50 protein-coding genes and 14 pseudogenes (1 of these 64 running past the window's edge) are annotated in these 57,671 nt (G+C 37.3%); 54 read left to right on the plus strand and 10 right to left on the minus strand.

The features are described 5' to 3' along the window. Positions 1-50: 50 nt before the first annotated feature. Both BIV60_RS10135 and BIV60_RS29585 read left to right on the plus strand, forming a co-directional pair. A complete protein-coding gene (locus BIV60_RS10135) occupies positions 51-1,646 on the plus strand; it encodes an amidohydrolase (protein ID WP_071355625.1) in 1,596 nt (531 codons plus the stop codon). A gap of 63 nt (positions 1,647-1,709) precedes the next feature. Next, positions 1,710-1,859, plus strand: coding sequence for a hypothetical protein (locus tag BIV60_RS29585; RefSeq protein WP_177177267.1), 150 nt, complete (start codon positions 1,710-1,712; stop codon positions 1,857-1,859). A gap of 226 nt (positions 1,860-2,085) precedes the next feature. On the opposite strand, the pseudogene BIV60_RS10140 reads toward BIV60_RS29585, so the two are convergent. Beyond that, positions 2,086-2,397, minus strand: a pseudogene (locus tag BIV60_RS10140) (Tn3 family transposase); the annotation flags it as partial. Between the two features lie 423 nt (positions 2,398-2,820). Between BIV60_RS10140 and BIV60_RS10145 the strand changes: the two are divergent. From BIV60_RS10145 to BIV60_RS30355, 9 genes and pseudogenes are all read left to right on the plus strand, one after another. After that, on the plus strand, positions 2,821-4,452 hold the full coding sequence (locus tag BIV60_RS10145) for a P-loop domain-containing protein (RefSeq protein ID WP_071355627.1): 1,632 nt from the start codon (positions 2,821-2,823) through the stop codon (positions 4,450-4,452). Between the two features lie 29 nt (positions 4,453-4,481). Then, positions 4,482-4,595: pseudogene (locus BIV60_RS30925) on the plus strand (chorismate mutase); the annotation flags it as partial. A 298-nt stretch (positions 4,596-4,893) separates the two neighbouring features. Next, entirely contained in the window at positions 4,894-5,274 is a 381-nt protein-coding gene (locus tag BIV60_RS10150; RefSeq protein WP_071355628.1) for a hypothetical protein, read from the plus strand. After that, the gene (locus tag BIV60_RS10155) at positions 5,264-5,758 is read left to right on the plus strand and encodes an aminodeoxychorismate lyase (RefSeq protein ID WP_071355629.1); all 495 of its coding nucleotides are present in this window, start codon (positions 5,264-5,266) and stop codon (positions 5,756-5,758) included. The genes BIV60_RS10150 and BIV60_RS10155 overlap by 11 nt, the downstream gene beginning before the upstream one ends. Positions 5,759-5,952: 194 nt before the next feature. Next, the gene (locus tag BIV60_RS10160; protein ID WP_071355630.1) at positions 5,953-6,276 is read left to right on the plus strand and encodes a hypothetical protein; all 324 of its coding nucleotides are present in this window, start codon (positions 5,953-5,955) and stop codon (positions 6,274-6,276) included. Positions 6,277-6,440: 164 nt separating this feature from the next. After that, on the plus strand, positions 6,441-6,704 hold the full coding sequence (locus BIV60_RS10165; RefSeq protein WP_071355631.1) for a CGCGG family putative rSAM-modified RiPP protein: 264 nt from the start codon (positions 6,441-6,443) through the stop codon (positions 6,702-6,704). A 456-nt stretch (positions 6,705-7,160) separates the two neighbouring features. Further along, positions 7,161-7,568 carry a GNAT family N-acetyltransferase gene (locus BIV60_RS10175; RefSeq protein WP_071355633.1) on the plus strand — a complete coding sequence of 136 codons (408 nt, stop codon included), beginning with the start codon at positions 7,161-7,163 and terminating at the stop codon, positions 7,566-7,568. 422 nt (positions 7,569-7,990) lie between these two features. Further along, a pseudogene (locus BIV60_RS30350) lies at positions 7,991-8,533 on the plus strand (reverse transcriptase domain-containing protein); the annotation flags it as partial. 45 nt (positions 8,534-8,578) lie between these two features. Further along, complete coding sequence (locus BIV60_RS30355; protein WP_256218376.1) at positions 8,579-8,920, plus strand: group II intron maturase-specific domain-containing protein; 342 nt, start codon at positions 8,579-8,581, stop codon at positions 8,918-8,920. Positions 8,921-9,146: 226 nt separating this feature from the next. On the opposite strand, the pseudogene BIV60_RS10185 reads toward BIV60_RS30355, so the two are convergent. After that, positions 9,147-9,824: pseudogene (locus BIV60_RS10185) on the minus strand (4-hydroxyphenylacetate 3-hydroxylase N-terminal domain-containing protein); the annotation flags it as partial. A 553-nt stretch (positions 9,825-10,377) separates the two neighbouring features. Between BIV60_RS10185 and BIV60_RS28330 the strand changes: the two are divergent. The 5 genes from BIV60_RS28330 to BIV60_RS10205 all read left to right on the plus strand — a co-directional run bounded on the left by BIV60_RS28330 (position 10,378) and on the right by BIV60_RS10205 (position 14,418). After that, positions 10,378-10,839, plus strand: a complete 462-nt coding sequence (locus tag BIV60_RS28330; RefSeq protein ID WP_083402198.1) for a hypothetical protein — start codon at positions 10,378-10,380, stop codon at positions 10,837-10,839. Between the two features lie 1,380 nt (positions 10,840-12,219). Next, entirely contained in the window at positions 12,220-12,819 is a 600-nt protein-coding gene (locus tag BIV60_RS10195; protein ID WP_071355635.1) for a pyridoxamine 5'-phosphate oxidase family protein, read from the plus strand. A gap of 144 nt (positions 12,820-12,963) precedes the next feature. Then, a complete protein-coding gene (locus BIV60_RS30360) occupies positions 12,964-13,233 on the plus strand; it encodes a hypothetical protein (protein ID WP_256218371.1) in 270 nt (89 codons plus the stop codon). A gap of 9 nt (positions 13,234-13,242) precedes the next feature. Beyond that, positions 13,243-13,425, plus strand: coding sequence for a GNAT family N-acetyltransferase (locus BIV60_RS30365; RefSeq protein WP_256218372.1), 183 nt, complete (start codon positions 13,243-13,245; stop codon positions 13,423-13,425). A gap of 804 nt (positions 13,426-14,229) precedes the next feature. Further along, complete coding sequence (locus BIV60_RS10205) at positions 14,230-14,418, plus strand: hypothetical protein (RefSeq protein ID WP_071355636.1); 189 nt, start codon at positions 14,230-14,232, stop codon at positions 14,416-14,418. 251 nt (positions 14,419-14,669) lie between these two features. Here BIV60_RS10205 and BIV60_RS10210 read toward each other — a convergent pair whose 3' ends face one another. Together BIV60_RS10210 and BIV60_RS30370 are read right to left on the minus strand one after the other, a co-directional pair. Next, positions 14,670-14,900 (minus strand): hypothetical protein, encoded by a 231-nt coding sequence (locus tag BIV60_RS10210; protein WP_071355637.1) that lies wholly within the window; start codon positions 14,898-14,900, stop codon positions 14,670-14,672. Positions 14,901-15,164: 264 nt separating this feature from the next. Then, positions 15,165-15,323 (minus strand): annotated as a pseudogene (locus tag BIV60_RS30370) (recombinase family protein); the annotation flags it as partial. 241 nt (positions 15,324-15,564) lie between these two features. On the opposite strand from BIV60_RS30370, the gene BIV60_RS10215 reads away from it, so the two are divergent. The 6 genes and pseudogenes from BIV60_RS10215 to BIV60_RS28335 all read left to right on the plus strand — a co-directional run. Next, on the plus strand, positions 15,565-16,137 hold the full coding sequence (locus BIV60_RS10215; protein ID WP_083402199.1) for a DoxX family protein: 573 nt from the start codon (positions 15,565-15,567) through the stop codon (positions 16,135-16,137). Positions 16,138-16,362: 225 nt separating this feature from the next. Continuing rightward, positions 16,363-16,509: pseudogene (locus BIV60_RS30375) on the plus strand (IS4 family transposase); the annotation flags it as partial. A 655-nt stretch (positions 16,510-17,164) separates the two neighbouring features. Then, complete coding sequence (locus BIV60_RS10225) at positions 17,165-17,425, plus strand: nucleoside deaminase (RefSeq protein ID WP_256218373.1); 261 nt, start codon at positions 17,165-17,167, stop codon at positions 17,423-17,425. A 340-nt stretch (positions 17,426-17,765) separates the two neighbouring features. Continuing rightward, positions 17,766-18,235 (plus strand): annotated as a pseudogene (locus tag BIV60_RS10230) (nucleoside deaminase). A gap of 418 nt (positions 18,236-18,653) precedes the next feature. Next, the gene (locus BIV60_RS10235) at positions 18,654-20,156 is read left to right on the plus strand and encodes a DHA2 family efflux MFS transporter permease subunit (protein ID WP_071355639.1); all 1,503 of its coding nucleotides are present in this window, start codon (positions 18,654-18,656) and stop codon (positions 20,154-20,156) included. 192 nt (positions 20,157-20,348) lie between these two features. Further along, positions 20,349-20,570: pseudogene (locus BIV60_RS28335) on the plus strand (acetamidase/formamidase family protein); the annotation flags it as partial. A gap of 1,696 nt (positions 20,571-22,266) precedes the next feature. Here BIV60_RS28335 and BIV60_RS30380 read toward each other — a convergent pair. The 3 genes and pseudogenes from BIV60_RS30380 to BIV60_RS10245 all read right to left on the minus strand — a co-directional run bounded on the left by BIV60_RS30380 (position 22,267) and on the right by BIV60_RS10245 (position 25,045). Beyond that, complete coding sequence (locus BIV60_RS30380) at positions 22,267-22,395, minus strand: hypothetical protein (RefSeq protein ID WP_256218374.1); 129 nt, start codon at positions 22,393-22,395, stop codon at positions 22,267-22,269. A 457-nt stretch (positions 22,396-22,852) separates the two neighbouring features. Beyond that, positions 22,853-23,116 (minus strand): annotated as a pseudogene (locus BIV60_RS29120) (FCD domain-containing protein); the annotation flags it as partial. Between the two features lie 507 nt (positions 23,117-23,623). Beyond that, positions 23,624-25,045 carry a sigma-54 interaction domain-containing protein gene (locus BIV60_RS10245; protein ID WP_071355641.1) on the minus strand — a complete coding sequence of 474 codons (1,422 nt, stop codon included), beginning with the start codon at positions 25,043-25,045 and terminating at the stop codon, positions 23,624-23,626. A 577-nt stretch (positions 25,046-25,622) separates the two neighbouring features. On the opposite strand from BIV60_RS10245, the gene BIV60_RS10250 reads away from it, so the two are divergent. The 13 genes and pseudogenes from BIV60_RS10250 (at position 25,623) to BIV60_RS10305 (ending at position 40,195) form a co-directional block, all read left to right on the plus strand. Continuing rightward, the gene (locus BIV60_RS10250; RefSeq protein ID WP_071355642.1) at positions 25,623-26,705 is read left to right on the plus strand and encodes a sugar phosphate isomerase/epimerase family protein; all 1,083 of its coding nucleotides are present in this window, start codon (positions 25,623-25,625) and stop codon (positions 26,703-26,705) included. Between the two features lie 399 nt (positions 26,706-27,104). Then, positions 27,105-28,718: an ABC transporter substrate-binding protein gene (locus tag BIV60_RS10255; RefSeq protein ID WP_141770445.1), complete on the plus strand. Its 1,614-nt coding sequence runs from the start codon at positions 27,105-27,107 to the stop codon at positions 28,716-28,718. A 112-nt stretch (positions 28,719-28,830) separates the two neighbouring features. Then, positions 28,831-29,769, plus strand: a complete 939-nt coding sequence (nikB, locus tag BIV60_RS10260; RefSeq protein ID WP_071355644.1) for a nickel ABC transporter permease — start codon at positions 28,831-28,833, stop codon at positions 29,767-29,769. 3 nt (positions 29,770-29,772) lie between these two features. Further along, positions 29,773-30,681 carry an ABC transporter permease gene (locus BIV60_RS10265; protein WP_071355645.1) on the plus strand — a complete coding sequence of 303 codons (909 nt, stop codon included), beginning with the start codon at positions 29,773-29,775 and terminating at the stop codon, positions 30,679-30,681. A gap of 9 nt (positions 30,682-30,690) precedes the next feature. Then, entirely contained in the window at positions 30,691-31,704 is a 1,014-nt protein-coding gene (locus BIV60_RS10270) for an ABC transporter ATP-binding protein (protein ID WP_071355646.1), read from the plus strand. Then, positions 31,694-32,665, plus strand: a complete 972-nt coding sequence (locus tag BIV60_RS10275; protein WP_071355647.1) for an ABC transporter ATP-binding protein — start codon at positions 31,694-31,696, stop codon at positions 32,663-32,665. Before BIV60_RS10270 ends, BIV60_RS10275 begins: the two co-directional genes overlap by 11 nt. A 638-nt stretch (positions 32,666-33,303) precedes the next feature. Beyond that, a complete protein-coding gene (locus tag BIV60_RS10280) occupies positions 33,304-34,386 on the plus strand; it encodes a sugar phosphate isomerase/epimerase family protein (protein ID WP_071355648.1) in 1,083 nt (360 codons plus the stop codon). Continuing rightward, complete coding sequence (locus tag BIV60_RS10285) at positions 34,379-35,377, plus strand: sugar phosphate isomerase/epimerase family protein (RefSeq protein ID WP_071355649.1); 999 nt, start codon at positions 34,379-34,381, stop codon at positions 35,375-35,377. Before BIV60_RS10280 ends, BIV60_RS10285 begins: the two co-directional genes overlap by 8 nt. A gap of 1,869 nt (positions 35,378-37,246) precedes the next feature. Then, positions 37,247-37,345: pseudogene (locus tag BIV60_RS28345) on the plus strand (damage-inducible protein DinB); the annotation flags it as partial. 194 nt (positions 37,346-37,539) lie between these two features. After that, positions 37,540-37,980, plus strand: a complete 441-nt coding sequence (locus BIV60_RS10290) for a hypothetical protein (RefSeq protein WP_071355650.1) — start codon at positions 37,540-37,542, stop codon at positions 37,978-37,980. 325 nt (positions 37,981-38,305) lie between these two features. Further along, positions 38,306-38,551 (plus strand): annotated as a pseudogene (locus BIV60_RS10295) (DinB family protein); the annotation flags it as partial. A 72-nt stretch (positions 38,552-38,623) separates the two neighbouring features. Then, positions 38,624-39,109 (plus strand): anthrone oxygenase family protein, encoded by a 486-nt coding sequence (locus tag BIV60_RS10300; RefSeq protein WP_071355651.1) that lies wholly within the window; start codon positions 38,624-38,626, stop codon positions 39,107-39,109. Positions 39,110-39,727: 618 nt separating this feature from the next. Beyond that, positions 39,728-40,195, plus strand: a complete 468-nt coding sequence (locus BIV60_RS10305; RefSeq protein ID WP_071355652.1) for a DinB family protein — start codon at positions 39,728-39,730, stop codon at positions 40,193-40,195. A 415-nt stretch (positions 40,196-40,610) separates the two neighbouring features. Here BIV60_RS10305 and BIV60_RS10310 read toward each other — a convergent pair. Next, positions 40,611-41,246, minus strand: a pseudogene (locus tag BIV60_RS10310) (DinB/UmuC family translesion DNA polymerase); the annotation flags it as partial. Between the two features lie 104 nt (positions 41,247-41,350). On the opposite strand from BIV60_RS10310, the gene BIV60_RS29590 reads away from it, so the two are divergent. Beyond that, positions 41,351-41,713: a hypothetical protein gene (locus BIV60_RS29590; RefSeq protein WP_071355653.1), complete on the plus strand. Its 363-nt coding sequence runs from the start codon at positions 41,351-41,353 to the stop codon at positions 41,711-41,713. A 367-nt stretch (positions 41,714-42,080) separates the two neighbouring features. Here the strand turns inward: BIV60_RS29590 and BIV60_RS30385 are convergent. Then, positions 42,081-42,302: pseudogene (locus BIV60_RS30385) on the minus strand (recombinase family protein); the annotation flags it as partial. Positions 42,303-42,305: 3 nt separating this feature from the next. Between BIV60_RS30385 and BIV60_RS29125 the strand changes: the two are divergent. Continuing rightward, the gene (locus BIV60_RS29125; RefSeq protein WP_141770446.1) at positions 42,306-42,470 is read left to right on the plus strand and encodes an energy coupling factor transporter S component ThiW; all 165 of its coding nucleotides are present in this window, start codon (positions 42,306-42,308) and stop codon (positions 42,468-42,470) included. Between the two features lie 42 nt (positions 42,471-42,512). Here BIV60_RS29125 and BIV60_RS10330 read toward each other — a convergent pair whose 3' ends face one another. Beyond that, entirely contained in the window at positions 42,513-43,439 is a 927-nt protein-coding gene (locus BIV60_RS10330; RefSeq protein ID WP_071355655.1) for a DMT family transporter, read from the minus strand. A 198-nt stretch (positions 43,440-43,637) separates the two neighbouring features. Between BIV60_RS10330 and BIV60_RS10335 the strand changes: the two genes are divergently transcribed. The 17 genes and pseudogenes from BIV60_RS10335 to BIV60_RS10415 all read left to right on the plus strand — a co-directional run. Further along, complete coding sequence (locus BIV60_RS10335) at positions 43,638-44,126, plus strand: Lrp/AsnC family transcriptional regulator (protein ID WP_141770447.1); 489 nt, start codon at positions 43,638-43,640, stop codon at positions 44,124-44,126. Positions 44,127-44,405: 279 nt separating this feature from the next. Continuing rightward, positions 44,406-44,894, plus strand: a complete 489-nt coding sequence (locus tag BIV60_RS10340) for a hypothetical protein (RefSeq protein ID WP_071355656.1) — start codon at positions 44,406-44,408, stop codon at positions 44,892-44,894. 181 nt (positions 44,895-45,075) lie between these two features. Continuing rightward, complete coding sequence (locus BIV60_RS10345; protein ID WP_071355657.1) at positions 45,076-45,285, plus strand: tape measure protein; 210 nt, start codon at positions 45,076-45,078, stop codon at positions 45,283-45,285. Positions 45,286-45,585: 300 nt separating this feature from the next. Continuing rightward, positions 45,586-46,861, plus strand: a pseudogene (locus BIV60_RS10350) (IS110 family RNA-guided transposase). A 493-nt stretch (positions 46,862-47,354) separates the two neighbouring features. Continuing rightward, positions 47,355-47,561, plus strand: a complete 207-nt coding sequence (locus BIV60_RS10355) for a hypothetical protein (protein WP_071355658.1) — start codon at positions 47,355-47,357, stop codon at positions 47,559-47,561. Between the two features lie 188 nt (positions 47,562-47,749). Continuing rightward, positions 47,750-48,115, plus strand: a complete 366-nt coding sequence (locus BIV60_RS10360) for a DUF4180 domain-containing protein (protein WP_071355659.1) — start codon at positions 47,750-47,752, stop codon at positions 48,113-48,115. A 297-nt stretch (positions 48,116-48,412) separates the two neighbouring features. Next, a complete protein-coding gene (locus tag BIV60_RS10365; protein ID WP_071355660.1) occupies positions 48,413-49,282 on the plus strand; it encodes a PHP domain-containing protein in 870 nt (289 codons plus the stop codon). Continuing rightward, a complete protein-coding gene (locus BIV60_RS10370; RefSeq protein ID WP_071355661.1) occupies positions 49,282-49,917 on the plus strand; it encodes a DapH/DapD/GlmU-related protein in 636 nt (211 codons plus the stop codon). Before BIV60_RS10365 ends, BIV60_RS10370 begins: the two co-directional genes overlap by 1 nt. 130 nt (positions 49,918-50,047) lie before the next feature. Beyond that, the gene (locus BIV60_RS10375; protein ID WP_371261524.1) at positions 50,048-50,755 is read left to right on the plus strand and encodes a GntR family transcriptional regulator; all 708 of its coding nucleotides are present in this window, start codon (positions 50,048-50,050) and stop codon (positions 50,753-50,755) included. A gap of 176 nt (positions 50,756-50,931) precedes the next feature. After that, the gene (gene phnG, locus BIV60_RS10380) at positions 50,932-51,357 is read left to right on the plus strand and encodes a phosphonate C-P lyase system protein PhnG (RefSeq protein WP_071355663.1); all 426 of its coding nucleotides are present in this window, start codon (positions 50,932-50,934) and stop codon (positions 51,355-51,357) included. A 13-nt stretch (positions 51,358-51,370) separates the two neighbouring features. Next, the gene (gene phnH, locus BIV60_RS10385; protein ID WP_071355664.1) at positions 51,371-51,985 is read left to right on the plus strand and encodes a phosphonate C-P lyase system protein PhnH; all 615 of its coding nucleotides are present in this window, start codon (positions 51,371-51,373) and stop codon (positions 51,983-51,985) included. Further along, positions 51,967-53,112 (plus strand): carbon-phosphorus lyase complex subunit PhnI, encoded by a 1,146-nt coding sequence (locus BIV60_RS10390; protein WP_071355665.1) that lies wholly within the window; start codon positions 51,967-51,969, stop codon positions 53,110-53,112. Before phnH ends, BIV60_RS10390 begins: the two co-directional genes overlap by 19 nt. Then, positions 53,096-53,956 carry an alpha-D-ribose 1-methylphosphonate 5-phosphate C-P-lyase PhnJ gene (locus BIV60_RS10395; RefSeq protein ID WP_071355666.1) on the plus strand — a complete coding sequence of 287 codons (861 nt, stop codon included), beginning with the start codon at positions 53,096-53,098 and terminating at the stop codon, positions 53,954-53,956. The genes BIV60_RS10390 and BIV60_RS10395 overlap by 17 nt, the downstream gene beginning before the upstream one ends. After that, positions 53,953-54,798 (plus strand): ATP-binding cassette domain-containing protein, encoded by an 846-nt coding sequence (locus BIV60_RS10400; RefSeq protein WP_071355667.1) that lies wholly within the window; start codon positions 53,953-53,955, stop codon positions 54,796-54,798. Before BIV60_RS10395 ends, BIV60_RS10400 begins: the two co-directional genes overlap by 4 nt. 25 nt (positions 54,799-54,823) lie before the next feature. Beyond that, positions 54,824-56,002, plus strand: coding sequence for a phosphonate metabolism protein PhnM (gene phnM, locus BIV60_RS10405; RefSeq protein ID WP_071355668.1), 1,179 nt, complete (start codon positions 54,824-54,826; stop codon positions 56,000-56,002). 70 nt (positions 56,003-56,072) lie between these two features. After that, on the plus strand, positions 56,073-56,783 hold the full coding sequence (phnL, locus tag BIV60_RS10410) for a phosphonate C-P lyase system protein PhnL (RefSeq protein WP_071355669.1): 711 nt from the start codon (positions 56,073-56,075) through the stop codon (positions 56,781-56,783). A 140-nt stretch (positions 56,784-56,923) separates the two neighbouring features. Beyond that, positions 56,924-57,671, plus strand: the 5' portion of a protein-coding gene (locus BIV60_RS10415) for a phosphate/phosphite/phosphonate ABC transporter substrate-binding protein (RefSeq protein ID WP_071355670.1). It continues 320 nt past the right edge of the window; only the first 748 of its 1,068 coding nucleotides appear in the window; it begins with the start codon at positions 56,924-56,926; the stop codon falls past the right edge of the window.

Consider the following 57,671-nt stretch of genomic DNA (forward strand, 5'->3'; position numbering starts at 1 on the left):
TTTTTGTTATATAATATATAATATAATGAATATTCAAGGAGAGAATTTGGATGGCAAAAACAATTTTCACGAATGGAGTTTTTTATACACTAGATTCCGAGAATCCAGTGGTGGAAACCGTAGTAGTTGATGATGGGAGAATTGTGGATTTAGGTTCACACCAGGAAATGGAATTGCAATGGGGTAGACAAGGTGTGAATACGATTGATTTACACGGGAAAATGGTTACTCCAGGATTAATCGACAGCCATTTACATCTATCAGGAGTTGCGTTTAACTTTTTAGACTTGGATTTGACAGGCGTGGAATCGAAAAAAGAAATGCTTGAAAAAATCAAAGCCAAAGCAAATACCGTTGCACCGGGATGCTGGTTAATTGGTATGGGGTGGGATGAAAACCTTTTCAATGACGGGACAACCCCAACCATTCAAGAACTTGATTATGTTGCTCCGCATTGCCCGATTTATTTAAAAAGAATATGTCATCATGCATTTTTAGTGAATAGCAAAGCGTTAGAAATTTGTAATTATCACCCTTCAATCGAAGTTCCGATGGGAGGCAGCATTATCTTGGACCCTGTGACGAAAAAACCAACCGGGCTCGTATTGGAATCCGCTTCAAAACTGTTTACAAAATACATTCCTGATAAAACATATGAAGAGTTAAAACATGGTTTAGCTAAAGCGATGAATTTTGCTGTTAAAAAAGGGATAACGGGTGCGCATACGAATGATCCTTTATACTTTGGAGGGCTTGAACAAACTTATAAATTATATGATGAGCTAATTAATCAGGAAGGTTGTGGGCTGCGCTGTAATTTGCTGATCGATTATCCTTTTCTTAATGATTTGAAAGAAAGGGACATGCATGCCGGATATGGTAATGAAAAATTACAAATCGGCTCCATAAAAATCTTTGCTGATGGCGCCTTCGGAAGAAGAACGGCTTTACTTTCAGAACCTTATCACGATGCTCCTGGACAATTCGGCGAGGCGATGCAGAATCAGGAAACCCTTTATCAAATGGTAAAGGATTCAAGGGAGTTTTCAATGCCTATTGCTGTTCACACGATTGGTGACAAAGCTTTGGAAAATGTTTTAGATGTCTTGGATCAGTTTCCTACGGTAAACTACCGTGATCGAATTATTCATGTATCACTTGTTCGCGACGATTTAATGAAGCGTTTAGCGAATCACAGCCGAATTGCGGATATTCAACCACGATTTGTTGTCGGGGATTACCCATGGATTAAAGAGCGGCTTGGAGAAGATCGTGAGCAATATTTATATGCTTGGAAATCATTACTGGCCAGCGGAGTATTGTGTGCTGGCGGGTCTGATGCGCCGGTAGAGCCTGTTGATCCATTGCTTGGAATTCACTCTGCCGTAACTCGCCGGGCACCATGGGATACCCATGAGGGCTGGAATGTGAGAGAGAAGCTTACCATGCTTGAAGCCGTAAAAGTGTTTACAATCGGCGGTGCTTATGCAACCAATGAGGAGAACATAAAGGGAACTCTTTCAAGAGGAAAGCTTGCTGATATGACGGTCTATTCGAAAAATCTTTTTGAAATGGAGCATCCGGATGAACTCTTGGATACAAAGGTTGAGATGACCATTATTGATGGGAAGGTACAAGAAGTTTAAATGATTAAACTCAAAAATTTTTAGCCACAATAATGATTGAACATGATTAGGGAGGATGATGGCATGTTCGATGATTTATTTGGTGACTTTCGAAACTTGTGGACCGGGAAACCAACCGATGAAATAGACCTGGAAGAATTTTATCGTTTGGTGTCCAAACACACAAGGATTCGCCATGATGAGGATTTAAGAGAAATCATCCGTGTGCACTAAATTCTTTATTGCGTGAAATTCCATTTGGGGTTTCACGCTTTTTTAATTTCTTTTAATTTATAAAAAAGTGTCACAACTAAAAGAGTGGAAAAAAAATCAGGAAATGGATTATCAGCAACCTACATTTTATGGAATGTAAATGAAGTCATCAAGGGGTATCGTCAGAAAAATGCGGATTTACAACGCTAAGCCCATTTTCCTGACGAATACCCCGTTTTTAACAACGTTAAGAAAGTTTTAGTGGTCTTAAAGAATCTAATGATATCACTTTCTCCGAATTAAAATGGTATTCTCCTGGCAAATTAATATATTCCCAGCCTAAAGGTGACATATGGTTTAATAAGTCTTCATTAAAACTACCTGTCCGTTTTTGATATTCAACTGCTTTTGTTAGATGTAGAGTATTCCAGATACTGATGGCATTGATAATTTTATTTAAAGCACTGGCTCTTTGAAGCTGATGCTGTATGGTTCGCTCCCTAAGCTCTCCTTGTTTTCCGAAGAAAATAGCTCTTGCCAGTCCATTCATGGCTTCTCCTAATCAAGGTTTGTCGGTCACAAAAAGTTATTAATTTTTTTGCAAAAAAAACAGGACACGATGCACCTCTTGTCAAATGGTTAAATTAGTGTTAGGATTGTGTTGCTGTAAAAATAAATCGTAACGAGGTGAGGATAATGAAAACAAAAAAATATACGTCTTATCCTCATATTGCTTTTTAGTTATTTTTTTACGAATACATTAACATTAGGTTCTGAGGGTAGGATCCACTCTCAGGGCTTTTATATTTGGGCAGAAGGAACGTTTAAGCTTTCTTGCCGGTCTATAACAGCTACTTACGGAGTGGCTGTTATTTTTTTGTTTTCCGTTATTCATCGCTTTCCAAATATGAAAGGATGATGCTTTATTAAAAGACTCGCTCAATATTTTCGCTCATTACAATCAGGACAGTCATCTTACAGTATGATTTATGAAGACCCAATCTATTGGAATAATGATGTTGCCTATTACATTGAAAGGACACATAAACTCACACTGGATAAACCATGTATCACTATAAAAATACCTTTTGACCGTCTCGGCTTAGATGAAAAAATGGATCAAGTTGTTCTCTCAGATTTTGCATTAAGAGAATGGGTTGATCATATTGAGGCATTAAATGAATTGATTTTTAACCGTTCACGTTCTGATAAAGAAAATGGTGCTTTTTATTGTTTTCGTCCAACCAATGTGTTGTTGCAACGTAATGCATCCTATGTCGAATTCATATCGGAAAAATGGTATTTATGTTTAATGATTACAGTTCAACTTCCATTCAAGAATAATAATAAAGCTATGCGAATGCTCTGCAAAATGCTTCCAAAAGAAGTGGAGGAGTTTATTGCCAAGTTTGATCTCATCAAATTAAATACTGCTTATGAATTGGTAAAAAAACAAAATATGATTCGCGAATGGCTAAAATCCAGTGGTTATTGTGCGTTTATTGGGAATGGCAGCATTTTGCCAAGAAATAAAGACAACAGCGGGCCACTAGAGGGTGCCTTGCCTTTTACATCCCCAGAAGATGTTGAAGTTGAAATTTGTGGTTTGCGAGGAATGGGAATAAAACATGGTGTGACGGTCATCACCGGCGGTGGTTATTCGGGTAAAAGCACATTACTGGATGCACTAAATTCGGGGATTTACAATCACATCATAGGCGACGGACGAGAATTTGTGATTACTGATCAAAGTGCAATGGAAATATCTGCAGAAGAAGGCCGTTCCATAAAAAATATCAATATTACGCCTTTCATAAAATGGATACCCAATAGTTCGGCTGAACAGTTTTCGACTGACTACGCCTCAGGTTCCACATCTCAAGCCGCAAATATTATGGAGGCAATCAACTTCGGATGTAAGCTTCTTCTTATTGATGAAGATAGAAGTGCGACCAACTTTATGATTCAAGACATCAAAATGCGTTCATTAATCAAGCATGAACCCATTACACCTTTTACGGAACGCGTCAGGGAGCTTTATGAGGCTGTTGGTGTATCTTCCGTTCTTGTTATTGGAGGTAGCGGTGAATTTTTATCCGTAGCCGATCAAATCATCTTGATGGACAATTTTGTGCCAAAAAACGTAACCCAGGAAGCAAAAAACTTATGTGAACACGACAAACCACGAGAACGTATCCCCCTTACAAAATGGGAGATAGAAAGAAAAATAACCACCGATCACTTTTCGAGCTATCCACAGGGAAGTGGTACAGAAAAGCTGATGGTTTCAACCATGGGATACATGATGATCGGTGATGAACAAATTGATATCAGAGGGCTTTACAATATCACATCACACGCCCAGCTTGCATCTATTGCCTTTTTAATTCGAAAAATAGCTATAAATAATCAGGGTCGCCTGATCTTTCCTCATGAAAAGATCAAAAAAGCTCTCGAAGATATGGAGAGAGAAGGAGTGGATATTGTATTTTCTTCCTTTTTTCCTGGTTTCGAAAGATGGCTTGAATTACCTAGAATTAATGAAGTATTATCTGTCATAAACCGAATGAAACATTTGAATTCTATTCAAATTGAGCCCTCTGAACACCTCTAATTACGACATAACTATTTGATTATCTTGATAATCAAATAGTTATGTTAATTAGTGAAAGAAGTAGATACGTTGAACAAGCTGCAAAATTCAAAAAGGATACTGAAGATGTTAAAGCACCAAAAAGAGTTGAAGCTGTAATTTAAAAATTTAGAACAATTGCTGATGAAAATAATGTAAATCCTAATATTATTGAACAAGTATATAGAACAATGATTTCTTGCTTTATAAATCACGAATTAATCCATCATTCAAAAATAGATAATAAACAAGGGTAAAATAGGGCAGGGAGTAATCAGTTTTTTCTGGTTACCCCCTTTTTTTTAATAGACGATGTCACTTATACGACTTTTTGCTTTTTTAGAGAGAAATTTGTCGAAAAAATCGTCGATTCCATGTATAATAACAACTTGTGACCACCTAAAAAAGGAGGAAATCATTAGAATGGAATGGACATTAGCAGGCTTGTTTGGGTTCTCGGTATTGCTTCTTATTATTTCGTTTATGAAAACAGCTAAAGCAACAAAGGCAGAGAAAAAAGGAATTGATTTAGTTCACATTGAGGTCATGAAAGAAATCAATGATTTGCAAGAGTCAATTCGCAATATTGAGCTTGATATCGAAGTTGTTATGAAGGAAGCGGGAGTTCAACTTTCTCCTAAAGAAAAAGTGTTTATGCGCGAAATACTAGACTTATATAAACGCAATTATTCGATTGAAAGCATTGCGGAGAAAAAACAGGTTTCTGCAGACGAAATTAAAGAACTGCTTGCTCCTTACATGACTTCCAAGGATGAAAGGAGAAGTATTTTAAATGCGCGTTAATTTATTATCCAGTTTTGCAGCAGGGATTCTAATTGCTACAACCATTAGCGGCGCTGTTTATTTAACCGATCAAACGGATGCTTCAACGAAACCTGTCAAAGTTAAAGAGCAACAAAAAGACGTTACGGTTCAGCCATCTGACGATGAAATGAAAAACAAACTCGCTGCGGCAGGTTATGTTGTTCAAACAAAGGCTGAATATGATAAGAATATAAATGATGCAAAAGCAGCTGCCCAAAAAGCTCCTGCTGCTGTTGACAACAAATCGAAAAAAACAGTTTACAGAGTAGTCTTAAATGTTGCGAATGGGATGACAAGTATTGATGTCGGTCGTGCCCTTGAAAAAGCAAAAATCATTGATAATGCTTTTAAATTCTCGAAGGAAATTGAGAAAAAAGGAATTGAACACAAATTACGTCCAGGTACATTTGTCGTAGATAGTGACATGCCACATGAAAAGATTATCTCATCTATTTTTAAATAGTTATTTATCAAAAAACAAAATCCCTACATTCCTTGGCTCCTGTTAAGTTATGTAGGGATTTTTTATGTGGGATATGGAATTTTAGCATTGATTGCTGTTGTTAAGATGTTCATTATGAAAAAGTGCATTGATTATAACTTTTTCAAGTTTTGAAATTTCGGCTGCCTTCATAAAATTTAACGGAGGTGTCGATATTGAAAAATAAGACTAATGAAATTGAGTGCCTTGTTTGTAACGGTATCCATTTTCGAAAAGGTTATTTTGCGGCGGAATATGAAAAATACGATGATCTTACAAAATATAATGAAAAAGCAGAAGGGAAAATAAAATTCTTTTTGCATTCTGAAGAGAAGAATCCATTATTAAATGTTCCTGAGCAAACGGTTTTATTTTCTTACATTTGTGAGGATTGCGGATTTATCATGAATTTCAATAAGGAAAAACAGGTGGAAAGTAAGAGGGAAGAGAGAGCTAGAAAACAAAGGCAAAGAATGTACGATTGGACTAAATTTAAATAATACTTTTTAAATAATATAGTGCTTCAAATTTTAAAAAATGGCTTGGAGGAAACCTCTGGGCCATTTTTTACTAATACCTGCATCTGTGATGGAAAACATAGAGACCAACATTTTTAAGATTTAAAATAGTTTATAAGTAATTAGAGTGAGGTGGCAGCTTAAAAATGAAAACTAAGAATTGGTCAGTAGCGTTAGAAGATGATGAATATGAAGAAAATAGGGAGCTTGTCATTCAAGATGCACTTGTAGCCATAAAGGAAACGGGAAAAGGCTATTATGTTAACGTAGTGACACCTGCTGCGTTTGGCAGTCCAGTAAACTATTTACTAACACACATTGAAAATACATTTGGAGATTCTGTTTCCATGAAATATATCGACCAATGCGGCTGCGGGGGGCATGTATTACGCGTATGGAAACACAAATAGACATTCTAAATCAACTGGCAAATTATAAAAAACGTCAGGTGGTAATCAATTGTTATGATGCAGAAGATTCTATGATTTGGCGAGACGGTTTTTATTTTGAATTCATACGAATAACGGAAGGAGTATTACGGTTTGAGAAAGAAGGCGAAACAATTTATCGTTTATCATTAATTGATCTCCCAAATAGGAAAGTCAAGGATGATTTTTCAGATTATTACTCTCTTTATAATCACTTGTTTAACATTTGTATTTATTTTCCGCATTAAGGAAATAGAACGATTATATAAGGACGTAAAAATGGTCGCTCAAATCTAGAATGAATAAATTATGCAGATTGTAATAAACTCTATTTATATATGAATTTATATTATTTGATACATCCACCATGAATTACTGGCACGATTATTGCTTAGTAAATATTGAAGATTATTTTTATGAATGGAGGATGGATTTATAATGACTGTTGAACAATTAAAGAATATCAAAATCAGAAAGGCCGCAAAACAAGACCTTTCTCAACTATTACCAATTATGTTGAATTACGTAATTGATTTTACTGACGAAAAAATGCTAATCCACTCTTTAAATGAAATTTACAACGACTCAACAAAAGGATTACAATTTGTGGCTGAAAAAGATAACGAGATTATTGGATTTGCAACTTTATATTTTACTTATAATAACCTTGAGGTTAAGAAAATCGCAGTGCTGCATGATTTATTTGTAATTCCTCAATACAGAAAAGAGAAAGTTGAACAAATTCTTTTTGAAACATGCCTTAAATTTATTAGAGAAAATGATTTTTTATATATGGTTTGGGAAACAGCCCAAAGTAATGGAAACGCTCAAAAAATATATAAATAAAATCCGGGGCCAATCATATGGCCTCGGATTTTATTTATATACCGACCAAAGCTATGGCTGACGAGTGACACAAAAGTACTTAATACCTTGTAAAAATGCTAATGTATGTGTTTTTTTATTCTGTTCAATAAAGTATGGCCATCATTGTGAAAGTTTTCACTTATACTAATAGAGAAATTTAGTGCAACAAGGGTGGAATTTATGACTTTGAAAATTGGATTCAAGAAATGATGAATTCCATCCACAGGAAGAGCTATAAACCACCAGAGGTTAGAAGAGTTTGGATACCAAAACCAGGGAAAGCAGAAAAGCGCCCTATAGGAGTTCCCTGTGTAGCAGATAGGGCTTTACAAAGAAGTACCTCAACGGTACTATCTGCTATTTATGAACAAGATTTCTAAAACTGTTCATTTGGAGGAAGGCCCAAAAGAAGTGCCCATAACGCTTTAGCTACTTTGAATGAGATTATTTCAGGGAAGAAGGTTAGTTGGGTTCTAGAGGCTGACTTAAAGAATTTCTTCGGTACTCTTAATCATGAATGGATCATCAAGTTTGTTGAACACAGGATAGGTGATCCAAGAATCATTGGTTTTATAAAGCGATGGCTTAAAGCAGGAGTGTTGGAAGACGGCAAAGTTTACACCAGTGAAATAGGAACACCGCAAGGTGGTTCGATTAGTGTGCTACTTAGTAATATATACTTACACTATGTACTTGACCTTTGGTTTGAAAAAGCCATAAAACCTAGACTTAAAGGTGAATCTTATCTGGTCAGGGATATAGACGACTTTGTAGTATGTTTCCAATTCTGGTCTGATGCAAGTCGGTTTTATGAAGTTTTAAAGAAACGTTTGCGAAAATTTTCACTAGAACTTGAGCCAAACAAAACAAGATTTGTAGAGTTTGGAAGATTTGCAACTAAACACGCAAAAAGAAAAGGGAAGAGACTAGAAACCATCTATTTCTTAGGGTTTACTCACTACTGTACGCGGAATCGAAAAGGTAATTTCATGGTAGGAAGAAAGACTGAAAAGACACGGTTTAAGAGAAGTCTAAGCAAACTTAAAGAAACACTACGTAAAATCAGGCATTGGTCAATAGAAGACCAGGTCCAGAAAGTAAACCAAATTCTTAGGGGTCATTACAACTACTATGGCATGGCTGGCAACCTGAAGCCGCTCTATAAAATATACTGTAGAACTGAGCTCTATTGGCGTAAGATGTTATGTAGTCGAAGTCAGAAAAGTCATATTACATGGAGTAAATTCCAAAAGATAAAAGCTATTTTCCCATTGTCGCGTCCAAAACTTTCAATACCTTTTAAGGAATTGAAAAAGTACGTGCTGCTGTGAATCAATTTCTGAAGAGCCCGGTGCGGGAAATCCGCACGCCGGGTTCTGTGGGGGTCTGAGCCGTTAATTGAACGGCCCTTCTACCCGGAGGAAAAGGGAGAGATAACTTCAAACCCTTACCTATCTGTATTAATAAAAAAGGACTATTAGCTATTTAAATTGAATAGTTTTATTATGGGACGTATGTAAATAAAATCCAATTCAACGGGGTATTAAGAGAATATTGTCCCTTTGTATTTGAAGGAATGGAAAAGGCGAATGCCTCGCTCGGATCAAAAAACACTCTCGGAGCAGGAAAAACTAAAACTTCATCCGTTAAGCCATCTTGAGTAGCAAGCAAGCGGGCACCTTTTATAACCAATCCTTTTTCATTTCGATCTACACCTTTAGCAGAAATTGGCTCATTCGAAAATCCCAAATAGACTTGGGAACGATTGACCTGGGGAGTAATAAAGGTATGTGTAAATGAGAGGTCGTGGTCCATAGCCCTTTCGTATAAGGATAGAATGTTTACAGGGAAACAATTATCCCTGTCTTTTAAAATGGCAGAGGAGGAGGCAAAGCTCATAACTACAGTATTCATATAGTCAGGACTTCTTCCCATTATTCCATGAGTGATTTTTGCCCAGTGTTCCATCATCCTTCTTCTCTTTAAATCCTCTTTCGTTTTTGGTTGTAAATAGGAAAGTCCGATGGGTTCTTCTTTATAGGGTAAAAAGAAAGTCATCTCCTCATTTAAAGCAGGATCATTTTGTAAATCATAAAGAGAAGCTTTTGCTTTAAGAACCCCCTTAAAGACAGGTTGTTCAGAAATTTCCTCCTTAATTTTTTCACCATCAAACCAAATTTCATTTTCTAACTTATTTAAACGGTCAATAAAATCTTTTCCGTTAATGATTCCCATTTTCACCCACTCCTTTTGTCGAAATTATCCCAGAAAAAATCGTACTAGTTTGGCTAGTACATTCTATTGGATAACTTAGTTGCTTGTTCCTATTGGAAAAGCCTTGTTTAAAATTGAGGAAAATGTACAATCAAATGAATTTTCAATTAACAAATAACGTACGTTTCTAACCATATTAAAATCACTAATCATGGTGACAGTCCCATGAAAAAAATAAATTTTACCATTTTTGATACCTCCGATGCTATAAGGATGTTGGCGGACCTATTTCCACCAAAAACAGACGTAGTTACTTTGTATACAATATGTAGGTAAAATCCTACATTGACTGTGTTGATGTCCCAAAAGATTATGAAAATTTTTTATTTAGTGTTGAGGACTGAATAAATGAAACAAGGTGAATGTTGATAAAAACGATGCTGCAAATCTGCAATAATTTTTATAAGAAATAACTATCTTTGTGGGTAAATACACATTTCTTAGAGAACAAGTTGATAGGTCAATGACTAAAGAATATGATGATGTGAGATTAATAAGTAAAGGAGTACGTTTTATGTATCCTAGACAAATACATCTACATTATTATGTTCCATCTAATCAGGAAGCTAATTTATCATCAACTCCATCCCAAGAATCGAAATATTACCATCCGAACCTTGATGAAAGACAATTTGGCTCATTAATACCACAAACGCCACCCCCGCCAGGGCCACCTGGGGCCCATCTTCCGTTTGCACCACCTGGTCAAGGCCCAGCGGCTGGCCCGCCAACTGCACCACCGCCATCTTTTGTTCCCCAACAGACGCAACATATAGGAACATTTGCAGTAGACCCAGGCGGTATTGCAAGATGTTTATTCAGATACACATATGTATGGCTGAGAGGTTTTGATCAATTTTGGTTTTATCCAACATTTGTTGGCCGAACCTCTGTATCAGGGTGGCGGTGGACTGGGTTTAGATGGGTATTTTTCGGAATAAGTTTACGACAAATTCAATCGTTTACTTGTTATTAATTGGAGGGTTTAAATAGAAGAAACTCGTCAAAATAATCTTTTTTAACAAAAGCAAAGGCCTTTTCAATTCAGGGACTATTTTTGTAACTTTCCATTTGTTTTGTCGTTTTTTTGTCAACGAAAATGACGCATAGAAGGGTATGCGGGGATTTTGTATACAAAGAATATTTTCAAACTAAAAAATCCGATTCCCTAAATATTTGAGGAATCGGATTTTTTGATTTGTCTTATTCAACAATCGGGCCAGATTATTGAGAATCGTATATAATTGAGCGCTATCTCTGGATTAGGTGGTTTGCTTGGAGGAATGATCCTTTTAGTGTTTCGTGATATTCATGGAGCGGCAATTCTAAGCGGAGTTTGTACAGCGTTTATTCTATTGACCCTGGGGCTTCGTAGTGTGCATTAAGCGGATGGATGTAGAGTAACCAAAGAGATGTTGATGTAAAAAAGTTGGGTTCAACGAAATTTGCAAAATAAAAATCCCACGGCTATAGAGGGAAAAAGCTTTATTTATTACGGTATAAAGTAAATCATCTCCTTTTATACATTTTCTCCGCCACCAATGATTGGTTTGAAGTCTTGGTCAAAAATCTGCCCTTTGATTGTTCCATTGATCGTATTTGGATTATTTGTAATTACATTATTAATACCATAACTCCCTCCAATGCTTAGATTATACTGTCTGTTGGCGTCCATTCCATTAATAACAGTTTCACCAACGCTGATTGCTGCATTGGGTTAGGGAGAGTTTACAAAAATAACTCCTATTTTTATAATTGAAGGCAAGCTTTTTATCCTCCCAACTTGCTCTGATTAAACAAATAGTAAGCAACTATTTATTCATGCTATTACTAATATGTATATAAATTCTGTACAAGTTCTGTCAGGGTCAAACTTCCTTAAAAAGGATAAAATCAGCGCTTTTCCTAAGAAATGCAATAACCCCTACTCACTCGATAGTGGCATTTTCATCCAACATCACCTTTTTCAAATACCCCCGAAGGGCAGTTGTGGAAAAACCTAGTGAAATTAAAAAGATTGCAATGGAATTTTTTGAGGATAATATGTTCAACTTCGTCAGTTAAATACGATTATCTCCTGAATACTCGCTAAAGGGTGCGTTAGTGAAAAAGAAATAGTTGTTTATAGGATTGAGATCATATTTTTAGTATTTCAATTAAAGGGCGCAATTCTGCAGCAAGAATTGTGCTCTTTCTTTATGTTAAGAGCCAGATTGTGGAACAACACCTTAAAGAAATTAGGATATCTATGCTAAGGCTAGAAGTGATTGTGAAAATTCATAATTAACCGATTGAAGCAAGGAAGAGGAAGATGTGTTAAGATATAATGCAAAATTAACGAGAGGGTTGAAAGACAATGTCAAGAGGAGAACATTTACTACAAGAACAATATGGAACAACAAAGAAGGCTTCCTCTTTTTATGAAAACCAAATGCTTAATTACCTAAATGATAAGATGACAGAGTTTATATCCAACCAAGGTATGATGTTTATAGCAACATCTGATTCTAGAGGTAACTGTGACTCTTCTTTTAGAGCTGGCTCAGTAGGTTTTGTACGGGTTATTGATGATAAAACATTAATATATCCTGAATATAGGGGAAATGGTGTTATGGCAAGTTTAGGGAACATCATTGAAAATCCCCATATCGGATTAATGTTTATAGATTTTTTTGAGCATTACATTGGGTTACATGTTAACGGAAAAGCTTCTATTATAGAAAACGAACAATTATCATCACTAAAAATGACAGAAAAGATAAAGAAGGATATTAAAGAAAAAGAAGGAAATAGGTCAGAACGTTGGGTTATGATGAAAGTGGATGAAGCCTATATTCACTGTTCAAAACATATCCCAAAACTAGAAAAGATGGACAAAAAAATAGATTGGAGAACTGATGATGGAAAACAAAAAGGTGGGGATTTCTTCAAAGCAAAACAAAATAAAGAAGATTAAAAATTATATTCATTTATCGGGCGCAATTCTGCAGCATGAATTGTGCTCTTTCTTTATTTTTAGGGCTATTTAGAATTAGAAGTATAGTTAATTCTTTATGAAGAATATACCTTTAGGAAGATTAAAATAAAGGGTGTGTTTCTAATGCTTAATATTATTAAGGTTTCCTTTGAACATATTGATAAAATTATAAGTTTACGGTTAGCCTTATTAAAGGAATTAGGTGAGTTGAATTCTCCCGAAGATGAGCTTCTTATGGAAACTTCAACAAGAGATTATTTGCAAAAAGCACTTTCAAACAATGAATTTATATCCTATATGGCAGAAATGAATGGAGAACCTGTAAGTATCAGCGGAATGGTTTTATTTAAAAGACCACCTTACTTAGAAAATCTCCAAGGGATTGAAGCCTAAATTCTTAATATGTACACTGTTCCTGAATATCGTGGAAAGGGCTTGGCGAAAAGATTGCTTGAAAATTGCATAGACGAAAGTAAAAAAAGTGGAGTTAAGCGAATTTGGCTGCATGCATCAGAAGACGGCGAACCTCTTTACAGAAAAATGGGTTTTAGTAATAAGGATAGTGAAATGGAACTATTTCTCTAACTCTTGTTCTTCAACAAACGGGCGCGATTGTTGAAGAAAACTTAGATTTTTAAACGACTTTATTGTTATATTTTTAAGTACAGTGAAGTATCTTACATCAAAGATTAAACAACTATATTTTAACCCCGTCCTAAATTTAGAACGGGGTTATGTTTGTTTGAGGTTTTAAAAATAAATAACTTTATTGTCACTTTACATTTGGGGTTTTACATTCAAATAACTTTATTGTCACTATCCAATGTACATCATTCCAACCGTTCGTAAAAATATACTTTTGCGAACGAATTATAGTAGAAGAGATATTGCAGGAGTTGAAGGGGGTTCCCATTTTTTGGTTGCTGGTTGTAGGTAAGGGTTAGCCGAGAAGATGAGAATGGAGTATGAGGAAAGTCTGTAGAGTTGGTTTGAAGGATGCTAATATTGACATAAACAGTTTAGAAAAATGGTAATCAAAGTTGTAAATATAAGCATAAAAAATAAATCAATACTATTTTGTTTTTATTTACGGTTATTTACCTTAGACATATCCTTAATATTAGTGACAAAGCAGGCATATACACTTCTCCGTGGACAAACGCATACCTCACCCCGTCAACGTACCTTATGATGTACTGAGGTATGCGTTACTCCGAAGTATATATGCCGAAATGATGACGTTAGAAGAGTGGTTTAATAAAAAGAAATAATATTTTTTCTTGTTCCGTTAAAGGGTGCCTTTCTTGAATAGAGGGGCATTCCTTTTATAATTCTAATAAATCTAATAGTTGAAGGAATCTTTAGAATGATAAGGTCGGGTGGAACTATATGAAGGTTAATCAAAAAACTGCTTTTTTTAATGAAAAAGAAGTTCAATACACTCATATTGAAAATGGAAGTAAAGCTGTTTGTTTTATGTTCTCTGGGTCAGGTTATACATATGATAAGCCATTAATGCATTTGGCCAGTCCTCCTCATTCATTACCCATTTATATGTTAAAAGTGAGTATTTATTAAAGAGAACCAACGGATGCAAGTATGTTTTGTAAATTAGGAAAATCCGGGGAATTCGGCTTTTAAGGTTGAAAATCTACTTAGCTTATAAAGTTTCCACATAATGTGGCCGGTACCTCTTCTATATGTCTTTTTCGCTGAAAAAAAAACGACAAAATAAAGGAAAAGTAATATTTTTATATCGATAACCAATTAAAGATAGTAGAGAAAAACAATAAAGCTGGCTTTCGCCAGCTGTTCTACCAACCTTCGCTTTAATCATTTTCAAAAAAGAAAAATCCCAGCAAACATAAAATTAAAAGTACTCCTAACGTACTTAGAACTAAAAAACCGATGCCTCCAACCAAAAATAATGCTTTTGGGAAAATAAAGGTCACAATTAATCCAATAAGTAAGAGCCATATAATTAACTTGAAAGTTACTTTGAGAAGTTTCCAGATGATATAACCAAAAATAATTCCAATAAGGATATGGATTATCAGCATAAAACCTACCCCCTTAAAAACAATTTGTAAACAATATCATATCAAGTGAACAAAAAAATTCCTACTAGTATGATCGGGGTATGCCCCATGTTCATTCAGTTCATTTTTCTCGTTTTGTAGATTTCAAGGTAATTTCCAATGTTCCCTCAACACTTCTGGAAAACACTTCTTGAAATACCAATTCCCATATTCTCCATCTGGCAGCTGTTGCATTTCCGTTTTTGGGAACCACTTTGCGCAGCAGGAACACATTTTTGTCATGCCTTAATCTGCCACTTCCTTCGCTTTAGCGTATATGGTTGATCGTGGCACGCATGTTTGTTTAGAAATGTCATTTACACTTAATCGATTTGTCTCCCGTTCTGCAAACCGCTTTAATGCCCTTTTGATTTTCTTTGTGTCCTGTCCTTTCCTGCCTAAGTGGCCCAGCTAACAGCCAGAACAGCACACCATCAATTTATAAAATATTCAATTCGCTGTTATCAAATTGTTCTTTGCCATTAATAAAACTGTAAACAATCAATGATATAGTGAACACATCCTGTTCTACCTAGCAAACAAAAAGCCGGCTCCTTTATAAACCGGTACCCAAAATCTTTTCATTTAATTATCTTTTCATTTGTTCACTGTTTTACAAAAATTAATCTACTCAGGAGGAATAAAAATGGCAACAAATAGTGCAGCAAAAAATACAGTACTAAATACTATGAATACTTCAAATACCAAAACCATCCAGCCGAAACGACTAGTGATTAGTGCAATAACAGCTTTAGCTATATTGCGGATTTTAAATAGTTATAACTGGCTAAATGGAGCATTTGTTGGAAAAGACTCCAAATTTGCACCAGATTTTTTAAGTGGTGCTGGCTTAGCAAGCAGAATAAACGGAGGGTTTGTCCATACAGCAATAAACTCAGGGGTTGCTTCTTTCCTCACTGATACCGTTGTTCCACATGCCTCAATCTTTGCATGGATGCTAGCTCTTGGTGAAGCATGTGTTGGTTTCTCATTATTACTTGGACTATTTACTAGAGTAGGGGGATTCTTTGCTTTTACTCAAGGTCTTGTAAATATTTTAGTTGTGTTTGGTGGAGGAGCAGATACAATTGGGCAGAATTATTTACTCATGGTCCTTGGTCTTATATTTATATTAACTTCTCCAGGTCGGGTGTTTGGTTTAGATGGATTATTACTTAAGAAATTCCCAAATTTCCGTATATTAAAATATCTCTGTTAAATCGATGAGCTTCAACAAACGGGCGCTTTTATGGAGTAACGAAAAAACCCTATTTCTCTATTTTAATGCTGAGAAATAGGGCTTTTCATTTTAGGCTTTCCTTAACGTTGTAAATTCGCGTTTTGTGGTGGTACCCCATGCCCATCAAGCTAGGGCAAATCATTACCCCTAAAACGAAAAAAACGCTATTCTTTCTGTAATATCACGGAAAGGATGGTGTTTTTTATGTGTGGCGAGGTTTTAAATGAACTTGCTCCGTTTTCAAAGGAGTTGCAACGATCTTTGTCTCCGCAAGCTCTCCAACAGCTGGCTAAAAAAGTAGGTTTTGTTCAAAGGATTAGTAAACATCAAGCCAAAGATTTAATAGCGTTGTTGTCTATCAGTATACTACGTGCCAAAAGAAAGCAGCGTTATTTTTTAAAAAATAGCCTGTTCAAGGCTTATTCGGCATGCCTTTCTTTAGCAGAAATAGAAAGATGCCATGAAGAAGGGTATATTCCAAGTAGTTATTACTGTTAGCTTGATGGGCATGTTGTGGGACCCCTACATTGCAATAAAATATCGCAGTTGTCTTATGTCCATCGTTTAAAACACCCCTTTTTATATAGTAAAAACTTAAGTAAAACTTATTTTTTTTATATTTTCCATATAGTTACCCTCATGTTAGCATAATTATATGTAAGGATAAGGATGCATCACTCCTATGGAACATGTACAACAACGCGGATATAAAGAAATTGAAAATATATTAAAAAAAGCGGGGAGATAATTACACTAAGACTGAGTGTGTTAAAAAGCGTTGTTTGGGATTGGATAATAATTGTTTAGCTTGTGATGATTTGTATGGATTTTGTTAAATGCGAAACCGATTTAGCACTTAAACATGCAGAAGAAACTTCCAGCCATTTGCTTGTATAGTGCCAAGGATGGTAAGAATATCGCTGAAAGCCAAACCCTTATGTAACAAATTCAAATCCAACGTGCATGACGAGGTCTCTTTGCTAAATACCAGGGGGAGTGAATCAAAATGAAACAGCAAGATTTTATGAAGAAAGCGATCGACTTGGTCAATGAAAATGAGCGGCACAATCATGGTACGCCATTTGGTGCAGTTGTTGTCAAAGATAGCCAAATTGTAGGCACCGGTGTCAATGAAGTTTTGGCAACCAATGACCCGACCAACCATGCGGAAATTCAAGCTGTTCGAGAAGCTTGCAAAAAATTAAACTCAATAAATCTTTCGGATTGCGAATTTATGCAATCACTGAACCGTGCCCGATTTGTTTAAGTGCGATCTAATATACACAAATAAAAACAGTGTACTTTTCAAATGCCAGCAATTCCAGCCAAAACTATGTATACAATCAGCTTTCTTTATCACACAAAGAACGAGCAATTCGGATGGTCCAACTTGAGCTGTAACATTAGATTTGACTTACATTCGCCACGAATTAAAAATGTTGATCCCTTGGTTGGACTTAAAAGGAAGCGTCTTTGGAAGCATATCAAGGTACAGCTTCTGTGAAATTTCGCTACGTTCTCAATCAGGGAGCAGATATTCACTTTTTCATAGAGCAGACATTCAAAAATTTTGGGAGCTACTCTACACATACAAGGAGGATTCAATTATGATAAATGATACAGACCTGAAGCATCTACGACGCTGTATTGAACTTGCAAGGACTGCTCTCGAGAAGGGCGACGAGCCATTCGGTTAGACAACGGAAACGTGCTTGCAGAAGACCACAACCATGTTGCCGGTGGCGACCATACCCAACATCCGGAATTTGCGTTGGCGCGTTGGGCAGCCGAGAACATGACAGCTGAAGAAAGAAGCAAAGCGACAGTATATACCTCGGGCGAACATTGCCCTATTTGCGCTGCGGCCCACGGATGGGTTGGATTAGGTCGGATTGTTTATGCAAGTTCCTCTGAACAGCTAGGCCAATGGTTGGACGAGATGGGGATTGCTGCATCGCGCGTTCGCAACCTTCCGATCCAAGATGTCATTCGTGATACTTCAATAGACGGCCCTGTTCCCGAGCTCGCGAAGCGAGTTCGTCAACTTCATCATCAGTTTTACAAAGTGAAACGGTGAGCACGGCATGCTTGGCGAGGGAGTTCAATAGAACGAAAAGCAATCTCTGGAACAAATCCAAAGATTGCTTTTGTGTATATGTGATGCTTATTAAAAAGAATGGTATCTATGAATGGATGAGGCGGTTACAGTGATGAAAGTCGCGGGGCTACTCGCAGTCATCGCCGGCGTCATCATAACAACTCGAACACAAGTGAAACAGTACATCCCGGATAAGAAAGCGAATTTCTAAGTGTTTTGGTACGAATGAGATGAACCTAGGTAAAATGCAGCCAGAGTAGAAATCTTACCTACAAACATCATCTGAACGCGAAAAAGCACCTATATCAATTCCCATACCGCAGCAAAGAGCTGCATTTTATGGCCCTTGTTCAGTGATTAAGTAGATTAATAGTTTTATCTGATTAAGGAGTTGCAAATGACAAATTATTCGCATATAAACCATTCAAATAACAAACAAATTAAAGTAAAACCACTAATGACTTCATTACTCATTTGCGGTTTTATGGGTATGTTTAGTGAAACTGCCTTAAATATAGCATTAAACCAATTAATGTTAGAATTTCGGATTTCAGCCTCAACCATACAGTGGTTAACTACTAGTTATTTACTTGTACTCGGTATTCTCATTCCTGTTTCAGGGTTGCTTGTTAAAAGGTTTTTAACTAGGAATCTATTTATTGCTAGTCTATGTTTTTCGATTTTAGGTTTATTTATTGAAGCGACTTCCTCGAGTTTTTCTATTTTATTAATCGGCCGAATTATTCAGGCAACTGGTACAGGATTACTCACGCCTTTGTTATTTAATACAGTTCTGGTCATTTTCCCACCACAAAAACGCGGGACGGCCATGGGCACTGTTGGCCTTGTCATGATGTTTGCCCCTGCTGTTGGCCCCATCATTTCAGGATTAATTATCCAACATCTAGATTGGCACTGGATCTTTTGGATTCCCATTCCGTTTTATTTGCTGGCACTAAGATTGGGAGTTATTTATTTGATTGATCTATCGACGAGCAACAAGCCTAAAATTGATGTATTATCTATCCTTTTTTCAACAATTGGTTTTGGCGGCCTTGTTTTTGGCTTCAGTCATGCAGGAGAAGTGAATGGAGGATTGACTAATTGGACGGTCCTGTGTTCCCTCGCGGCTGGCATATCTTCTATGATTCTTTTTTCCATCCGTCAAATGTCCATGAAGGAGCCCATACTTAATTTAAGGGTTTTTAAGCATCCGATGTTTATTATGGGCATTGGACTAACTGTTTTAAGTAACATGATCATTTTCTCCAGCATGTTACTTATGCCGCTGTTTATGCAAGGTGGACTCGGCTTTACTTCGGCTAAGGCGGGCTTGTTCCTGTTGCCTGGAGGGGTAATTAATGGTTTTATGGCATTAATCAATGGACGTATATTTGACAAGCATGGGCCGAGGTGGTTAGTAATTCCAGGCTTCATTCTAGGCACTACTTCCGTCCTGGTATTCTCCAATCTGTCTGACGCAACCAAAGGGTTTACAATTATTTTCTTCCAGATACTATTGATGGTTGGAATGTCGATGATTACAACGCCTTCACAAACAAATGGCCTTAACCAATTGGAACACCCTTTATATCCGGATGGAACAGCCATTATTAACACAACTATTCAAACATCTGGTGCAATTGGTACGGCAATTGCAGTTAGTATTTTAAATGCAAGTCAAAACGCATTCTTGAGTCGGGTAACTGATCTTTCTAACCCGGAAATTCAAAAAGAGGCATTGATCTTAGGCATTCAACACGCCTATACGTTTGCAACAATCGTTGCCATTGTTGGCTTCTCATGTTCTTTCTTAATCAAGCGTGTAATGGCTGGACAAGAAGAGAAATTGATAAATGTAGACAGTGAACAAGAATTAAAAGAAGATCTTCGTAGTTAATTTCAATGACTATCTTAAGAAGGTTCTTATAATTAGTGCAAGACAAGGTCAATTATCTTAGACATTTTATCAGTATGTTCAAGTTTCATAGATTTCTTGCACCATATACATATGTGTTTCTTGATACCCTTAAAACGGCTGCTCAAACAACTCTGCATTTATTCTTGATAGGTGAGGAGTTCAACGAGATGAATCCTGAATATATCGAAGGGGTAAAGAATTTACTTCCCGGTTTTCGTTAAAGGGGCCAAGCTTTCAGTTGGCGACCTCCATTTCTCACAAGGTGACGGAGAAATCACTTTCTGCGGCGGCATTGAAATGGCGGGCTGGATTGACCTCAAGGTAGACGTCATTAAAGGTGGTATGGAAAAGAATAAAATTACAGAAAACCCAGTTTTCAAACCGGGGCCTGTAGTGGTTATCATGACGATAACCACTATTTTTTTTAGTTTATGAAGTCTTAACCTTGGTTCCTTCATACTAATTACAATTATCGTTTAATATATAAAATGAGGTTTGGTTAATCGAAAATTTAATTGACAAATTTATTCTGAAAATTATAAAATTATTTTGTAATGAAAACATTGTTTTAAATATAAAACACAATGCAAGAAGGCTATTAAAATGTAAACTGATGTTGAAAGGGTCCAGTTGGCGATGTGAAATTAATTTATACAGCAATTATTGAGAGTCTTTTCAAAGTTTATAAAGAAAATGTTTGGACGAGAAAATGGCAAAACTCTTGTAGAAGGAAATTTTTGAATTTTATTGCTAGTGTCGGAAATGAGAATGTACAATGCATCAACTTGCGGTAACAATAGATTAAATCAACTTGCAGTGGAAGAGAAGAATCTACATGTTTTACAATCAAGTGAGTTTGCGCTAAGTAAGGGTAGATCCGCCCATGTTAAGACATTGAAAACACACAAAACATTTGTAGAGTCTAGAATTTCATTGCCTATTTGTTCACATTAAGAAAAGAAGCGATGGAAATCTGTCTGTTTCATGATGATTAAATGGGAAAGGAAACAATAAGAGAGTTTTAGATTCGCATGTTCAAAATAGAAACGAATCTTGACGAGATACCGGTTTTACTTAAAGTCTAATGAAATTAGGTGAAATTCAATGATCAATAGAAACACTTCAATACAAAGATGGTTAGGTGTATTAACCTTATTAGCCATTGTTATTATTTCCTATATCTATTTCATCATAATAAAGTTGTTTAAAAACAATAAAGTCGTTTAAAAAAGGGTAAACCTTGTACTCTCCCTTACTTCATGATTTCGGGAGACCTAATAGGTACTTTCAGATGCAAACGCTAGTTCAAAACTTATAGTATTCATATCCAGCGAGTTTGGCAGTAGCAGTAAGATTCTTATTCAATTAAAGGGCGTTTTAATGGAGGAACGACAAAAGCCCAATTTCTCTATTGTAATTCTGAGGAATTGGGCTTTTTAATATTGGAATATCCTTAATGTATGTTTTCAGAGTTTCGTTGGTGGGTACCCCTTTGAAGACTTTTATTTAAAAGTTACAATTTACATAATCTTTATGTTTTCTTAATTCTTTGTACATGCTTTTCGTGAAAATGGAGTAGTAGACATACTCCTTTCATCCAGCACTTAGCTGGACTTTTTTTGTTACATTTCTCTAGGTCAGAACATAAAAAATAGAAAAATCTCGTCAAAAATAGCCTTTACTCATCGATAGCAAAGGCTATTTATCAAAGGTAAAGTGCATTTTTCCGAATTGAAGCTAAAAGAAGCATGATCGATTAAGAGGCTGTCATTTTTTTTGTTGAACTAACAGGGAGTAATATACAGTATGATATCCTTCGTATTCGACCTATCTTATGAAATAAAATTAGCTAATTTTTAACTTTATAGAAAGTATTCATCGTATCGGATTTCGATTGAAGTGGATTTGAAGACTTTAAGAATTGAATTGGGAAAATAAAAGAATTATCTGTTTCCAAGGTGGAGCTTTAAACTTAATCTTTTTGCTTTTTACGGCTGAAAACATGTTAGGTTCCAGTCCAAGGGCGGTTAAAAGAATTCGGGACATTAGTTTTTATATAAAGCTATCATATTAAGATTAAATTTCATGATCATTCCGCTTCTGCGTTTGTTATGTCTCTGCACTCCCAGCATTCAGCCCGATTCCTCTCCATAATAGATAATTCCTCTCCGCATGAAATGCAAATATCCATTGGTAATCCCCCTTTGTGTTTTTTCATTGAATAAACCTCCAACTTCATTTAGTACTTAAGTGGTCAAATTAATTATAACACCAAATTTTCTGAAAAAAAAGAAAACATAATGTTAATTAAGTTACATAAATTGCGATCATATCACTGTACCATCTTGAAATAATGTAAAATCTAGAAAAATACAACTTCAGATTTTAGGAGATAACCCGAAGAGAGGGACATCAATAAAAGTGATAGGGCTAATACCGTGTGAGCTCTTTTCTTTAGAATAGATAAGATATTTGGAATTGGATATCGTTATTTTTTCTTGGGAAATTTCGAAATGGATCATAAGGCCATGAGGCAGGTGTTTAATATTGATGAAGACTGGGGGCGCTGACAAGAGCGCCATTTCATGTCTTTACGGGGAATCGAAATTTACCTAAGAAAATCATTTTGCTTAAATTATTTTTCTAGCAAATCATTCTAACCGGCCCCATATATTCTATATCATATCGACATGAGTTATTTTCCAATGTTCATTCTTAATCAGGTGCTCCAAGCTTTCTTTGTCTTTATTCTTAAAGTAAACAATAATTTGTTTATGCTGTTCATTCATTTCTTCTAATGCTGTAAAGAGTTTTTCTTCGTCTTTACTTAAATAAATCTGCCTGACAAAACTATTCTGTAAAGAATCAAGGAGCTCAATTAATGTAGGGTTGTAACACTTATTAATGTATACTTTATGGAATGGGTTTTGGTATTTTTGGGGCTTTTCATCGGCACCTTCGTCAAACTAAAAAATTACTATTGAATTTTTCTGAAACCAGAATAATTAATAGATTAAACCATCCCATGCCAAAAAAACCAATAATGAAAAATAAAAGCCCGTTTAATTAAACAGGCTTTTTCTATTTGCTCTTTTATCAAGGGTTATTAAGTTAATTTACTCAAACTTAATTCCAAGGCTACAGTAAGTTGATTCAAATATTGTTTGCGAGTGGAAAAAAACAAATCGTCAATTGCCCTGAAAAATGTTAAAGGATATCCCTCATATCGGCTTACAAGAAGCCGCGTAAAGCTGGTAAATCTCTTGTAGAATTGGCTAGATCTATCATGTTTAAAACTTGGATATCATAAGCTTGGACCAGTCGGCAATCGATCAAACGATTTGGATTAGACACTGGGATTAAGCATAGCCGCCCCCGTTTCATGGAGAGGCAGAACAAAGGAATGTTCATTGCAATAATATGTACTTTTTTTTTCCATAAACATCCTACACCTTTTCTTGGCTAATGTCATATTTTTTGAATCTCCTCATTAACAGGGAATGTGTAATTCCAAGAGCGTTTGCCGTTTTTCGAACTGTCTTATGTTTTTTATACGCTTTTCCAATTATCTTTTTCTCTATGTTCTGTAATGTATCTGTTAAAGATTTTCCATGTGAAATAAACTGCGATTCCAATTCTTCATCACACTCTTCTCTGAAATGTTCTGGTAAGTCAGAAAGGGAAATTTCATCCTGATTTGCAAGAACGACAAGCTGTTCGACCAAATTTTCAAGTTCTCTGATGTTTCCCGGCCAATCGTAATTTTCAAGGATTTTGATAACTTTTCTTGAGAAAATTCTTTGTTTATGATGCAAAGCATTAAATTTTTTTAAATAGAAGACAAGAAAAGGGAAAATATCTTCCTTACGTTCACAAAGTGATGGAATTTCGACCGGTAGCACATTAAGACGATAAAACAAATCGGCACGAAATTGGCCGCTTTTTACCAGGCCTTCTAAATCTCTGTTTGTAGCAGCGATAAAGCGTACGTCTGCCTTATACGTTTTTGAAGCCCCAATTGGCATGTATGTCTTGCTCTGTAATAGTTGTAGAAGCTTGGGTTGTATGTGAAGAGGCATTTCGCTGATTTCATCCAGAAAAAGTGTTCCGTGCTCCGCCAATTTTACCAATCCGACTTTTCCATTAGAATTGGCCCCTGTAAATGATCCTCTTTCGTACCCAAAGAGCTCGGATTCGATGAGACTTTCTGGAATGGCCGCACAATTAATATGAATAAAAGGATTGTCGCATCTTTCGCTAATGTTATGAATCTGTTTGGCCGTCAAGCTTTTACCTACACCGGTCTCTCCGGTAATCAGTACCGTCGAGTTAACACCAGCGATTTTTTCAATTAATTCTGAAAGGCGGGCATAGGCACGGCTCTGGCCGAAAAAAGAGTGCTCATCCTTATTAAACATCGGCAGCCGTATATTCATTTTCCTGATTTCCTGAATGTATCGTTGCAAAAGTGACTCTATCTTTTTAAGTTCGAAATCGGAAGTGTTCTTTACGACATTTGTAATATCCCTTCTGTGGGCAATGGCATATTTTAACCTTTTTTGGTGATCTAGAATAACGTGTCCTGTTCCTAAAAACTTTTTTCCGTTGAGTAACTTTTGAACAGTGGTTATTGTTTTTCTGGCTTCGAGAGCTCTTTTAATAGCGGAAGGTTGGAAAATTCCCTGTTGTTCGAGTTCGGTTGCACTTTTTCCGATCAATTCCTTCTTGGACATTCCACAATTTCTCTGAACTGAATCATTCACCCACAATGTCGTTCCGTTTTTGTCAGAAATATAAATATCATCATCAATTGCATTGAGAATTTGAAAAAAATATTCCGGGTCAATTTGAAATTGATCTGTCTCCATTTTTTCCTCCTTGTAAAAATTGTAAATTTGTAGTGATATTGAATCGGATCATAGATCGTAAGGAAATAAAGGGTTGTTTCCTGGATTGAAAACGAAACATCTGTATCGATTGTAATACAATTTTATCAGATATTTTTGGAAAATACTTAATATTGTGCCAATTTTTATTCGATTTTTTATGTTAAACATGTGATAACTTGGCACAAAATTTGCAAATAAACCATTAACAAATATATTCAAACTCAGAAGGAGGATTTCTAATGAAAAGCTTTTGGTTTACCTATTTTAGAAACCGATATGTTTTAAGAACTGGCTTTTTGTAGGCCTTGCCTAAATCTTCAGAGATGCACATTTATAGTGAAGGGATTGTAGGAGAACCTATTGGACAATTTATACTGTCCCAAAAAATATCAGATCAAATTGTGCCATCAGAGGGTAATATCAATTAAATCATGGTAAAGGAGAAAAAAGTCATGATGGAAGCTAAAAAGAAATTTTGCAATGTGTGAAAAGCAATCAATTATTCGAAATCTACTAAATACTGTTGAGAAAAGAAAAAGGGAAAGGAAGTTATATCATGCGTATTGGAATTGACGGTAGAAAAATACCTGAGGCGAAAGTGAGAGGACCGTTAGGCACTCTCGATCATGCCAAAAGTCTTGGAATGGAAGGTGTGTTTTTCCGAACCATCCTAGATGTAAGTCCGAATCTTGACAAATCGGTGATCCGTGATGTCCGTCAGCGTGCCGACGAGCTTGGGCTCTATCTTGAAGCAGGTCTTGGCAAGGTAAATCCCTATGCACTTCCCGAAACACCGGAGGTGCGAGATATCGGTGATGGGGATACTTTACTCGGTTTTCGGAGAATGATGGAGGCCTGTGCAGAATTCGATATTAATGAACTTTGGATTTCCACTGCCGGAATAAAACAACAATACAGAGGGCGATTCACTACAGACCGCTTCAGAACTGATGTTTCTTGGGAAGACCAGCTAGAGGCCATACGGCGCTTCATGTTGAAGCTTAAACCCATTGCTTTGGACCTAGGGATCCACTTGAATCTTGAAACACACGAGGAGATTACTACATTTGAAATTCTCCGCCTTATCGAGTCTGTTGGTGAGGATGTTGTAGGGATTGTCTTTGATACAGGTAACATCCATATTCGGGGTGAGCATCCGGTCTATGCTGCTAAGCGCATTGCTCCATACGTACGTCAAACCCACCTTAAGGACGCTTATGTTGAACTTATAGAAGATGGTGCATATTACCAGTCACGTATGATTGGATCAGGTCTTGTAGATTTTACTGCGGTGCTTACTGAACTGAACAAATATCGCCCTGACCTAAACTTAACAATTGAATGTGATACTCCACGATTGGGTGCGGTAAAAGGTGAGCCGCACTTTCTAGAACTTTATAACCCAGAATGGATTGCGGGACATCCCGATCTTTCTCGAGAAGAATTTGCCGCATATTTTGAACTCGTTCGTGACTACACTGAACGTATCCATAAGGGAATGGTCAAGACCTGGCAGCAGCTAAACTCAGAGAACTTTGAATACCCCGAAGCCATCCAGTGTATTGAGTCGTCAAGACAGCACATTGAAAATATCTGTCAGGAGATTGGTATCATGAGGGGAGATAGGGCCCATGCTTAACAAGCTCCCTAAGAGAGTCGGGGGATCTCTACGATTCATCATTTGATGTCCCGTATTCGTTCTTTTATATCTGCAACTAGTGACTGCCGTGACTCGAAAAGTGGAATTCCCTTCGAGATCCATATTGCCAACTCAGTAATATCGATATCTGGATGTATTTCAAACCACCCTTCGTACAGGAACGGTATATCAAGGCATCGACTGGCCGTCCCTGATGGTTCGAATCAGCGCAATTGACCCAGTTGCCTGGTATTGGGAGGAGATCCATCGCGCTGAACTCCCGTTGTTTACACGACAAACCAAAATTTTGCAAGACTTAATTAGAATCTATGAAACTTATTAAATTACGTCATTTTTTTATCGATCCCTTTTAATGCAATAAATGGTTAATGATATTGATTGAGCCGTACGCTTTTAATTCGTTTTTGGATTGTCCCAAAACCATATATAGAGAAAATAGAAAATGTGGGGTGTGAAAAGATGGGGAAAAAATTTTCAGTTTTGTTTATTGTTTTTATTCTGATTGTCAGTGTCATTGCCGGTTGCTCGAGTCAAGCTGGAAATGGTACAACAGGCACAAATAGTACAAAGGATACTCTAACTATTGGAATTCCAGAAGCGCCAGCTTATATGGATCCTCAGATTCAAGCCACACTTGCGTCATACCGTGTAACAACACAGATTTTTGACAGGCTTGTAGCTCTTGATAATGATATGAAGATTGTTCCTGCACTTGCGGAATCTTGGAAAGTAGAAAATCCAACAACTACCGTCTTCCATCTTCGTAAGGGTGTCAAGTTCCACAATGGGGAAGAAATGAAAGCTGAAGATGTTAAATTCAGTCTTGAACGAGCTATTAAAAGTGATGGCGTAAATTACAATTACCTCATAATCAAGGACATAATTATTGTTGATGATTACACAATTAAGATTGTGACCAAACAACCTTTTAATGCTCTATTGTACAGGCTCTCGCTTGATGCAGCAGCAATAGTAAGCAAAAAGGCAGCTACGAGTGATAAAGATTTTAATAAACATCCTGTTGGCGCTGGTCCATATAAGTTCGTCTCTTGGGATCTGGGCGGAGATGTTGTTCTGGAAGCTTTTCATGATTATTACAGGGGCGAACCTAAAGTTAAGAAATTGATTTTCAAGAATATTCCTGAAGCAATCAACAGATCGATCGGTCTTGAAACTGGAGAAATTGGCTTAGCTTATGATTTAGGAATTACTGATTTGGATAAAGTCAAGAACAACAAAAATCTTAAGGTGGAAGAAGCTGCCAGTACAACAGTATATTATCTTGGATTCAATACCAAAAAGCCTAACCTTGATGATGTTCGCGTAAGGAAAGCGATCGCCTATGCACTTAACACTAAGGACATTATCGATATCGTTTTTAACGGTACAGCAACTCCGGCCCATAATACGATGCTTCCACCGAACCTATTTGGTTCCGCGCCTGATACCGTTACGTATGAATACAATTTAGACAAGGCGAAAAGCTTGCTTGCAGAAGCTGGGCACCCAAATGGGTTTAAGACAACGCTTTGGGTTCCTGATACCCAGGTTCTAAAAAGTGCTGCAGAAGTAGTTCAGGGGCAACTTAGTAAGATTGGTATTGATGTTGAAGTCAAGTTAATGCAGTCAGCTTCATTCTATTCTTCTACAGGAAAGGGTGAACATGACCTGGCCATTATGACAAAAACATCTATCGATCCTGATAGTATGCTCAGAGCCATATATCATTCCGAAGCATTTGGACTCTCGGGCAATCGTTCATTCTGGGCAACAAAAGAAGTTGATGCAAAGTTAGATAAAGCAAGTGCGACAACAGATCGTAACGAGGCTAAGAAACTTTATGCAGAGGTACAGAAAACGGTGGCTGACCAACTTCCGGTTATTCCAATAGCAATTGAGCACATAAATGCCGGAATGCAGTCAACGGTTAAGGGCTTTAACTTATATCCTGGAAAAACGCATTCCATATATGGTACGTATTTTGAAAAATAATTTTTGATTTAGGTTTCATGCCGATAATCATCGGCATGAAACTTAAAGAAACTGACGGTCTGGTAAAAGCTGATTTTTCAGGAGAGTCAATTAGAAGTTTGGGGGTTGTCAGATGTATAAATTTATTCTTCGCAGGTTGGCCATGCTGATTCCAGTATTATTGGGGGTAAGTTTTCTTGTTTTTACAATTATGAATCTTACTCCTGGTGATCCTGTTGAGATGTACTTAGGTGATAACTATACGGCTGAGGCGCATGCTGCCATGACTCACGAACTAGGTCTTGATAAGCCATTTTTTATTCGTTATTTAAACTATATCGGACATGCGGTTCAAGGTGATTTTGGTATTTCTTATACAACACATCAACCAGTACTTGATGAAATTCTAGCAAGATTTCCTAGTACCCTCATTCTTGCCATCTCTGCGCTAATTTTTGCTATTGTGGTAGGTGTTGTGTTAGGGACAATTTCAGCAGCAAAGCAATATTCCGCATTTGATTCAGCATCGACGTTTTCTGCTTTAATAGGAGTTTCAATGCCTAACTTTTGGTTAGGGCTAATGTTAATCATAATATTTGCTGCAGGTTTAGGATGGTTTCCATCTTCAGAATTCAGTGGGATAAAGTCCTTGATCCTTCCGGCAATTGCTTTAGGCACTAACTCACTTGCCATAATTACACGAATGACACGTTCTTCCCTGTTGGAAACGATTAGGCAGGACTATGTCAGAACAGCACGTGCCAAGGGAGTCAAGGAGTATAAAGTAATTATTAAACATGCGCTTCGCAATGCGATGATACCAATCATTACCATATCAGGGTTGCAGTTTGGTTTTCTTATTAGCGGCGCTGTGGTAGTAGAGACCGTTTTTTCATGGCCTGGAATTGGAAGGCTTCTTGTTGAAACAATAAAATTAAAAGATATACCTGTTGTATTAGCACTTGTCCTTATGAAAGCAGTAATGTTTACGGTTATTAATCTTACCACTGATATCCTGTACGCATTTTTTGATCCCCGTATTAGGGCACAGTACAAGGCGAGGAAGGTGTAGAGGATGAATACAACAATAATACCAAGAAAGAACAATAAATTTGAACTAATACCGGAAAAGAAAAAAAAATCCGAGTTGGTTTCTATCTGGAAACGATTAAAGAAGAATAAACTGGCCATTGCTGGCTTAGTAATATTAACCCTAATCAGTCTTTTGGCTGTTTTTGCAAATGTTTTATTTGATTATAAGACAGTAGTAATTCAACAAAATGCCGCAGAGAGGCTGCGACCACCCTCTGCAAGCCATTGGCTTGGGACTGATGAATTAGGCAGAGATATTCTTGCAAGAATCGTTCATGGAGCGAGAGTTTCAATTCCTATTTCGCTTGCGACTATTCTAATTGCTACGGTTGTAGGTGGTATTATTGGGGCAATTTCCGGTTATGTAGGTAAAACGACCGACAACATTATTATGCGAATCATGGATATTTTTCTTGCCATCCCCGGCATTTTGTTATCTATTGCAATTGTAGCTGCGCTTGGCCCAAGCATGAGGAATTTGTTGATTGCTATAAGTATAGCGAATATTCCTCCATTTGCTCGAATCGTAAGAGCTTCTGTTCTGTCCATTCGTAACGAAGAGTTTATTGAAGCGGCCAGAGCAATTGGTGCAAATGATGTAAGAATTATTTTTAAACACATCATTCCCAATTCTATGGCTCCAGTAATTGTTCAAGCAACTTTGTGTATCGCTGGTTCGATATTAGAAATTGCCGCCCTAAGCTTCATCGGCCTCGGCATTCAGCCTCCTGCTCCTGAATGGGGCGCCATGCTCAGCGGCGGTCGGCAGTATATTCGATATGCATGGTGGATTTGTGTTTTCCCTGGTATAGCGATTATGTTAACCATTCTTTCTCTCAATCTACTTGGGGATGGATTGCGTGATGCATTGGACCCTAAATTGAAAAATTAGGAGGTAACTATGACTGGCAGCAAACTACTAGAAATCAAGAATCTTAATGTTGAGTATAGAACTGATGATGAAATCGTTTATGCAGTTAACTCCCTTGATTTGAGATTAAATTCCGGAGAAAGCCTTGGTCTGGTGGGGGAGACAGGCGCGGGTAAAACCACAACAGCACTCAGCATTTTGAAGCTTGTTGCTGACCCACCGGGCAAGATAACTAGCGGTGAAATTCTTTTTGAGGGTGAAGACCTTCTTAAAGCAAAAAAGGATTTCCTGCGTCAAATCCGAGGAAATAAAATATCAATGATTTTTCAAGATCCTATGACTAGCCTTAATCCTGTTTATTCCGTTGGCGACCAAATTGCGGAAGTGATTCATCTCCATGAGAAATGCAGCAAAGCCGAGGCGCAGCAAAAGGCTGCTGATATGTTGGAAATGGTCGGTATTCCTAAGGATCGGTATGATGAATATCCACATCAATTTTCAGGGGGAATGAAGCAGCGTGTTGTCATCGCCATGAGTATCGCATGTTCGCCAAAACTTATCTTGGCGGATGAACCAACGACAGCGCTTGATGTAACGATTCAAGCACAGGTGCTGGAATTGATGAATGATTTGAAAGTTAAGTTCAACACTTCGCTGCTTCTCATTACGCATGACCTTGGTGTTGTTGCTCAGATATGTGACAGAGTCGCAATTATGTATGCAGGTGAGATTGTGGAAATCGGAACGGTTGAGGAAGTTTTTGAACATCCAAAACACCCGTATACTATAGGGCTTTTTAAATCAATTCCTACGCTGGATGATAAGGTTGATAGGTTAAAGCCGATAAAAGGGCAGATGCCGGATCCTACTAACTTGCCGTCCGGTTGTTCATTCCATCCACGTTGCCCCTACATGGATGAAGCTTGTTCGAAAACGGAACTAGCGATGACTAATGTCTCAGGCACTCATTCAGTGAAATGTCTTATTCATGAGGGCAAGGTTAAGTCTTATGAGTTTTTGGAGGAAGTCACATATGGCAGATAATATTCTGGAAGTTAGGAACCTTAAAAAGTATTTTAAATCGAATAACGGAACTCTTCATGCAGTTGATGATGTCTCTTTCAGTATTCAGCGCGGGCAAACATTGGGGCTTGTAGGAGAATCTGGTTGTGGAAAGTCAACAATTGGCCGCTTAATACTAGGGCTCCATCAGGCGACAAGTGGGGAAATTCTCTTCAATGGGCAAGACATCTGTAAAATGAATAAGGCGCAAATTCATGATTTACGAAAAGATCTTCAAATTATTTTTCAGGACCCGTTTGCCTCTCTGAATCCGAGGATGTCCATTGGTGAAATTATTGGAGAACCGCTTTTAATCCATAAAAAAGTAAAGCGGAGGGCGGAGCTTGATTCCGAAATCAGGCGCTTAATGGATGTTGTTGGATTGAGTAAAAGATTTATAAATTCCTATCCCCATGAACTCGATGGGGGACGGCGCCAGCGTGTTGGAATAGCAAGGGCACTTTCCTTGAATCCACAGTTCATTGTTTGCGATGAACCAGTATCTTCTTTGGATGTTTCTATTCAGGCCCAAGTTCTGAATTTGCTTAAGGATCTGCAGGATGAATATGGTCTGACTTATCTTTTTATCACCCATGACTTATCTGTCGTAAAATACTTTTCAGACAAGATAGCGGTAATGTATCTTGGACAACTTGTTGAAATTTCAGAATCCGATGAATTGTTTAAAAAGACGATTCATCCCTATTCACAAGCATTGCTTTCTGCAATACCAGTCCCAAACATACGCCAAAAGATGCAGCGTGTAAAACTTATTGGTGAACTTACAAGTCCAATTGATCCTGAACTTGGTTGTAGGTTTGCAAAACGATGTTTGTACAGTCAGTCAAAATGTGTAGGACAAGATCTAGAGCTCAAGGATTTTGGAAATAGTCATTTGTGCAAATGTTGCAGATCCGATGAGTTACTAAATACAACATTATAGCAGTTTCTTTCATTATGATTAAATAAAAAAATATATATAGCACTTTCGACATCAGAAATTTATACAAATTTTACAAATGAAAATATTTCAGGTTTTATAGAAAAAATAAAATAGGCAACAAAGGAAATTTTAAGTAAAAATCGGATATTCGTATCCCTTTAGCCAAAACGTAAACTCCTTTATGATTAATAAAAAAATTGGGTCGTAAACAAGAATAATTGAGAATCAGCGTCACATTTATAATTTTTTTTCAAACCGGAATCTTTGATTTCCTTTGTTTCTTTACACTCGGCACAACACAAATGGGGCGACGGTTTCTTTAATATCTCATTAAGTTTTTAGGTGGATGTTTTCGTTATTACCATAAGTAAGGAAGAGTATTAAATGAAAGAGCTCTGAGTTCTTAGATGATAAAGATAGAACCGGAATATTTACTTTACCCTTAGGTTCCAGCAGCGATGGAAAATTAAGGGTACTAGATACATCCAAACTTCACATTGCCACTTTATCATATGTGTGCAGGGCACGTAGCAGTAGTTGGCAATAATATGGAAACGTCGTTGTCAATATTTCCGCGAATAATATTCTGAATATACTAAATATTGTTGAGAAGTGAAGAAGGGAAAGGAGTTATATCAATGCGTATTGGAATTGACGGTAGAAAAATACCTGAGGCGAAAGTGAGAGGACCGTTAGGCACTCTCGATCATGCCAAAAGTCTTGGAATGGAAGGTGTGTTTTTCCGAACCATCCTAGATGTAAGTCCGAATCTTGACAAATCGGTGATCCGTGATGTCCGTCGGCGTGCCGACGAGCTCGGGCTCTATCTTGAAGCAGGACTTGGCAAGGTAAATCCCTTTGCACTTCCCGAAACACCGGAGGTGCGAGAAATCGGTGATGGGGATACTTTATTCGGTTTTCGGAGAATGATGGAGGCCTGTGCAGAATTCGATATTAATGAACTTTGGATTTCCACTGCCGGAATAAAACAACAATACAGAGGGCGATTCACTACAGACCGCTTTAGAACTGATGTTTCCTGGGAAGACCAACTAGAGGCCACACGACGCTTCATGTTGAAGCTTAAGCCCATTGCTTTGGACCTAGGGATCCACTTGAATCTTGAAACACACGAGGAGATTACTACATTTGAAATTCTCCGCCTTATCGAGTCTGTTGGTGAGGATGTTGTAGGGATTGTCTTTGATACAGGTAACATCCATATTCGGGGTGAGCATCCGGTCTATGCTGCTAAGCGCATTGCTCCATACGTACGTCAAACCCACCTTAAGGACGCTTATGTTGAACTTATAGAAGATGGTGCATATTACCAGTCACGTATGATTGGATCAGGTCTTGTCGATTTTACTGCGGTGCTTACTGAACTGAACAAATATCGCCCTGACCTTAACGTAACAATTGAATGTGATCCTCCACGATTGGGAGTGGATAAAGGTGAGCCTCACCTTATTGAATTTTATAACCCAGAATGGATTGCGGGACATCCCTACCTTTCACGAGAAGAATTTGCCGCATATTTTGAACTCGTTCGTGACTACACTGAACGTATCCGTAAGGGAATGGTCAAAACCTGGCAGCAGCTAAACTCAGAGAAATTTGAGTACCCCGAAGCCATCCAGTGTATTGAGTCATCAAGACAGTACATTGAAAATATCTGTAAGGAGATTGGTATCACGAGAGGAGATAAGGCCCATGTTTAACAAGTTCCCTAATAGAGTCGGGATCTTCGCGAAGGATCTCTGCGGTTTATCGTTTGATGTACGGAATTCGATTCAGGAGGCATTCCATCATGGGCTGAAAGGTTCTTTTATTGGGACTGCCCTCAATGCCAGTCAAACATTGGATCAGTGTGAATTGGAGGATATCCGGCAAGTCGCACAGGAATCAGGTATTACGCTTGGACTCCAGATTGGGATGCTTAATCCCTATCAGCCTGAACGATCCTCCGATGCATTGGAAGTCGGAAACGGGGACCTTGCAAAAGGATTGCTTAAGTTGACGGAGGCAGCTCTCCAGCTAGGACAACCTAATGTGATGCTGGTTGTTGGTAAAGAAGAGGACCGTTTTAATCGTTCAGTGGCTTGGTCCGATCAATTAGCAGAGGTCGCCTCTTTCTTGAAACGACTTGAACCCGACCTCCGTTCGCTAGGGGCACGTGTGCTCATCAAGACTCACGAGGAAATCACTTCTTGGGAGGTTCGTCGACTACTAGAAGTACTCGATTCCAATCTTTTCGGCGTTGCATTCGATCCCGTGAATCTTATCGTGCGCATGGAGGATCCGATTGCAGCAGCAGACCGTCTTGCCGGTCTCATTTGGCAAGTCCACGTTGACGATGCACGTCTCTTGTGGAATGGTCGAGGCTACTCCCGATTACTCTGCCCATTGGGTAATGGGTGTATCGACTGGCCGGCCTTGATGGCTCGAATCAGCGCAAGTGACCCAGATGCCTGGTATTGGGGGGAGATACATCGCGCTGAACTTGATATACCGTTCCTGAACGAGGGCTGGTTCGACACACATCCCGATAACGAAATTGCTGAGGTGGCGACTTGGATTTCGAAAGGAATGCCGCTGTCCGAGTCGCCACTGTCCCTTGTGGGAGATATAGATGAAAGAATTCGCGCTGTTACTAGGCACTTACTCGATGGTGATGCACGGTTGAGAGATATGCATATCCCTCAGGTATAACATTTGGCTTTCGATGAGGGGTATAACGAAGTGTGTTTTCTTTCCTTTATTGAAAGCGTCAATACACTTTTTGGAGTTACGATTCGATTGGAAATTTTATACTCTACCACGTCTTTAAGGCGTTGCAAGTATCATGCACTTATAGGGCTAAATCAAACCACCTGTTGAATGAACAGGTGGTTTGTGACTTAATAATTAATGTAAAAGAGAAACAATTTTGAGTGAAGACAAAATTGAAATTTTACAATAGGTAGAAAACAATCAGAAGCAAATTATTCAATTTCTACAAGAGCTTGTTGCAATCTTGTCCAATAACCCACCTGGACAATTTGATGATGTTCGGTTCTTGGAAGTGGATTTGGAGGAGGTCAAGACTAACGGGATGCTCCGTGTAGCAGGCTGGTCATGGGAGAGTTAGTTAAATGTGTATTACAGCAGAGGTAAATTGTCAAAGCAATTGTTGGAATTATATGTACGGTAAAACTACAGTAGAAATATTCTGTGAGCAAGAGAAAAATCGTTTGAATAAAAATTAATATGTTTTTGTATATATGCTTTGTGCTTCAAAAGAGCAAACTCTTGTATCCTAACGGGTTCCGTTTCCCATCGCAAAATTTGAAATTGCACGCCAAAATGAATTTAAAAATGCACTGTGTTATGCAGTGCATTTTGTCATTTAAACGATTGATTTAATTTTCAACAGTAAATTGTTTAACTAGATGTTCAAGCTGAGATTACAGAAATTTAATTTAGAAATAGCTGAAGATAAGACCAAAATTATTCACTTCGGTCGGTTTGCGGAGCAAAATGCAAATCAAAATGGGATGAGCAAACCAGCAACTTTTGATTTCCTTGGGTTACACACACTATTGTGGGAAAAGTAAACAAGGAAAATTTCGAGTGCAACGGAAATCTAGTAGAAAGAAAGTACAATATAAACTAAAAGCAACGAAAGAATGGCTGAAGAGTAATAGAAATAAAGATATTCATATGATAATGGATAGATTTAAACGTTCACTAATAGGTTATTACAACTATTAGTGCATCTCTGATAATACCCAAAATGTTAACAACTTCAAAGACAAAATCGAAAAGTTATTGTTTAAATGGCTTAATAGAAGAAGCCAAAGGAAATCCTTTAAATGGGATAAATTCATTCTATTTCTTAATAAATATCCACTTCCATCACCAAGATTAAAAGTGAATATATACGATTTAAGAAAAGAGATTAGCTACATTCTGTAAATGATAACTAGGAGGAGCCGTGTGCGTTGGAGCAGCCGTCAAGGCTGAAAATCTTATGGAGTGAAAGTCTCCTGTTGTCAATTGACCGATTCAGACAACTAGCCTATTTATAGGTTTATTATGGAACAACTGGATAGCTTGAGCAATGGTAGTGAAATCGGTAACAATCATCATGAAAACGTAATCATAGGCTATAAAAACGGATTCATATGCTTTTTTCTTATTTTTTTGTGATTTTTCTCGATTTCTCATAGTTAACCTTATTATCTAAGTGAAGTGTCACTTTAGGAGTTATTTTGCATCTATTTTAAGTGTTATTTTGCACTATAAGTAAATATAAAAAAGCCCAATTTCTCAGCCATTAAAATTGAGAAATTGGACTTATTCGATATTCCGGAAAAGCGCCCGATTCTTGAATAAGAAGTTATTTAGTTTTTTTGAACTAGAATGATTGTGTTCAGAAACGGACGAGTTTTGGAACAAATAATAAAATGTGTACTTTTTTAATTTTGTTCAGAAATCGTCCATTTAGTTAAAGATCTCATCAGATAAGTAATATTAATTAAAGGAATAATACATTCTGATAAAGAATATTTAAAAAAGTGATGATAAGGAGGCGATTGTATAGCTAATCATGTAGAAAATCTATATCACTATCATGTATGGGCAAATCAACGGATTATGGACCACTTTAAGACACTTTCTCCTGAGAAATTTCAAAAGAGTAAAATACACGTGTAAACATATTTCAGACACAATTGCAGCAGCGTAAATACAGACAAGTCAAATTTAAAAATCCTTTGAAATTAGGTGCTTTCTCCTTAGTATGTCATTTTCTTCTTACGGTACGGTCACCACGATAAGGAAAAATCGAGTGAAATATATGTAATCTTAAATAAAAGGTTGGAGGAATAAAGATGAATACAGTGAGCGACAGAGTCAAAGCATATTTTAAGGATTTTGAACGGGCGAACAATATGTATGATCCAGATCTTCTCAATCCCCTAGTGAGTGATCCTCTTGTGGGCGCTTATCCGTCCGGCGTTGTACAAGCGGTGAAGAAAGAAGATTATCTGGCAGGGACGAAAGAGTCCGGTGAATATTTAAAATCCTTAGGCTATAGGTCATTCAAGCTGACCCCCGTGGCAGAAACACCCTTAAAAGATAACTATGTATTAGTAAAGGTTCTTGGAACGGCAAGAATAGAAAAAGAATCAGATCAGTCCTTCGATCTCGTCCATGATTCATTCTACATTTTACATATGAAAGATGACTCGATTAAGATGGTCTTTACTATTACTCATGATGAACCCACGAAAATGATGGAAGATCAAGGTTTTTTAACAACAGAACCATAAAAAATCATGTTCAAGAAAACAGGACGCTTCCAATCCTCTTTTACTCGTTCCGCGATAGCGATTTCGCACATTCAAGTGTATCTAGGAATGCGCCCTTTAACGGAAGACCGTTCAACAGTATTAACCTTAGCTTTACGAATGTATGACGGTAAGGAGAGATTAGATTCATTTTCGCTATTCAACAAACGGGCGCAAGAATTGAACAACGATGAACTGTCTTAGAAGTGCAATTTTCTTGGTCTTTAAGCAGTTAAAGATCAATTTAATTAAAGGAATAATTCATTCTGATAAGAATATAAAAAAGTGATGATAAGGAGGCGATTGTATGGGTAATCATGTAGAAAATCTATATAACTATCATGTATGGGCAAATCAACGGATAATTGATCATCTTAAGACACTTTCTCCTGAGAAATATCAAAAGGAAATGAAAAGTGTCTTTTCTTCTGTTTCAAAGGTTTTGTCACATATCTACTTAGTGGACTATGGATGGCTTAATATCCTCGAAGGTCAGAATATGAATGAAGCAATGCAATCTTCATTGCAACTTCAAGAAAAGATAGATAATCTATGATATTTAACATAAGCAGCTAGAATTGTTTGCTACTTCTATGTCATTTGCCTAGACTGGGGTGTGGAATACTTGCATGACAAATTTATCTCATTATTAATCTTTTTTGCAGCTCTTGGATCAGGGTTAATTGCTGGTACGTTCTTTGCATTTTCAACTTTTGTAATGAATGCCCTCGCCCGACTTCCTTCACATCATGGAATTGCAGCCATGCAATCTATAAACATCGTCGTACTTAACCGACTATTTCTCACCGTATTTACAGGTACGGCACTAGTAAGTTTGATTCTTTTACCCATCTCATTATTTAATTGGAAAGACACCCCTGTTGTATTTATATTTGCTGGAAGTTTGCTGTATCTTCTAGGCAGCTTTCTCGTCACAGGAGTGTGCAATGTACCCCTTAACGATACTTTAGCGAATTTAGACGTAAAAGATGCAGCAAGTGCAAGTCTATGGAAAGAATATATTGTAAAATGGAAAGCTTGGAACCATGTTCGAACGATCGCAAGTCTTACGGCTATGGTATCATTTATTCTCGCGTTATTGAGAAGGTAGTCGTAACTGGTTTAACAAGTATGCTTCAACCGCACCAGAAATTTAATCTTGCTTGGCACATAGAATTGTCAAAGGTAGTCGCAATCACAAGAAGCCCCTAGTAGGGCTTTTTGTATTTATTATTCCTTTCGACTTACTAAAAGACTACACTTAAGCATGGCACAGGGAGACAACCTAGGAGAGGTTTTAATTGCAGACAGGTGCCCTTCTTTTTTCGGAATAGCGCCCTTTTCTTGAATAAACAAGAAGCTCATATTAGCCGGTATTATTCCGAAGTAATGATAAAAGTCCAATTTCTTAATTTTAATGTATTGAGAAATTGGGCTTTTTATATTTATTTATAGTGCAAAATAGAGCTTAAAATAGGTGCAAAATAACTCCCAAAGTGACAAGAAAAAAACGGATATTTTCGTAGTGTACAAAACTTACAACTTTTAGACACATTAATTTTTAGACTTATTCCAGAAAAGGGCCATTTAATGAAATAAGGCTTATGAGCTAACTGCAGTTAATTTGTAGAAGGATTTTTGTAATTTAAACAGAATAATTGTATTTACACCTAGAATTTGTAAGTGAGTCATTTATCATTAGTATCAATAATTAAGGAGGCGACCAACGATGGTCACGACATTAGAGCAATTTCGCGAAATTTTGGATGGGAATCGTCGTTTAACCATTCAAACAATTGAGGCTTTCCCTGAAGACAAGTTATTCACCTTTGCACCGGTCGAACCGCTGCGGCAATTCTCAAAAATGATTTTAGAGATACTAGATATTGAACGCGCATATATACGCGGTATCGCTCTCGGTGAATGGGAATATAGCCAACCTTTTGCTGGTGTTTCGACCAAAGCGAAACTTTTAGACGGTTGTCGTGAAACAAAGGAGGATGTGCAAAAATGGTGGCCAAAAATCACCGAGGAACGGTTGCACACCGTAGAAAAAGATCCCTTTTTTGGAGGCGAAATGAGTCATTTCGAACGTCTACATTATGCGTTGGAAAATGAAATCCACCATCGGGGCCAAGGTTTTATTTACTTACGGTTACTTAGGATTGAACCGCCAGCGTTTTGGGAGAGACAATAAAAAGGGACAACATTTTCATTTAATCCGGATTCGTTCCGGTTTTTTTATATCGGGGAAGTACCAGCGAAACTGTCATTAGGCCTATTAGGGGTCCTACAAACTAAAAGCTCAAAACATACGCTAAGGGATTGTACAGAAAATGAAGAGTTACTTAACACCTTATCGTCAAAGGGTTTATCAGGGGTTATTCCTTTTTAAAGTGTTCAATCACTCATTCCCTAATCAATGTTCAGTAACTTACTAAAATATAAGTTTTTTAACACAAGTGATTGTCTTAGCGTATGAAAATGCATATAAATCCTTGTCGAATTTTGCTTAACGTATGTTTTGCGCGAAATGTTGGCGAGAGCCCCATATGGCCATGTTAAAAAAGGTAGACTGTAGCTGAATATAAAAAATCCTCACTAAAGAGGATTTATTGTTTATGACCACCGACTAGTCTGGACCGGTGTCTTGCTGTACCTGCAGCTGTAAAAGATACTGCTCTTAAAAGAGAAGCCGATCCATATTTACTTCTTATTTTATCCACTACATATCCAATATCACGTTTCTTCCATCCATCAGCATCAAACAAGTTAAGCTGCATTTCGTAATCGTTCTCCAATTTACTAATTGACAATGAAACCTGTCTAACTGTTTGCCCTCTATAGTTTTCCTTTAATAATTCAAGACAAATATTATAAATATCTATTGTAACGTTAGTTGGTTCTTCAATGGTCCTAAATCGATAAAACCCACCACCAAACTCATCCTTACTATAACCAAGTCCAAAGCTTATGGTTCTGCCGACCTTTCGAGCATTCCTTGTTCTTCGAGCAACTTCTTCACACATTTCTAAAATAACCGTTTTAATTTCTTCTTCATTTTTATAATCACGCAAAAGAATTTGGCTTTTTCCATAGCTAACTTGCTTTTGTATAATGGGAGCACCTAGCTCAGATAGATCCACCCTCCAAGCATGATAATAAAGCTGATTGCCCATTATTCCGAATTTCTTTTCAAGGAATTTTAATTCGTATTTTGCAAGTTGCCCAATAGTAAAAATCCCCATACATTGTTAAATTGCCCGAACAAATAAAATTTGCAAATTATGCTTACATTGCCCCAGATTACGATTCGGACGGTCGAAGAATAAAACATACTGTAAAAGGAGTTATGCATCGGATTGCTGTGACAGTTTTTCCAGAAAAAACACAGTCGTACATTTTATTAAGTTGCTTGGAGAGTGAGAAATCAATATATCAAAACTTATTTAATCAACTACAAAATTCATCGATAGATAAAATAAAGGTTTATTTGTCAATGTTCTTGCCATTGTATTCGGAAAATATGGTATTAAGCCCGAATATATGGAATAATTGGTATGAAGAAACTCGAATTGCTTATACCTTTTATGCAAATCGACAGGGAAATGATACTATTATTTATAGTAAAACTATTGGAATGTTTTTACGAAATGCTGCAAAAAGCACTACTTTTGATTATAATAACAGAGGTAAAATAGATTTATTTATATAAGAACATATGGGGAATACCCTAATAACAAGGAAGGATTAGTGCTCTTCCTAAAGTTGATATTTCCTTATTATGTTAACGGGTATATTTCATGAATAAGTAACAATTGTTTATTCATTTACCTAAGCCCTTAAAAATGCCCATTCTGTTATTCTACAAAATATCCTTTACTTGAATAACATTTAGAATTAAACGACTTTATTGTTATATTTTTAAGTACTAAAGCATCTTACATCAAAAATTAAACAACTATTTTAAACCCCGTCCTAAATTTAGAACGGGGTTATTCATGTTTGGGGTTTTAAAATTAAATAACTTTATTGTTACTTTACAAATGTTGAGTGGTTGGTGTTTTTACTGGTTTATTTAATTACTCGTATTCTTTCACTTTCCGGTAAAATGTTGCTTTGGTCATATTAGACTGCTTCATAGCCTCTACTGCTGTGATCTTATTGTTTTTCCATAGTTTGTACGCTTGTTCGAAGTCTTTTGTAATCACTGTCTTTGGTCTACCTAAGTGTTTTCCTTTTGCTTTTGCTACTGCAATCCCCTCAGCTTGCCTTGTCTTAATTTCTTCACGTTCCTTTTCGGCGCAATGGTTTGTTACCCGATTGCGGCCCTATTACTTGGCAAAGAGGCTACCTTATTCGGATTCATTTCGGCATTTATACTTAGTTCGTTTGGCGGTGCCTTGATTGCTTTTGTTTGCATTAAGATTTTTTTCAAAAGAAAAGTTCTCTTATTAGATAAAAATTTATAATGATTGACTAGTGCGATTCCTTTAAGGAGGAATCGCACCCCGTTATGAACCAAATTTTAAATGTACTTTTGTTGATTTTCGCTTACTCTTCCTGTTCAAGCTTGAACCAAACCAGGAAAATAGAAAACACCCGGTAATGACGATTATGCTGCCTGCAAGTTCAAACCAAGTCATCCTTTCCCCTAAAAAGAAAAAGGCAAGGATGGATGTAAAAATAGGGTTAAAGTTTAAAAAGATTCCTGAACTGGTTGCGCCGATTTTTTGTACCCCGATATTCCACAGTACCATACAAACTACAGTTGAAATCACTCCGGTATACAGGATTGCCCATAGGAAGCTTGAATTAAAATTGTAAATTTGGAAGCTAGATAGATTGAATGGAACTAGAATGACCACTCCAAACAATCCGGAATAGAATGTTGCCAGCATGGGTGACATTTTTTTCATCGCCCATTTACTACAAATCGAATAAAGCCCCCAAATAATTACGGCTGCAACCATCCACAAATCCCCAATATTAAAACGAAGGGAAAATATATGTGAGAGTTCCCCTTTCGACAATACCATCAATACCCCTAAGAAAGAGATTCCCATTGAAAATATTTGCATCGTTTTTAGTTTTTCTTTTAGCAAAAATGCAGAAAAAATTGCAATGGAAATCGGGTTTAATGTTGAAATCAATCCAACATTTGTAGCGGAAGTTTTTTCAAGGGCAAAAAATTGAAAAAGATTGAAAAAAACAACCCCAGTTACTCCCATAAACAGTAATGGGAGTATGGATGCTTTTGGAGGAATCAGTTGTTTTTCTTTATTTAAAACAATCGGGAAAAGGACCAGGATAGCAATTAACCATCTTAGAGTTGTAATGGTCATTGGTGAGGCATGGCCGACAAGAAATTTACCAAAAACAAAATTTCCTCCCCAAAGAAAACTGGTTAGAAGCAATAAAAAAACATAAAAAATTGGCATTTTGATTGGCCCCTTTTTAATTTGATAATATTAATAATTGTAACAGAATTGATGATTCTGTTATTATTTATTTTGTTAATTTCAATAAAGTGCGAATAATTGATGGGAAAATGAAGGATATAAATAATTTTATTAATTTGAAATATGATAAAATGATGGCAAACCATCAAATATTCGGTAAAAGGGATGAGGGAGAACATGTTCGATGCAATAGAAGGGATTAAATCCTTGGATGCGCTTGACCGTAAAATCTTGGATTTACTGCAAATGGAAGCACAGCTCAGTAATGCCGAATTGGCAAGAAGGGTGAATCTTTCACCACCTGCGACTCATGCCAGAGTAAAGCGCCTGGAGAATGAAGGGTTTATTGATCGCCATGTAGTGGTTTTGAATTCCAGGAAGCTTGGAATTGACTTACTTTGTTTTATTTTTGTCAGCACAAATATTCATCAAAAGGAACAGCTTGAACAATTAGAGAGTGCAATGAATTCGATGCCGGAAATTCTTGAATGTCATTGCTTGACAGGGGAATATGATTATTTTTTAAAAGTGGCCAATCGAAATCGCGAAGAGCTTGAGAAATTTATTCGAAAATTAAATTTACTTCCTGGTATAAATCGAATCCAAACAAGCTTATCTTTAAGAGAGATAAAATTCACCACAGCATTACCGATTAACAACGATTAATATCTCCTAGTATTTTGATTTCAGTAAACAACTTTTTGATGATCTGCAAGCCTTTAAGGCTTGAGATGTTGCCTTAAAGGCAACATGCAATATTCTTTAAAGAATCTAAAACGTGAAAGAGTTTGTGAAGGAATGTTCTTAAGCTAACTCGGGGCATTGTTTCACAACAAACGGACTGTTTTCGGCAGTCCTTTTTTGTTATCGTTATTCAACTAAAGTGGCAGTTTAGTACAATAAGAAAATGTTAAAATAAAGAAAAAAGGAGTGGGGAGGGCCGAAATGAACACCATTTTAGAAAAGTTCTTTGGTTTAAAAGAAATACTAAATTCTTTCGATGGACTTGAAAAAAAATATAATTGGTTACTGACTGATTTAGATGGGTTTTACACCGAAAATTTCTTAGATTATGTTGAAGATTACCGGATTTTTGAAGAGAGTAATAACTGTCTTGATACCTATTGGATTACGGGTGAAAATCTAGCCAGACTGGCTAATTGCAAAGAATTTTATCCTATATGGGGTGTTTTCTCAGCATTTGATAAAAAGGAGACGATTGATTTAGATGATATTAAAGAAGAACCTTTTGCTGATGGAAATCCGAATTTTTGGGTTAAAAATCCTAAAATCCAACATCCAAAAGCAGTCGTTGAATTAGTTTTTTGGGACTCCTCCTTGATTCTACTCCTTAGCAAAGATGATGACTTCTCTATAAATTTTCGGAACACTTTTCAAGGCTGGAAAGATTTAAATTCCTACAACCAGTCGTAAACCTTTTTCAGCTACCGAGTGCAATAGTTGCAAAATTGGTGGCATTTTTGTTATTGTCATGACGGTTAGGATATTTAAGGGAGTAAATTATTCATCGCGTAATTCTGTCTTTCGAGGACAAAATATGTTAAGGGATTGTACTGGAAAAGCACTGCCCATTTTTTAATAAGGAGTGAAATGAATGGCTGATAAAAACGAACGCAATCGAGTCGATAACGATGCTGGTGAGGCTGTAGGTACTATTGTTGGTGCTGTCTCTGGTGCTACCGTGGGTCTTGCTTACGGTCCGATTGGTACTGTAGTAGGAGCAATTACAGGTGGAGTGATGGGTAACAATCTCGGCGAAGGAGCCGATGAAGCTAATGACGGTGATGCGAATCGAGAAGATTAGATTAATACAAAGAGATACATGCATTAAGACTTTCAAAAAGGGAGTCCTTTTATTTTTCTATTAATTAATTCAGCTTTTTTAGGTAAATTTCCAAAAAAGATTGTGGAATGTTTCACTTAAAGTAACGGGTGCTTGAGTTCAGGAAGGATTGCTGCGGCAATCCTTTTTTGTTGTTGTGCTAACGTGGCAGGTTAGCATTCCTGTAGATCGTTATTTTTCAACTTTGAAAAAAATAGGGCTCCTCAGTAAGATATGAGTATAGACATCACTCTAACTCTCAACTTTAGGAGGAACCCTACTATGAAGTTTAAAATGCAAAACAAACAAAATCAACTAATAGAAAGAATTTCACTTAAACATCTTGTTGTTGGCGTGGATATTGCTCAACAATTGCACGTAGCCAGAGCCGTAAATTTCCGTGGAATTATAGTCGGAGATCCACTTACATTCAAAAATAATGAAGAAGGATTTGCTAGTTTACTTGAATGGATTAAAAGTCTTCAAAGATTAAACAACCTAAGTGAAGCTATAGTTGGGATGGAACCAACTGGACACTACTGGATCAATCTTTCAAAGTGGCTTAATAAACATCATACTGAAGTGGTAACTGTAAACCCTCATTTAGTAAAAAAGAATAAAGAAAACCGTGATAATACCCAGTCAAAAAGCGATAAAAAGGATGCTTTAGTTATAGCTGATATGGTGAAGAACGGTTACTACTCAGAGGTTAGGTACACATCAGAACCATTCGAGAAATTAAGGGTACTTATGTCTAACCGTGATGTAGTAGTTAAGCGCCTTGTTAGTTCTATCAATCAATTAAATCGTTGGGTAGATATTGTTTTTCCTGAACTCCGACAGGTGTTTAAAGATATTAAGGCTAAGGGGGCAATAGCAACCCTCCGTTTATTTCCGTCTCCCAAGGAATTAGAGACTATGCAGCCTCATGAGGTTATTGCAGGTTGGAAATCTATAATGAAGAGACAGCCTGGATTAAAAAAGGCCCTATTACTCCTCCAACTAGCTAAGAAATCTGTTGGTACTAGACAAGCACTTGATGCTTATAAATTTCATTTAGAACAGTTATTAGAGGAATACGATTTAGCTGTAACACAACTCGAAAGAGTTGAACAACAAGTAACTGAAGCATTAAACAGAATTCCTTTCGCTAAGAAGCTTCTTACCATTAAAGGAATTAGTGAAATTTCATTGGCTGGCATATTAGGTGAGGCAGGAGACTTAAGTGGTTTTTCTCATGGTAATTCTCTTCTTCGCCATGCCGGGCTCCATTTAGCTGAAGCAAGTTCAGGTAAGTGGAAAGGCCAAATTGTCATTTCAAAGCGTGGACGTTCCAGACTAAGGCGATTCCTTTACTTAGCGACAATGAGCCTTGTGATGAATAACCCAGAATTTCAAGCAATACATTCTCAAAATGTCAAAGTAAAAAAAAGTGAAGAAAATGAAATCAATTATGAAGCTAATCGGTAAGTTGGCAAGGATATTTGTGGGTATATCTAGACGAAATGAATCCTATTGTCCTGATAAGCTTAACCCGTTATCACCAATAGCAGCATAATACCTAACAGAATTGAAGATTGTTCGTCTTCTTGAAATAAAAAATATAAAACACTTATATTGACCGAATGTTGGCTTATTCGTAGGATTTCAAATATGTACGGAGTACCAGATTTATTGAACATAAGGGCTCTGACCCATCAGGTTAGCATGACTGGCCTCCACCCCTTGGATAGGCATGACGAAGGAATGATAGGGCAAATGACCCGTTGAGACATGGGAGGGAAAGCCTCCAGGGGCGGCGTGGAGAATGTACATCATATGGTAAAATATGGAGTTGTGATTCACTCCTTTATTTCACTATGCCTTCACGAAGCCAAATTGATCTGAAATCATTTCATTTAATCGTTAACTCCATATCAAGGGTTATGAAATCCTGCGAATAAGCGAGTATTCGGGAGAAAATCGTATTAAACTGAGGGAGTGCAATAAGAATTTACATTTAAATATTAATAAAATAAACATATATGTTAAAATGTGGTAAGGTGGTTGTTATGAAAGAAGAAAATAAGCCATTTAATGATGTAATAGACCACATGAATAAAAATAGAAGGAAATTCTGCAAATGTAAGCAAGAATGCTGTAAAAAAGTTCCCAAAACCATTAAAATATTTTGGGTTTTTTATGGCTGGCTTCTTATCAATATCCATCTTGTTAATGATTATTTTAAATTTATTCCACTAACGATACTTGATTCTTAACTGGCTGTCATCCAATGGCGGCTTTTCTTATTGGAGTAACGGGGCAGGTTTGTTCATCAAGAAGTCACAATAGGAATGTTCATCTACTGTAAAATAAAATTAGACCTATTAATGTTCCAGAAAATAAAACAAAAATCAGAGGGTTAATTATTGTGCAACAAACTTATTTACCGAAATGGAGGACTATTATGAAAATAAATACCGTTAAGAAGAATAATATTGAAATTGCTGTTATAAGCAGTAGCGAGATACTAATAAAAGATGTTCAGTCGGCATTGGATTTTATGGCGACAGTACAGTATGAAACTGGCTGTGACCGTATAATTTTGAATAAATCCGCAATATGTGAGGACTTTTTTCACTTAAGTACGAAACTTGCAGGGGAAATTTTACAAAAGTTTATCAATTATCATGTAAAAATAGCCGTTGTAGGGGACTTTTCTGTATATTCAAGTAAGAGTTTGAAAGACTTTATCTATGAGAGTAATAAAGGGAAAGATATTTTTTTCTTTCCAGATGAAAAGAAGGCAATTGAAAAATTAAGTTTAGTGTAATCATTACTAATGAACATAATTCTTTTTATATATCAAAGATTGTGAAAGGGTGTACTTAAAGTAACGGGTGCTTAAGTTGATGAAATAAGGGTGCTGCGGCAGCCTTTTTCTTATTAAACAAACTGATAGGAGGGCATTTTTATCGTAGGTCACCCCCTTGTTATATACAATTTTCAAAATATCAAGTAAATTTTTATCAAGTCTTAATACAATCTTTACGCTACCTTAACCCATTAAACTTGGCATCAAGTTATGTTAAAAATGAATAAATAGGCGAGTTGAATGGGGGAAGCAGCGATGAAAGTTGATTTGCATTGCCACACGAATATTTCGGATTGTTCTTTTTCTTTTGAAGAAATCCTAGAGCTGGCAAGTAGGGAGAAGGTCAAACATCTTTCCATCACAAACCATGATACAACGAATGGTCTGGATGAAATGGTCGTCGTGGGGAAGGCATATGGAATAGAAATCATTCCCGGTATTGAAATTTCTGCATATGACTTTAATAGGAACCGAAAAGTACATGTTTTAGGATACTTTATTGATCCTGGTCATTCTGCGCTTAAGGATCTTTGTGACCCGCTTGTGGTAAAACGACATCTGGCCTCATATCTTTCAGTTCAATATTTAATAACAGATGGATATTTTATCAGCTGGGAACAAGTGAAGAAATATGCCGAAGGTGGCACAGGAGTATTTAAGCAGCACATCATGCATGCACTAATTGAAAATGGATATACGGATTCTATCTACGGAGACTTATATAAAAAGCTATTCTCAAGTGGTCAAAATGGTGAATCACCTGGGAAAGCGTTTGTTCCTTTGAAGTATGTCGATGCTCGGTTGGCTGTTAAGGCAATTATCAAAGCGGGAGGTGTTCCGGTTCTTGCCCATCCTGGTCAATACAATAGCTTTGAGTTTATCCCGAAGCTTGTGGAAGCTGGGCTTCAGGGAATTGAAGTATGGCATCCGCTCCATGGAGATGAAAAGGAAGCAAAAGCCAAATTGTATGCGGAAGATTTTAATTTGATTATGACGGGTGGCACAGATTTTCATGGTTTTTATGGTGAGAAAGAAGTGACAATCGGTTCAAAAAGTCCAGGTATTCAGGCGGTTGAAGGATTATTGGAACGGAGAGAATTAATCATGAAAAAGGAGCTTATTTAATGAACTTTATTAACCATCCCTATAATGAAAAGAAATTGTCACCTCAGCCATTGATCCATTATACAAGTCATATCGTTAATAGTTATGCAGGGGATTGGACATCAATTGGTCCAAGCAATCTGATCATTGAATCCAAGCTTGGAGATTATACGTATACTATGGATGATGTCACCGTTAATTACACGGAAATTGGAAAGTATTGCTCTATAGCCTCTCATGTTTGTATAAATCCCGTGAATCATCCAATGGAGCGTGTAACCCAGCACCACATGACCTATCGTCGAATTTCGTATGGATTTGCTGAGACAGATGATGAGGAAATTTTTAACTGGCGTCGATTAAATCGTGTGAAAATCGGTCATGATGTGTGGATAGGGCACGGGGCTATCATTATGAAGGGGGTCAATATAGGAACAGGTGCGGTCATCGCTTCTGGAGCTGTCGTTACAAGAGACATTGAACCATACACAATCGTTGGTGGTGTTCCTGCCAAACCGATTAAGGAGCGATTTTCGAGAGAGATAGCGGAAAAATTACAGGAAATTGCCTGGTGGAATTGGCCAAGGGATTTAATGGAAGAGCGGTTTTATGAATTTAATGATTTGGAAACTTTCCTTAAAAAGTATGGAAAGTAAGGAAATTCAAACTTTCTAGCAGTCGGCGGCATATTCAAAAAGAGCAGACCGTTTTTTTTACTCCTATCCTATAAAATTTCGCTTCTACTAAGTTGCTTGATATACTTGTTATTAAAAGGATACCGGGAGGATGAAAATGGCAGAGGAGTTAGAGATCGTTGACGAAATGATTTCGGATATAAAATCAGGCAAATATGATCCTGATGATAAACTGCCTTCGGAAAATGAATTAGCCGATAGGTTCCATGTACCCAGGATTAACATAAGGAAAGCGTATGAACGGTTGCAGGAGCTAGGTTATATTTATTCAAGACAAGGAAAGGGCAGTTTTGTAAAGGACAGGAAAAATCAAATTCCGCTTGTACTTTCAGGTGATGTGTCTTTCAGCAAAAAAATGCGTGAACTTGGGTATCATCTAGAATCTAAAACCATCTTCTGTGAAGAAATAGCGTATAACAAGAAAATTTTCCGATTTTTAGGTGTTGAAGAGACTGAAAGAGTTTTTAAAATAGGAAGGTTACGGCTAGTTGATCAAAAGCCGATTGCCATACATATTTCATATGTTACCCAAACGGTGTTTGAGAATATTGCGGATGTAGGGCACGATATTACCTCCATGTTTGATTTCTATAACAAGAATGGTTTTTTCAACTTTTCTTCAGCTCCCAGTATATTAAGTGTTGCTTTCCCTTCTAAAATGGAAAGAGAAATACTTGAGTGCTCAAGCCTCGTTCCACTCTTGGTGATAGAGTCTGGTTGCTTGGATAAAGAAAGTGGCACAGTATTAGAATATACGAAAATATTATATCGAAGTGATCGATTCACTTATGAAATTTAACCAGCTAATAGGCTGGTTTTTTTGTTGCTTTTTTATGGACGATTATGAAGAAGCAGGCTATTCGTTTCAAGTCATTTACACAACCTTAATCCTTTTCACACACACTTTACAGCTGTTAACTTGGCAACAAGATACATTAGAGATAAGGGAAAAACATCATTAACGGAGGCAGACTGATGAGAAGAAAAAGAAGAACAGAGATTTTGATCAATGGTTCAAAAGAAATAGCAGCCACAATGGCAAAGGAAATACTGGATAACTATGATGTAGCAATAATTGAGGAACCGAATAATGGTCTTATCATGGTGAAGGTTAGAGAATCTGCCCAAAAAAGCCTTTTCTATATAGGAGAAGTATTTGTTACAGAATGCAAGGCTCGAATCAATGATTCTCTCGGTATTGGAATCGTGTCAGGACATGATAAGGAGCTTTCCAATCATCTAGCTGTAATTGACGCTGCCTATAAGGCTGCGCTTAAGGAAACGGAAAGTTGGGAGTATCTGCTACTGGAGGAAGAGAGAAAAATTAATACTGAAAAAGTAGCAAGAATGAATCAGGTTCTTAAAACTAAAGTAAGCTTTGAAACAATGGATACGGAATAAGGGTGGTGACATGATGAAATTAGATCTAGTTCATGATATACAGACAACTTTTCGAAAGGTTCTTGACTCGATGTCAAGGCCAGGAATGATTTCAGATATTCAAGAGGAGGCGGCAAGAGCCAATTTCCATACAGGCTGCTATCCTTCTACGGAGGTTTTGGCCCTAATGCTTCTTGATACGGAGGTATCCTTTAAGGTGTTTTCGAAGCAGGAAGATACAATAACACGGCTGATGAATCAGCTTACTTATGCCAAAACAGCAGAAGCTAATCATGCTGATTTTATATTCGTATTAAAGGATTGCGATCTGTGTCAGCTTGAAACAGCTATCAGATCATCGAAAGTAGGAAGTCTCATGAATCCTCATGAATCATCAACACTTATTATTGAAACGGAAAGTGTAAGTACTGGATTAGAGCTTATTTTAACCGGGCCAGGGATTGAAACTGGGTATATAGCAGCAATTTCTGAAGCAGACAAGTGGATAAATTTACGGAACGAAAAAAATATCGAGTATCCACTAGGGATTGACATCATTTTAACAGATGCCAACCACTCTATCTTATGTTTGCCAAGGACAACTCAAATTAGAAAACGGGTGATCGATAAATGGGATACGTTGCTGTAAAAGGTGGAACTCTCGCCATCGAAGAATCAATCAAACTCTTGAAATATGAAAGAGTAAAGCAAGGGATTGTTCTTAAGACAAATAAAATTGAAGCGGGAATGAGGGGGTTGATTGACCAAGTGATGTCAGAAAGCAGCCTTTATTGTCCTAAGCTTGCCGCGGTAGCGATTAAACAAGCAGAAGGGAATCCAGAAGAGGCAGTGTTCCTGATGAGAGCCTATCGGTCTACACTTCCGAGAAAGCATTATTCAAGCATAACGGATCCAGTGGAGATGCGGATTGAAAGAAGAATTTCAGCAAGCTTTAAAGATATCCCAGGAGGACAGGTGCTTGGTGCTTCTACAGACTATACTCATCGTCTACTTGATTTTAATCTTGTTTCTGAAACGGATGAAGATGCGAGAAAATGGCTTGATGCTTATCAGATTGAGAGCAGACATCTAAAAGAAAATGATCCTTCGGGTCACTTTCCAAAGGTTCTTGATTATTTAAGAAAAGAAGGGTTAATGGCAATGTGTGAAGATAACGATACAGAGCCTGACGATGTCACGAAGAAAAGCCTGGAATTTCCTAGCAGCCGAAGTCAGCGCCTGCAAATTCTTACCCGTGGACAGACAGGGGCCGAAACTTCACTAGCATATGCCGTCATTCGTGGATATGGAGCTCTCCATCCAACAGTTGGTGAACTTCGGATTGGTAGACTTCCAGTTTGCATTCACAATCCAGTGGACGAGTTGAAGGAAGAAGAGGATTCCTATTATATTGGTGAGATTCTGGTTACGGAAGCGGAAATGCTCATTCCAGTTACAGTTGAAAAAGGGCATGGGAAAGAAGAGATTGAGTTTGAAATTGGCTATGGGATTTGTTATGGGCAAAACGAGACAAAAGCAATCGCCATGGGGATTCTTGATAACAGTCTTGAAAATGGAAACGCAGAGTATCCTTCACAAAATGAAGAATTTGTCCTGTACCATATTGATTCAGTAGAATCGACAGGATTTATTTCTCACTTGAAAATGCCACACTACGTTACGTTCCAGTCGAAGTTGGACAGTGTCAGAAAAACAAAAAAAGGTGAAGAAATGACAAACAAGAAGGGGGAGGGCATCCATGCAGAAAAAATATAATTTTGCTTTTTTTGACGAGGGATCCAAGCGAGAGATTCGAAGAGCAACGTTCAAGGCGATCTCTATCCCAGGATACCAGGTACCCTTTGCCTCAAGAGAAATGCCAATTGCTAGAGGTTGGGGGACAGGAGGTCTTCAATTAACACTCTCGCTTATTGGCAAAAACGATATTTTAAAGGTAATTGACCAAGGATCTGATGAATCAGTCAATGCTGTCAATATTAAAAAGCTAGTTTCAGAGACTACCGGAATTAGCGTTACGGATGAAACAGAAGAAGCCACCATCATTCAGTCAAGGCACAGAATTCCAGAAGTTCCTTTAAAGAAAGAACAGATTCTGGTATTGCAAGTTCCATTACCTGAACCATTGCGCTTATTTGAGCCGAGTGAGCTAGAAACAAAAAAGCTTCACGCTGAAAAAGAATACAGCGGAGCATGGGTAATGCTGTTTGAGCAAATCATGAAATACTCTACTACTACAACAAACGCAGACCATCCCGTCATGGTTCAGGGTCGCTATGTCATGGCTCCAAGCCCGATTCCTAGATTCGATAATCCAAAAATGAACATGTCTGAGGCTTTGATTTTGCTGGGAGCTGGCCGGGAGAAAAAAATTTACGCTGTACCTCCCTATACGGACGTTGTATCACTGGCTTTTGATGATTATCCTTTTGAAGTGGAATCGTTTGATAATCAGTGCTGTAAACAGTGCGGCTCGACAGGTGTTTTCATGGATGAGCTTTTCGATGATGAGAGTGGAGACACTTATTATCAATGTAACGATACCAGTTATTGTTTAGCACAAGTAAATAAGAAATCAATGATAGGGGGCAGAAGAATATGAGTAGCTTTGAAGCACCTCTGTTATCTATCAAAAACTTAAATAAACATTTTGGTAAAGGTTGCAGTCAATGTTGTAACTTAACGGGCAGGAACTTGGTTAAAAACTATTGTCAGGCCTGTGGAACCGTATATGCCTGTCAGGATATCAGCTTTGATCTATATCCAGGAGAAATATTAGGGATTGTCGGCGAAAGTGGCAGTGGAAAGTCTACTCTAATGCGTTGTCTATACTTTGACCAGGAAGTAACCAATGGAGCGGCTTACTTGTACTCTTATGAGAGCAGAGAGAGGAATCTTTTTCAAGAATCATCCCAGAAAAAAAGATATATTCGTAATCACTTGATGGGGAAAGTGTACCAAAACCCATTGCTTGGGCTGAAGATGAATTTTTCTTCGATCGGCAATATTGCTGAAAAACTGATTTCAGCAGGAAACAGGAATGTTGGACAGATGGAAGCACGAGGAAAAGAACTTCTGGAATATGTGAATATTCCTGATTACCGGATAAAGGAAGCGCCGAAACATTTTTCTGGAGGTATGCAGCAGCGGGTTCAGATTGCTAAAGCCCTTTCAAATAACCCACCAATCCTGCTTTTGGATGAGGTGACGACGGGTCTTGATTTATCAGTCCAGGCAAGTGTTCTTGACCTCATAAAGCATTTGCAAAGAGAACTGAATATTAGCATGATTGTGGTTTCTCATGACCTCGGTGTGATTAGGATGCTTGCGGACAGATCGCTTGTCATGCTGGATGGGAAAGTAATCGAAGAAGGATTAACTGATCAAATTCTTGAGGATCCGCAAAGTTCTTATACACAGCAGTTAGTTCAATCACTTCTCTAATTTTCGTAAAAAAGGGGGAAACATCTTGTACCTAATTACAAACGGTCGAATTGTTACAGAAGCAGCCATTTTGGATGGGTTTGATCTACTGATTAAAGAAGAAAAAATCGAACAAATTGCTTTTACAAGCGAGATACCACTGGATGAAAATATCGAGGTTATTGATGCAAATGGCGGTTATATTTCCCCAGGCTTTATTGATCTTCATTCCGATTATATTGAACATATGGCGGCACCAAGGCCAACTTCATTAATGAATTTTCATTTAAGCCTGAGGGAGGTCGAAAAAGAATTAATCGGACATGGTATTACAACGATGTACCACTCGCTTTCTTTATTTAAGTTTACAGAATACGCTTATAAGCCCATTCGTGAGCCAGAAAATGTAAGGAAGTTAATTGATCTTATTGACCAGAGCCATACAAGTAGCCACTTAGTGCGCCATCGATTCCATGCAAGATTTGAAATCGACAATGTGGATGAGGTAGAAAATCTAAAATCTTATATTGCTGAAAAAAAGGTACATCTTATTTCATTCATGGACCATACTCCTGGCCAGGGACAATATCGAGATTTAGAGGTATATCGACAAACCGTTAAAGGATACAACGATTTAAGTGATGCTGATATTGATAGAATCATAACGAAACACTTGACCAAAGAAAAAGTGGCAATAGAAGCGATGCAGAATATCGCACAAGCGGCCAAGGAAAATAAGATTGCTATTGCCTCTCATGATGATGATTCAATTGAAAAGTTAGAGCTTGTAAGAAGTATCGGTGCAGTGATTAGTGAGTTTCCCATTACAATGGAAATTGCTAAAAAGGCAAAAGAGCAAGGAATGTACACGGTGGCGGGGGCTCCTAATGTACTTTTGGGAGGATCACACAGTGGGAACCTATCCGCTGCTGAAGCGATTAAGGAGAGTGCGATAGACATTTTGTGTAGTGACTACTACCCAGCTGCCATGCTCCATTCTATTTTTGAGATAAACAAAAAATATGGGCTAGATCTTGCTGAAATGTTTAAGCTTGTAACCATTAATCCTGCTAAAGCAGTGAAGCTCGACCATGAGATTGGATCGATAAAGGAAGGTAAAAAGGCAGATTTGCTGATTATCGAAAAAATCCAGTCAGATTTTCCGGTGATTACAACAGTTATGGTAGATGGAAAATTAATTCAAAAAACAAACTATCGTATTTGACCGGAAAAGTAGTAGAAATGCCGCTATATCACGGGTTAACTATAAAAAATAAAGGAGAGAAGGTGATTATGTGGAAAACCTATTATCAATCCAAGACTTATCCAAATCTTTTACCCTACACAATCTAAATAAACAAATCAAAGCAATTAATAATATTGACCTGTTTGTCAAAGAAGGCGAGTTTATCGGTATAACAGGGAAAAGTGGAAGTGGAAAATCTACAATCTTAAAATGCATTTATCGAACCTATTTACCAGATGGCGGTGATATTTGGTACAACTCTACTCAATTTGGTCGGATAAACTTAGCTTCAGCTTCTGAACGAGAGATTGTTTATTTACGGAAGCACGAAATAGGTTATGTTTCACAGTTTCTTAATGTAATGCCTAGAACAACCGCCAGAGAGCTGGTGAAGCAATCGATTGTCGAAATGGGCCATCACGAAAAAGTGGCTGAAAGGGAAACAATTAAAATGCTCGAGCATTTCGAATTAGACAAGGAATTATGGGACAGTTATCCAGTGACCTTTTCGGGAGGAGAGAAGCTGAGGCTTAACATCGCAAGGGCGATGATAAAGCGGCCAAGACTGCTGCTTTTAGATGAGCCAACCGCCAGCCTTGATGAAACATCAAAACAAAGAGTTAAGGTGTTAATCGAGCAGCTAATAAAAGAAGGAACAACCATGCTTGGTATTTTTCATGATCTTGAATTTATGAAGGATTTATGCGACAGGGAATATAATATCCAGGAAGGTAAATTCCTCTTATCGACAAAATCCTAGGCAATTCTATAATCTTAGCAAAATCAAAATATTAAATTAACGGCCTATTAATATACGATTTATATAATTCAAGTGTCTATAACATAAAGAATATAGAAAAATGCCTTTAAACATTATTTATCCAAGGAGGATTTTCACTAATGAAGAAAGCATTAAAGAAAAAACTTTTGAAGAGATCATTGTTAGTTTCTTTATCCGCGTTAGCCATTTTTGCAGGGGGATGTTCTTCTAAAACGCAAGGCGATGCCGCTGGCAAAGCGTCAAATGATAAGATTACCATTGCTTGGCTGCCAAATGAGTCTGGTGCTGATTTGGAAGGAACTCGTACCGAAATTGGAAAAATGATTGAAGAAGCAACAGGGAAAAAGGTAGTGAATAAAACAACTACTGATTATACGATTGCAATTGAAGCAGTTGCGAATGGAAGTGCAGACATGGCTTTTCTCGGAGGAGAGGGGTATGTTGAAGCTCATAAGAAAAATAAGGATGTTCTTCCCCTTGTTGTAAATAGTGGACCATCCGGAACTCTTGATGACGCAATTTACAACAGCTGGTTGTCTGTAAAGGAAGGAAATGAAGGTCAGTATAAGGATGGAGATAAATTCTCGATTGACAATGTTGCCGGTAAGAAATTTTCGTTTGTATCCAACAGTTCAACATCAGGATTTAAAGTTCCAACTACTGGAATATTGAGTCATTTTAGTAAGCAGTCAAAATATAAAAATTTAAAAGTAGATGACCTGATTGAAGGTGGCAAATTCTTTAGTGAAGTATTATACGGTGGTTCTCACCAGGGCTCTGCAGTTAATCTATTAACAGGTAAAGCTGATGTTGCGGCATTTTGTGATACATGTGTTGCAAACTATGTGGAACTAGCCGATGGAAAAA

The organism is Bacillus sp. MUM 116 (assembly GCF_001866655.1).
GTDB lineage: Bacteria > Bacillota > Bacilli > Bacillales > Cytobacillaceae > Neobacillus.

What these genes read in the sequence shown, in the direction of transcription:
- BIV60_RS10340 (WP_071355656.1), top strand. Translation starts at nt 44,406, where the DNA reads ATGAACACCATTTTAGAAAAGTTCTTTGGTTTAAAAGAAATACTAAAT.
- BIV60_RS10235 (WP_071355639.1), top strand. Translation starts at nt 18,654, where the DNA reads ATGACAAATTATTCGCATATAAACCATTCAAATAACAAACAAATTAAA.
- BIV60_RS10245 (WP_071355641.1), bottom strand. Translation starts at nt 25,045, where the DNA reads ATGGAGACAGATCAATTTCAAATTGACCCGGAATATTTTTTTCAAATT.
- BIV60_RS10400 (WP_071355667.1), top strand. Translation starts at nt 53,953, where the DNA reads ATGAGTAGCTTTGAAGCACCTCTGTTATCTATCAAAAACTTAAATAAA.
- phnH (WP_071355664.1), top strand. Translation starts at nt 51,371, where the DNA reads ATGAAATTAGATCTAGTTCATGATATACAGACAACTTTTCGAAAGGTT.
- BIV60_RS10165 (WP_071355631.1), top strand. Translation starts at nt 6,441, where the DNA reads ATGAAAACTAAGAATTGGTCAGTAGCGTTAGAAGATGATGAATATGAA.
- BIV60_RS29590 (WP_071355653.1), top strand. Translation starts at nt 41,351, where the DNA reads ATGCATCGGATTGCTGTGACAGTTTTTCCAGAAAAAACACAGTCGTAC.
- BIV60_RS10225 (WP_256218373.1), top strand. Translation starts at nt 17,165, where the DNA reads ATGAAACAGCAAGATTTTATGAAGAAAGCGATCGACTTGGTCAATGAA.
- BIV60_RS30380 (WP_256218374.1), bottom strand. Translation starts at nt 22,395, where the DNA reads ATGAAAAAACACAAAGGGGGATTACCAATGGATATTTGCATTTCATGC.
- BIV60_RS10270 (WP_071355646.1), top strand. Translation starts at nt 30,691, where the DNA reads ATGACTGGCAGCAAACTACTAGAAATCAAGAATCTTAATGTTGAGTAT.
- BIV60_RS28330 (WP_083402198.1), top strand. Translation starts at nt 10,378, where the DNA reads ATGTATCCTAGACAAATACATCTACATTATTATGTTCCATCTAATCAG.
- BIV60_RS10360 (WP_071355659.1), top strand. Translation starts at nt 47,750, where the DNA reads ATGAAAATAAATACCGTTAAGAAGAATAATATTGAAATTGCTGTTATA.
- BIV60_RS10365 (WP_071355660.1), top strand. Translation starts at nt 48,413, where the DNA reads ATGAAAGTTGATTTGCATTGCCACACGAATATTTCGGATTGTTCTTTT.
- BIV60_RS10215 (WP_083402199.1), top strand. Translation starts at nt 15,565, where the DNA reads ATGGCAACAAATAGTGCAGCAAAAAATACAGTACTAAATACTATGAAT.
- nikB (WP_071355644.1), top strand. Translation starts at nt 28,831, where the DNA reads ATGTATAAATTTATTCTTCGCAGGTTGGCCATGCTGATTCCAGTATTA.
- BIV60_RS29125 (WP_141770446.1), top strand. Translation starts at nt 42,306, where the DNA reads ATGGTTTGTTACCCGATTGCGGCCCTATTACTTGGCAAAGAGGCTACC.
- BIV60_RS10175 (WP_071355633.1), top strand. Translation starts at nt 7,161, where the DNA reads ATGACTGTTGAACAATTAAAGAATATCAAAATCAGAAAGGCCGCAAAA.
- BIV60_RS10275 (WP_071355647.1), top strand. Translation starts at nt 31,694, where the DNA reads ATGGCAGATAATATTCTGGAAGTTAGGAACCTTAAAAAGTATTTTAAA.
- BIV60_RS30365 (WP_256218372.1), top strand. Translation starts at nt 13,243, where the DNA reads ATGTACACTGTTCCTGAATATCGTGGAAAGGGCTTGGCGAAAAGATTG.
- BIV60_RS10155 (WP_071355629.1), top strand. Translation starts at nt 5,264, where the DNA reads ATGCGCGTTAATTTATTATCCAGTTTTGCAGCAGGGATTCTAATTGCT.
- BIV60_RS10335 (WP_141770447.1), top strand. Translation starts at nt 43,638, where the DNA reads ATGTTCGATGCAATAGAAGGGATTAAATCCTTGGATGCGCTTGACCGT.
- BIV60_RS30355 (WP_256218376.1), top strand. Translation starts at nt 8,579, where the DNA reads ATGGTAGGAAGAAAGACTGAAAAGACACGGTTTAAGAGAAGTCTAAGC.
- BIV60_RS10265 (WP_071355645.1), top strand. Translation starts at nt 29,773, where the DNA reads ATGAATACAACAATAATACCAAGAAAGAACAATAAATTTGAACTAATA.
- BIV60_RS10290 (WP_071355650.1), top strand. Translation starts at nt 37,540, where the DNA reads ATGAATACAGTGAGCGACAGAGTCAAAGCATATTTTAAGGATTTTGAA.
- BIV60_RS10195 (WP_071355635.1), top strand. Translation starts at nt 12,220, where the DNA reads ATGTCAAGAGGAGAACATTTACTACAAGAACAATATGGAACAACAAAG.
- BIV60_RS10135 (WP_071355625.1), top strand. Translation starts at nt 51, where the DNA reads ATGGCAAAAACAATTTTCACGAATGGAGTTTTTTATACACTAGATTCC.
- BIV60_RS10305 (WP_071355652.1), top strand. Translation starts at nt 39,728, where the DNA reads ATGGTCACGACATTAGAGCAATTTCGCGAAATTTTGGATGGGAATCGT.
- BIV60_RS10355 (WP_071355658.1), top strand. Translation starts at nt 47,355, where the DNA reads ATGAAAGAAGAAAATAAGCCATTTAATGATGTAATAGACCACATGAAT.
- BIV60_RS10370 (WP_071355661.1), top strand. Translation starts at nt 49,282, where the DNA reads ATGAACTTTATTAACCATCCCTATAATGAAAAGAAATTGTCACCTCAG.
- phnG (WP_071355663.1), top strand. Translation starts at nt 50,932, where the DNA reads ATGAGAAGAAAAAGAAGAACAGAGATTTTGATCAATGGTTCAAAAGAA.
- BIV60_RS10150 (WP_071355628.1), top strand. Translation starts at nt 4,894, where the DNA reads ATGGAATGGACATTAGCAGGCTTGTTTGGGTTCTCGGTATTGCTTCTT.
- BIV60_RS10375 (WP_371261524.1), top strand. Translation starts at nt 50,048, where the DNA reads ATGAAAATGGCAGAGGAGTTAGAGATCGTTGACGAAATGATTTCGGAT.
- BIV60_RS30360 (WP_256218371.1), top strand. Translation starts at nt 12,964, where the DNA reads ATGCTTAATATTATTAAGGTTTCCTTTGAACATATTGATAAAATTATA.
- BIV60_RS29585 (WP_177177267.1), top strand. Translation starts at nt 1,710, where the DNA reads ATGTTCGATGATTTATTTGGTGACTTTCGAAACTTGTGGACCGGGAAA.
- BIV60_RS10145 (WP_071355627.1), top strand. Translation starts at nt 2,821, where the DNA reads ATGATTTATGAAGACCCAATCTATTGGAATAATGATGTTGCCTATTAC.
- BIV60_RS10345 (WP_071355657.1), top strand. Translation starts at nt 45,076, where the DNA reads ATGGCTGATAAAAACGAACGCAATCGAGTCGATAACGATGCTGGTGAG.
- BIV60_RS10250 (WP_071355642.1), top strand. Translation starts at nt 25,623, where the DNA reads ATGCGTATTGGAATTGACGGTAGAAAAATACCTGAGGCGAAAGTGAGA.
- BIV60_RS10205 (WP_071355636.1), top strand. Translation starts at nt 14,230, where the DNA reads ATGAAGGTTAATCAAAAAACTGCTTTTTTTAATGAAAAAGAAGTTCAA.
- BIV60_RS10390 (WP_071355665.1), top strand. Translation starts at nt 51,967, where the DNA reads ATGGGATACGTTGCTGTAAAAGGTGGAACTCTCGCCATCGAAGAATCA.
- BIV60_RS10210 (WP_071355637.1), bottom strand. Translation starts at nt 14,900, where the DNA reads ATGCTGATAATCCATATCCTTATTGGAATTATTTTTGGTTATATCATC.
- BIV60_RS10395 (WP_071355666.1), top strand. Translation starts at nt 53,096, where the DNA reads ATGCAGAAAAAATATAATTTTGCTTTTTTTGACGAGGGATCCAAGCGA.
- BIV60_RS10285 (WP_071355649.1), top strand. Translation starts at nt 34,379, where the DNA reads ATGTTTAACAAGTTCCCTAATAGAGTCGGGATCTTCGCGAAGGATCTC.
- BIV60_RS10280 (WP_071355648.1), top strand. Translation starts at nt 33,304, where the DNA reads ATGCGTATTGGAATTGACGGTAGAAAAATACCTGAGGCGAAAGTGAGA.
- BIV60_RS10330 (WP_071355655.1), bottom strand. Translation starts at nt 43,439, where the DNA reads ATGCCAATTTTTTATGTTTTTTTATTGCTTCTAACCAGTTTTCTTTGG.